The organism is Pseudomonas sp. PDM13 (genome assembly GCF_025685765.1).
Classification (GTDB): Bacteria; Pseudomonadota; Gammaproteobacteria; order Pseudomonadales; family Pseudomonadaceae; genus Metapseudomonas; species Metapseudomonas solani.
The window spans coordinates 57,672-112,796 of record NZ_JAOTQU010000012.1; the positions used below are offsets into that span (position 1 = coordinate 57,672).

The window sequence follows — 55,125 nt, forward strand, 5'->3', positions numbered from 1 at the left end:
TGATTCGCGCCAAGGATGTGAACGCCTTCGATCGCTGGTCCCTGCCCAGCTTCGATCCCGAAGGCCCTGCCGTGGTTGCCGAGGAGCCGGACGAGCCCGCCCAGCAGCCGGACGCGCCGGCGATGGCCGAGGCCGCGCCGGTCGCGGAAGCCCCGCAGGCCGTCGAGGATGTCGAGCCGGAGGCCGTCAAGCCGCTGACGCTCGATGAGCTGGAAGCGATCCGCCAGGACGCCTACAACGAAGGCTTCGCCACGGGCGAGAAAGACGGTTTCCACGCCGGCCAGATCAAGGCGCGCCAGGAAGTCGAGGTGGCCACCAACGCGCGCCTGGAGTCCCTGGAAAGCCTCATGGGCCAGCTCATGGCGCCCATCGCCGAGCAGGACCAGCAACTGGAGGAGGCCATGGTGCACCTGGTCGGGCAGATCACCCGGCAGGTCATCCAGCGCGAGCTGGTGATGGACTCCACCCAGATCCGCCAGATCCTCCGCGAAGCGCTCAAGCTGCTGCCCATGGGCGCCAGCAACCTGCGCATCCACATCAACCCGCAGGACTTCGAGCTGGTCAAAGCCCTGCGCGAGCGCCACGAAGAAACCTGGCGCATCCTCGAAGACGAGACCCTGCTGCCCGGCGGTTGCCGCATCGAAACCGAACACAGCCGCATCGATGCCAGCATCGAGACGCGCATGACCCAGGCGCTCAAGCAGCTCTTCGACCAGCAGCGCGAACAGAAGGTGCACACGCCACCGGCCGATATCGCCCTCGACCTGAGCCCGCCGGAACCGCCCCATGCGTCTTGAGCGGACGAGTTTCGCCAAGCGCCTGGGCGGTTACTCCGACGCCGTGCAACTGCCCACCCAGCCCGTGGTGGAAGGGCGCCTGCTGCGCATGGTCGGCCTTACCCTGGAGGCCGAAGGCCTGCGCGCCGCCATCGGCAGCCGCTGCCTGGTGATCAACGACGACAGCTACCACCCGGTGCAGGTGGAAGGCGAAGTCATGGGGTTCTCCGGCAACAAGATCTACCTGATGCCGGTGGGCAGCCTTGCCGGTATCGCCCCCGGCGCCCGCGTGGTGCCGCTGCCCGACACCGGCCGCCTGCCCATGGGCATGTCCATGCTCGGGCGTGTACTCGACGGCGCTGGCCGTGCCTTGGACGGCAAGGGCGGGATGAAGGCCGAAGACTGGGTGGCGATGGACGGCCCGGTGATCAACCCGCTCAACCGTGACCCCATTTCCGTGCCGCTGGACGTCGGCATCCGCTCCATCAACGGCCTGCTCACCGTCGGTCGTGGCCAGCGCCTCGGCCTGTTCGCCGGTACCGGCGTGGGCAAGAGCGTGCTGCTGGGCATGATGACCCGCTTCACCGAAGCGGAAATCATCGTCGTCGGGCTGATCGGTGAGCGGGGTCGCGAGGTCAAGGAATTCATCGAACACATCCTCGGCGAGGAGGGCATCAAGCGCTCCGTGGTGGTCGCCTCGCCCGCGGACGACGCGCCGCTGATGCGCCTGCGCGCCGCCATGTACTGCACGCGGATCGCCGAATACTTCCGCGACAAGGGCAAGAACGTCCTGCTGCTGATGGATTCGCTGACCCGTTTCGCCCAGGCCCAGCGCGAGATCGCCCTGGCCATCGGCGAGCCGCCGGCCACCAAGGGCTACCCGCCCTCGGTGTTCGCCAAGCTGCCCAAGCTGGTGGAGCGGGCCGGTAACGGCGAGAAGGGCGGCGGCTCGATCACCGCCTTTTACACCGTGCTTTCGGAGGGTGACGACCAGCAGGACCCCATCGCCGACGCCGCGCGGGGTGTGCTCGACGGCCACTTCGTGCTGTCCCGGCGCCTGGCGGAAGAGGGGCACTACCCAGCGATCGATATCGAGGCGTCCATCAGCCGGGTCATGCCCCAGGTGGTCAGCCCCGAGCACATGAAGATGGCCCAGCGCTTCAAGCAGCTGTGGTCGCGCTACCAGCAGACCCGCGACCTGATCAGCGTCGGCGCCTACGTCGCTGGCGGCGATGCCGACACCGACCTGGCCATCGCCCGGCAACCGGCCATGGCCAAATACCTCCACCAGGGGCTCAACGAAAGCGAGCCGCTGGCACAGAGCGTCGAGCGCCTCGCCGCGGTGCTGAACACCGGCAGCGCGGGTTGATGAACCATGGCCCGTGACCGCGCCGCGCGTCTCGCTCCCGTCGTGGAGATGGCGCAGAAAGCCGAACGCGATGCCGCCCGCCAGGTCGGGCATTGCCAGGGGTTGCTGGGCCAGGCCGAAGGCAAGCTCGGCGACCTCGAACGCTTCCGCTCCGACTACCAGCAGCAGTGGATCACCCAGGGCAGCCAGGGCGTTTCCGGCCAGTGGCTGACCAACTACCAGCGCTTTCTTTCGCAATTGGAAACGGCCGTCGCCCAGCAGACCCAGAGCGTGGCCTGGCACCGTGACAACCTGGCCAAGGCGCGGGAGGCCTGGCAGCAGCGCTACGCGCGGCTGGAGGGCCTGAAGAAGCTGGTGCAGCGCTACATCGACGAGGCGCGTGCGATTCAGGACAAGCGCGAGCAGAAACTCCTCGATGAACTCTCGCAACGCCTCATCGGGCGCGAGGAACGCTAAATCGCGGTTGCCGAGGCTCCAGGCGGGTGCTAAATCTTCTGCACGCGTTTACATTTCTGATCAAGGAGTCTTGCATGGCCATCACCTCGCTGCCTTCGAGCGACGGGCAAGAGCTGACCATCGTCATCCAGGGACGTTTCGATTTCGGGGCTCACCAGGAATTTCGCGACGCCTACGAGCGCGTGAGCATCAACCCCAAGCGCTATGTGGTCGACCTCAAGGGCACCACCTACCTCGACAGCTCCGCCCTGGGCATGCTGCTGTTGCTGCGTGACCACGCCGGTGGCGACAGCGCGCAGATCCGCCTGGTCAACTGCAACCCCGACGTGCGCAAGATCCTCGCCATCTCCAACTTCGAACAGCTGTTCCAGATTGCCTGACACCGCCATGTCGGCGCGCCTGTCCATTCTCATCGCCGAGGACAACGCGGCCGACCGCATGCTGCTTTCCACCATCGTCAACCGCCAGGGCCACCGCGCCCTGACGGCGGCCAATGGCTTGGAGGCCGTCGCGCTGTTCCAGCAGGAGCAGCCCGACATGGTGCTGATGGACGCGCTGATGCCGGTCATGGATGGCTTCGAGGCCGCGCGGCGGATCAAGCAGCTGGCGGGCGAGGAGCTGGTGCCGATCATCTTCCTCACCTCGCTCACCGAGAACGAAGCGCTGGTGCGTTGCCTGGAAGCCGGCGGCGACGACTTCCTCGCCAAGCCCTACAACCGCGTCATCCTCGAAGCCAAGATCAAGGCCATGGACCGCCTGCGTCGCCTGCAGGAGACCGTCCTGCACCAGCGCGACCTGATCGCCAAGCACAACGAACACCTGCTCACCGAGCAGCGGGTGGCCAAGGCGGTGTTCGACAAGGTGGCCCACTCCGGGTGCCTCAACGCGTCCAACATCCGTTACCTGCAATCGCCCTATGCGTTGTTCAACGGCGACCTGCTGCTGGCCGCGTACAAGCCTTCCGGTGGCATGCATGTGCTGCTGGGCGACTTCACCGGCCACGGCCTGCCGGCGGCCATCGGTGCCATGCCCCTGGCAGAAGTTTTCTACGGGATGACCGCCAAGGGCTACGGCATGGCCGACATCCTCCGCGAGATGAACGCCAAGCTGAAGCGCATCCTGCCGGTGGGTGTGTTCTGCTGTGCGACCCTGCTCAACCTCAGCTTCCAGCGGCGTGTGCTGGAAGTCTGGAATGGCGGCTTGCCCGACGGCTACCTGCGTCGCGCCGATGGCAGCCCGGTGGTGCCGCTGGTATCGCGGCACCTGCCCCTCGGGGTGCTGGAGCCGGCCCAGTTCGACGACAAGTACGAGGTCTACCCGATCGATATCGGCGATCGCGTCTTCCTCTGGTCCGACGGCGTGCTGGAAACCCGCAACGAGGCCGGCGAGCTGTTCGGTGACGAGCGCCTGCGGCGTGTCTTCGCCAGCAATACCGCGCCGGAGCAACTGTTCGACGAGATCCAGCGCACCCTGGCCGCCTTCCGGGGCGAGGCCCAGGACGACGTCAGCATGATCGAGGTGACCCTGGTCGAAGACCTCGAACAGCGCCCGCAGCTGGCGTTCACCGACAGCGGCCAGCTGAGCCCGCTGGACTGGTCGGCCAGCTTCGAATTCCGCGCCCAGACCCTCAAGCGCTTCAACCCCTTGCCCTTCCTCCTGCAACTGCTGCTGGAGGTGCAGGGCCTGCGCGACCAGGGCGGGGCGCTCTACACCGTGCTTGCCGAGCTGTACTCCAACGCCCTGGAGCACGGCGTGCTGGGCCTGGATTCCACGCTCAAGCGCGACGCCCGGGGCTTCGCCGAGTACTACCGCGAGCGCGCCACGCGCCTGGCCGGGCTCGAGCACGGTCATGTACGCATCCACCTCGAGCTGTTGCCGGTGGGCGAGGAGGGCGGCCGCCTGCTGGTGCGGGTCGAGGACAGCGGCAAGGGCTTCGATGCCCAGGCGGTGCTGGCGCGGGATATCGATACGTCGAGTCTGAGCGGGCGTGGCCTGACGCTGGTCAGACAACTTGCCGCGCGCTGCGACTTGCCGGAGGATGGCAGGGGCATCCGCGTGGAGTTCGTCTGGCCACGCCCATCCTGATTCCCATCGTGTCGTTCAAGGAGTGATCCGGTTGTCCGATCTGCATATCGACAATGGCGTACTGGCCGCTTTGCAGGAAGTCATGGAAGACGAGTACCCGGTGTTGCTGGACACCTTCCTGGTCGACTCGGAGGAGCGCGTACGCCTGCTCCACCAGGCCTGCGACCAGCAGGATGCCCAGGCATTGCGCCTCGCCGCGCACAGCTTCAAGGGCAGCTGCAGCAACATGGGCGCGCCCTTGCTGGCGACCCTGTGCAAGCAGTTGGAGGAAAGCGCCCGCCGCGAGCGCCTGGAAGACGCGCCGGACCTGGTCGAACGCATCGAGCGGGAGTTCGCCATCGTGCGCATCCTGTTCCGCTCCGAGCGCCAGCGTTACAGCTTCTGACGCGCTGATTGTCTTCGCGGCCGAAACTTGGCCCGCCCCTTGCAATCCCCCTGGCACGAACCAACCCCTCAGCGGAGAGTGCCCATGCCCGTGGCCCCCGATATTCTTCTGCAGGCGAACCCTGGCGTGAAGACGAAAGTGCAGGCGGCAAAAACCCAGGTCAAGACACCGGAACCCGTCAAGAACGCGGCTCCGAGCTTTGCCCAGGTGTATGCGAAGGAGCAGCAGGCAAAGCCTGTAGAGCGAAACGAGCCGGCGGCCAAGCCCGCCCGCGACAAGCCCGATGACACCCGCAAGGCGGACGATTCGGCGGACAGGCCGGCCAATGACAACACCGGCAAGCCGTCGACGGTTGCCGATAGCGGCAACGGCTTGCCGGCCGACCGCGACAGCGGGAAGGGCAGCGGCGGTGGTGGCGACAGCGCCGACGACAGTGTGGCCGCCAGCGACGGCACCCAGACCGAGGACCCGGTCATTGACCCGCTGCTGCTGATGGCCATGAGCGGCCAGATCGCGCCGCCCGTGATCGAGCCGCCTGCGCCGGAAGTCACCTTGCCCACCGGCTTGCCCAGCGTCGCGGCCACCGCCCAGGGGGCGGCCACGCTGGAGGTCGATGCCCAGGCAGACCCGCTGCAAGGCTTTGCCGGCATGCAGATCGGCCTGCAGACCGAGGGTGAGGGCGACCAGGTGCAGGTGGCGACCACCACCACCGTCACCACGCAGAATTCGGCCAATGCCGGGCAGAACTTCGCCAGCGCCCTGGCCGCCTTCGGTGACAAGACGGCGGAAACGGAAGAAGTCCCGGTGGATATCGAGTTGCCGGTGGCGGAACTCTCCGAGCAGCTCACCCAGGGCCTGGGCGAGAGCAAGTCGGAGATCCGCAGCGAAGTCCTTGACAGCCGCCTCAATGCCATCGGCCAGACGCTCAGTCAGCAGTCGGCCCTGGCCCAGCGCACGCCGGCCCTGGTGCCCGGCCAGCCGGTGGCGATGAATCAGGGTGGCTGGAGCGAAGCGGTGGTCGATCGGGTCATGTGGCTGTCCAGCCAGAACCTCAAGTCGGCCGAGATCCAGCTCGACCCGCAAGACCTGGGGCGCCTGGAAGTGCGCATCAACATGGGCCAGGACCAGACCCAGGTGACCTTCGCCAGCCCCAACGCCGGGGTACGCGAGGCGCTGGAGGGGCAGATGCACCGCCTGCGCGACATGTTCTCCCAGCAGGGCATGAACCAGCTGGATGTGAACGTCTCCGACCAGTCCCTGAACCGTGGCTGGCAGGGCCAGCAGAGCAATGAGGGCGGCAGCGGCCGAGGCAACGGCGGAAGCTCGCACCTCGGCGGTGGCGGCGACGAGGAGATCGCCGTCGGCATCAGCGAGATACGCAGCCCCACGGCAACTGGCGGGCGTGGCCTGGTGGACTACTACGCCTGATCCGCATCCCCGCAATCGTCATGTTCTAGACTGAAGGCGCCCGGTGGCTCGATAAAAAGCCACCGGGCGCCTTTTTTCGTGGGTGACAGCCGCCAAGGACACTGGTATATCCGCTGCGGCGTTTGGTGAGAAGCTGGCATAACACTTGCTCTCAACCCATTGAATGCGGGCATTAACCCGATCAGCGACGGAATTTTGGCATGGCGAAGAAAGAAGCGAAGGCGGATGCGGGCGGTGACGAAAAGCCCGCCGGCAAGAGCAAGCTCAAACTGATCATCCTGCTGACCGTGGTGCTGCTGGTGGTCGTGGGTGCCTCGGTCGGCGCGACCTGGTTCCTGCTGGGCCGTGGTGGCGACGCCAAGAAGGATGAGAAGAAGGACGAGGCCGCTGCCGAGCACGCCGCTCCGGTCAAGCAGATCGCCCTGTACGAGCCCCTGGCGCCGGCCTTCGTGGTCAACTTCAACCAGAACGGCCACCAGCGTTACATGCAGGTCACCGTGGCCCTGATGGGGCGCGACAAGGCCGAGATGGATGCGCTCAAGGAGCACATGCCGGTGGTGCGCAACAAGCTGGTGATGCTCTTCTCCAGCCAGACCTTCGACACCCTGGTCACCCCGGTGGGCAAGGAAATGCTGCGCCAGCAAGCCACTGCCACCATCCAGGAAGTGGCCAAGGCGCAGACCGGCAAGGTGGCGGTCGAGCAAGTGCTGTTCACCAATTTCGTATTGCAGTAGCAGGGGAGACCCATGGCAGTCCAAGACCTGCTTTCCCAGGACGAGATCGATGCGCTACTCCATGGCGTGGACGATGGCCTGGTCGAGACCGAGAACGAAGCGGAACCCGGGAGCGTCAAAAGCTACGACCTGACCAGTCAGGATCGCATCGTCCGTGGACGCATGCCGACCCTGGAGATGATCAACGAGCGTTTCGCCCGCTATACCCGCATCAGTATGTTCAACCTGCTGCGCCGTTCCGCCGACGTGGCGGTAGGGGGCGTGCAGGTGATGAAGTTCGGCGAGTACGTGCACTCGCTGTATGTACCCACCAGCCTCAACCTGGTGAAGATGAAGCCGCTGCGCGGCACCGGCCTGTTCATCCTCGACGCCAAGCTGGTGTTCAAGCTGGTGGACAACTTCTTCGGCGGTGACGGTCGTCACGCGAAGATCGAGGGTCGCGAATTCACCCCCACCGAACTGCGCGTGGTGCGCATGGTGCTGGACCAGGCCTTCGTCGACCTGAAGGAAGCCTGGCACGCGGTGATGGACGTGAACTTCGAGTACATCAACTCCGAGGTGAACCCGGCGCTGGCCAACATCGTCAGCCCCAGCGAAGTGATCGTGGTCTCCACCTTCCACATCGAACTCGATGGTGGTGGCGGCGACCTGCACATCACCATGCCCTATTCGATGATCGAGCCCATCCGCGAGATGCTCGACGCCGGCTTCCAGTCCGATGTCGACGACCAGGACGAGCGCTGGATTAAGGCCCTGCGCGAAGACATCCTCGACGTCAGCGTGCCGGTCGGTGCCACCGTGGTCCGCCGCCAGCTGCGCCTGCGCGACATCCTGCACATGCAGCCGGGCGACGTGATTCCGGTGGAAATGCCCGAGCACATGATCATGCGCGCCAACGGCGTGCCGGCCTTCAAGGCCAAGCTGGGCGCCCACAAGGGCAACCTGGCCCTGCAGATTCTCGATCCGATCGACCGTCAGCGCTGACGGTCGACCCACCCCCTATTTGAGCCAGCCGAGGTCAACCGATGGCAGACGAAGAAAGCACCACCCCCGAGGAACAGGCGCTCGCCGATGAATGGGCGGCGGCCCTGGCCGAGGCGGGCGACGAGGCCAGCCAGGACGACATCGACGCACTGATGAACCAGGGCGGCGGAGCGGCGGCACCGGCCAACCCCCGGGCACCGATGGAAGAGTTCGGCAGCATGCCGCGCTCCAACGCACCGGTGAGCCTGGATGGCCCCAACCTCGATGTCATCCTCGATATCCCGGTGTCCATCTCCATGGAAGTGGGCAACACCGACATCACCATCCGCAACCTGCTGCAGCTCAACCAGGGCTCGGTGATCGAGCTGGACCGCCTGGCCGGCGAGCCGCTGGACGTGCTGGTCAACGGCACGCTCATCGCCCATGGCGAAGTGGTGGTGGTCAACGAGAAGTTCGGCATCCGCCTGACCGACGTGATCAGCCCCAGCGAACGCATCAAGAAACTGCGCTGACGCCATGGGACGACTCCTGATCGCGCTGTTCTGCCTGCCCCTGACGGCGTTCGCCGCAGAGCCGGCAGCGACCGCCTCCGCCACCCCGGCCGCCGTCGCCGCGCCTGCCGTGGCTGCCGCTCCGGTGGTCAATGCCGGGGGCGGCGTCGCGGCGCAGCTCGGGCAGCTGACCATCGGCCTGTTGCTGGTGGTCGGCGTCATCTTCGTGCTCGCCTGGCTGCTGCGCCGGGTCCAGCAGTTGGGTCCCCGTGGCGGCCAGGTGATCAAGCTGGTCTCCAGCCAGGCGCTGGGCCCGCGTGATCGGCTGGTGCTGGTGCAGGTGGGCGGCGAGCAGATCCTCCTGGGCCTCACGCCCGGCCGCATCACCCCGTTGCATGTGCTCAAGGAGCCGGTGCACATGCCCGACGCCGAGCCTGCCACCCCCGAATTCGCCCAGCGCCTGATGGAGCTGCTGGGCAAGGACAAGGACAAGAGCTGATGGGTTACTGGCGCATCCTGATCGCCCTGCTGCTGGCATTCGCGGCACCCCTGGCGCTGGGCGCCGACGATCCGTTGTCGATCTCCGCCATCACGATGTCGACCAACGCCGAAGGCCAGCAGGAGTACTCGGTCAGCCTGCAGATCCTGCTGATCATGACGGCGCTGAGCTTCATCCCGGCGTTCGTCATGCTGATGACCAGCTTCACGCGGATCATCATCGTCTTCTCCATCCTGCGCCAGGCGCTGGGCCTGCAGCAGACGCCGTCGAACCAGATACTCACCGGCATGGCGCTGTTCCTGACGATGTTCATCATGGGGCCGGTGTTCGACCAGGTGAACCGCGACGCCCTGCAGCCCTACCTCAACGAGCAGTTGCCGGCCCAGGAGGCGATCAAGCGCGCCGAGGTGCCGGTGAAGAACTTCATGCTGGCGCAGACCCGCTCCAGTGACCTGGAGCTGTTCGTACGCCTGTCCAAGCGCACCGACATCCAGTCGCCCGACGCCGCGCCGCTGACCATCCTGATCCCGGCCTTCGTCACCTCGGAGCTGAAGACCGCGTTCCAGATCGGCTTCATGATCTTCATCCCGTTCCTGATCATCGACCTGGTGGTGGCGAGCGTGCTGATGGCGATGGGCATGATGATGCTGTCGCCGCTGATCATCTCGTTGCCATTCAAGATCATGCTGTTCGTGCTGGTGGATGGCTGGGCGCTGATCATCGGCACCCTGGCCGGAAGCTTTGGAGGGGTTTAGCCATGACACCCGAAGTCGCCGTCGACCTGTTCCGTGAAGCGCTGTGGCTGACCTGCGTCATCGTCGGCATCCTTGTGGTGCCCAGCCTGGTGGTGGGCTTGATCGTCGCCATGTTCCAGGCCGCCACGCAGATCAACGAACAGACCCTGAGCTTCTTGCCGCGCCTGCTGGTGATGCTCATCTCGCTGATGTGGGCCGGGCCCTGGCTGACCCGCGAGCTGATGGAGTACATGACCAACCTCTACCACAACATCCCCATGTTGATCGGCTGACATGCTGGAGCTGACCACAGCGCAGATCGGCGGCATGGTCGGCAGTTACCTGTTGCCGCTGTTCCGCATCGCCTCGCTGCTGATGACCATGCCGCTGATCGGCACCCAGCTGGTGCCGACCCGGGTGCGCCTGTACCTGGCCCTCGGCATCACCGCGGTGATCGCCCCTTCGCTGCCGCCCATGCCCCCGGTGGACGCCGTCACCCTGCAGGCCTTCCTGCTGATCGCCGAGCAGATACTGGTGGGTGCGGTGATGGGCTTCGCCCTGCAGCTGTTCTTCCACGCCTTCGTCGTCGCCGGACAGATACTCGCGGTGCAGATGGGCCTGGGTTTCGCTTCCATGGTCGACCCCACCAACGGCGTCTCTGTGCCGGTGATCGGGCAGTTCTTCACCATGCTGGTGACCTTGCTGTTCCTGGCCATGAACGGCCACCTGGTGGTGTTCGAGGTGCTCGCCGAGAGCTTCGTCACCTTGCCGGTGGGCGGGGGGCTGATGGTCGAGCACTACTGGACCCTGGCCACCAAGCTGGGCTGGGTGCTCGGCGCCGGCCTGCTACTGGCGCTGCCGGCGATCACCGCGCTGCTGGTGGTCAACATCGCCTTCGGCGTGATGACCCGCGCCGCGCCGCAATTGAACATCTTCTCCATCGGCTTCCCGCTGACGGTCGCCCTGGGCCTGGTGATCATCTGGATCGGCATGGCCGACATCCTCTCCCAGTACCAACTTCTCGCCACCGACGCCTTGCAGCTCCTGCGCGAGCTGGCGAGGGCGCGCTGATGACCTCCCGCTGCGGCTGCACGCCGCCCATTACCCGTCCCGGTCGGTTAGCCGGGCCTTCTGCCGAGGTGCGCCATGGCAGAAAGTGAGAGCGGGGCGGACAAAAGCGAAGAACCCACCGCGAAACGCCAACAGGAGGCGCGCGAGAAGGGGCAGATAGCCCGTTCCAAGGAGCTCAATACCCTGGCCATCACCCTGGGTGGGGCAGGGGGCGTGCTGGCCTCCGGCGGCGGCCTGGCGGACATGATGATGCGCATGATGCAGGCCAACTTCACCCTGCCGCGCGAAGCGCTGATGGACGAGCGCAGCATGGCGCTGTGGCTGTTGCAGTCCGGGCAGATGGCGCTCTCGGCCATCACCCCGTTGCTGGTGACGCTGCTCATCGTCTCCCTGGTGGCGCCCATCTCCCTGGGCGGCTGGCTGTTCTCATTCGAGGCCCTGGCGCCGAAATTCAGCCGCATGAACCCGCTGTCCGGCATCAAGCGCATGTTCTCCATGCACGCGGTGGTGGAGCTGCTCAAGGCATTGGGCAAGTTCGGGCTGATCCTGATGGTGGCGCTGATGGTGCTGTCCTCGGATGCCGACGATCTCCTGGCCATCGCCCACGAGCCCCTGGAGCAGGCCATCCTGCACAGCGTCCAGGTGGTGGGCTGGAGCGCGGTGTGGCTGGCCTGCGGGCTGATCCTCATCGCCGCCATCGACGTGCCGTACCAGCTCTGGGACAACAAGCAGAAGCTGATGATGACCAAGCAGGAAGTGCGCGACGAGTACAAGGACAGCGAGGGCAAGCCCGAGGTCAAGTCGCGCATCCGCCGCATGCAGCGGGAGATGGCCGAGCGCCGCATGATGTCCGCCGTGCCCGAGGCCGACGTGGTGATCACCAACCCGACCCACTTCGCCGTGGCCCTGAAGTACGACCCGGCCAAGGGCACCGCGCCGCTGCTGCTGGCCAAGGGCAACGACTTCACCGCGCTGAAGATTCGCGAGATCGCCCAGGAGCACAAGATCACCGTGCTGGAGTCCCCGGCCCTGGCGCGGGCGGTGTTCTATTCCACCGAGCTGGACCAGGAAATCCCCGCCGGCCTGTACCTGGCGGTGGCCCAGGTACTGGCCTACGTCTACCAGCTCAAGCAGTTCCGTGCGGGCAAGGGCAAGCGTCCTTCGCCACTGACGGAGCCGCCGATCCCCGCCGACCTGCGTCGCGACGACTGATCCTGCGCGCCCTTGCCTGTAGGCAAAGGTCGCCGCGCAACCCTCTGCACCTCAACCTCCGGGAAGTTGGTGAGCTTCTTGCACAAGCCCTGCTGCGCGCATCCGCGCGTCAAAAGATTGAATGGGCGAGGGCTGTGTTTCGCCACTGCTTGAGGGTAGAGATTTGGATCGTTCGCAACTGATCGGCAACGTGCGCGGCAATGTCGCCAGCCTGTCCCGGGGCAACCTGGGGGTGCCGCTGCTGGTGCTGATCATGCTGGGCATGATGATGTTGCCGGTGCCGCCGTTCCTTCTGGACGTGTTCTTCACCTTCAACATCGCACTCTCCATCGTGGTTTTGCTGGTCAGCGTCTACGCCCTGCGCCCGCTGGACTTCGCGGTCTTCCCCACCATCCTGCTGGTCTCGACCCTGCTGCGCCTGGCGCTGAACGTGGCCTCCAGCCGCGTGGTGCTGCTCCACGGCCAGGACGGTCACGACGCCGCTGGCAAGGTGATCCAGGCCTTCGGTGAAGTGGTCATCGGCGGCAACTACGTGGTCGGTGCGGTGATCTTCGCCATCCTGATGATCATCAACTTCGTGGTGGTCACCAAGGGTGCCGGGCGTATCTCCGAGGTGAGCGCACGCTTCACCCTGGACGCCATGCCCGGCAAGCAGATGGCGATCGACGCCGACCTCAACGCCGGCATCATCGACCAGGCCGAAGCCAAGAAGCGCCGCGCCGAAGTCTCCCAGGAAGCCGACTTCTACGGCTCCATGGACGGTGCCAGCAAGTTCGTCCGCGGTGACGCCATCGCCGGCCTGCTGATCCTCTTCATCAACCTGATCGGTGGCATGGCCATCGGCATCATCCAGCACGGCCTGACCTTCGGCGACGCCGGGCGCATCTACTCCCTGCTGACCATCGGTGACGGCCTGGTGGCGCAGATCCCCTCGCTGCTGCTGTCCACCGCCGCCGCGATCATGGTGACCCGCGTTTCCAGCTCCGAAGACATGGGCCAGCAGGTCAACCGCCAGATGTTCGCCTCGCCCAAGGCGCTGGCCGTTTCCGCCGCGATCCTCGTCGCCATGGGCCTGGTCCCGGGCATGCCCCACGTGCCCTTCCTCGGCCTTGGCCTGATCGCCGCCGGCGGTGCCTGGTGGATCTGGCGCAAGAGCCAGAAGGAGAAGGAAGTGGCTGTCCAGGAAGCGCAGCGCCAGCAGGAACTGCTACCGGCCCAGCGTGCCCCGGAAACCAAGGAGCTGGGCTGGGACGACGTCACCCCGGTGGACATGGTCGGCCTGGAAGTCGGCTACCGCCTGATTCCCCTGGTGGACCGTAACCAGGGTGGCCAACTGCTCACCCGCATCAAGGGCGTACGCAAGAAGCTGTCCCAGGAAATGGGCTTCCTCATGCCTTCGGTGCACATCCGCGACAACCTCGACCTGCTGCCCAATGCCTATCGCCTGACCCTGATGGGCGTCAGCGTGGCCGAGGCGGAGGTCTACCCGGACCGCGAGCTGGCGATCAACCCCGGCCAGGTGTTCGGCACCCTCAACGGCATCGCCGCCAAGGATCCGGCGTTTGGCCTGGAGGCCGTGTGGATCGACGGCAGCCAGCGTGACCAGGCGCAGTCCCTCGGCTACACGGTGGTGGACGCCAGCACCGTGGTCGCCACCCACCTCAACCAGATCCTGCACAAGCACGCCCACGAGCTGCTGGGGCACGAAGAAGTGCAGCAGCTCATGCAATTGCTGGCCAAGAGCTCGCCCAAGCTGGCGGAAGAGCTGGTTCCGGGCCTGGTTTCGCTGTCGACCCTGCTCAAGGTGCTGCAGGCGCTGCTGCAGGAACAGGTACCGGTGCGCGACATCCGCACCATCGCCGAGGCCATCGCCAACGTCGCACCGAAGAGTCAAGATCCCGCCGCGATGGTGGCGGCGGTTCGCGTGGCGCTGAGCCGCGCAATCGTGCAAAGCATTGTGGGACTAGAGCCGGAGCTGCCTGTGATCACCCTGGAGCCCAGGTTGGAACAGATATTGCTCAGTAGCATGCAGAAGGCCGGACAAGGCTCCGAGGATGGCATCCTCCTGGAGCCTGGCATGGCCGAGAAGCTGCAACGTTCCCTGGTGGAAGCGGCGCAGCGCCAGGAAATGCTCGGCAAGCAGGCCATCCTGCTGGTAGCCGGGCCGATCCGGGCGATGCTGTCGCGCTTCGCAAGGCTCGCCGTGCCAACCATGCACGTGCTGGCCTACCAGGAAATACCGGACAACAAGCAGGTCACCATAGTCTCGACTGTGGGGCAGAACTAACCGAGGTCACAGGCCATGCAGGTCAAACGCTTCTTCGCTGCGGATATGCGCCAGGCCATGAAACTGGTGCGGGACGAACTGGGCGCGGATGCCTCCATCATCGGTACCCGTCGGGTCGCCGGTGGGGTGGAGATCACCGCCGCGCTCGACTATCCCATGCCGGCTCCCGCGCCGAGCAAGCCCAACCCGGCCCTCGAAGCCGAGCTGCGCCGTACCCAGGCCCGCATCGCCGAGGCCCATGCCGAGCTGAGCAACCGCGGTGGCCAGGCCGACGCCGGCAAGAACCGCCAGCTGGTTGCCGACCGTTCGGACGTGTCTGCGGAAAGCCTTGCCGCCGCCATGCGCCCGCAACGCACCGAGCGTGCCAGCGCCTCGCCGGTGGCGGCACCTGCTGCCCAGCCGAAGGCCCCCGCACCGGCCGCCGCCGACCAACGCAGCCTGGATGCCATGCGTTTCGAGCTCAACGGCCTGCGTGAACTCATTGAAGTCCAGCTGGGCTCCATCGCCTGGGGCCAGATGCAGAGCCGCCGTCCGCAGCAGGCCGGCCTCTGGCGTCGCCTGCAGCGCATGGGCCTGTCTGCTGAATTGTCCCGTGCCCTGATGGAGCGTGTCGCCTCCGTCAAGGATCCGCGCCAGGCCTGGCGCATGGTCCTGGCCCACCTGGCCCACGCCATCCGCACGCCGCAACAGGAGCCGCTGGAAGAGGGCGGTGTGATCGCCCTGGTCGGCCCCGCCGGGATGGGCAAGACCACCACCCTGGCGAAGCTGGCTGCGCGCTACGTACTCAAATACGGCGCCCAGCAGATCGCCCTGGTGAGCATGGACAGCTACCGCATCGGCGCCCAGGAGCAACTGAAGACCCTCGGCCGCATCCTCAACGTGTCGGTGACCCATGTCGATCCCGGCCAGTCCCTGACCCAGGCGCTGGCTCCGCTGGCGCGCAAGCGTGTGGTGCTGATTGACACCGCAGGCCTGCCGGCGACCGATCCTGCGCTTAAAATGCAGTTGGAAACGTTGGCCAGCCGCGGTGTCAAAGCCAGGAACTATCTGGTGCTGGCTGCAACGAGTCAGAGCCAAGTGCTAAAGGCGGCCTACCATAGTTATAAGCGTTGCGGTCTTTCTGGCTGCATCCTGACCAAGCTCGACGAAGCGGCGAGCCTGGGAGAGGTTTTAGGACTGGCTATCGGCCAGCATCTCCCGGTAGCCTATCTCGCTGACGGGCCTCGGATTCCGGATGATCTGCAGATCCCCCGCAGCCACCAGCTGGTGAGCCGTGCAGTGAGTCTGCAGACGCCGGAGGACCCCAGCGAAGAAGCCATGGCCGACCTGTTCGCCGGGCTGTACCAGAACCCGGCCCGCCGAGTCGGATAGAACCCCAGCCACTCCGGATGAGTGGCACGAGCCCGCCAAGTGGCCCAGTCGACGTGAGACAAGGTGTAATAAATGGGTAGTTTGCATCCCGTACAGGTGATTGCCGTAACCGGCGGCAAAGGTGGCGTCGGCAAGACCAACGTGTCGGTGAACCTTTCGCTGGCCCTCGCCGATCTCGGTCGTCGGGTCATGCTGCTGGACGCCGACCTTGGCCTGGCCAACGTCGACGTACTGCTCGGCCTCACCGCCAAGCGCACCCTGGCCGACGTGATCGCCGGCGAGTGCGACCTGCGTGACGTGCTGCTGCAGGGCCCGGGCGGCGTCCGTATCGTGCCGGCCGCCTCGGGCACCCAAAGCATGGTGCAGCTCTCGCCCATGCAGCACGCCGGCCTGATCCAGGCCTTCAGCGAGATCAGCGACAACCTCGACGTCCTGGTGATCGACACCGCCGCCGGCATCGGCGACGCGGTGGTCAGCTTCGTGCGCGCGGCGCAGGAAGTGATCGTAGTCGTGTGCGACGAGCCCACCTCCATCACCGACGCCTATGCTTTGATCAAGCTGCTCAACCGCGATTACGGCATGAGCCGTTTCCGCGTATTGGCCAACATGGCACACAGTCCGCAGGAGGGTCGCAACCTCTTTGCTAAGCTGACCAAAGTGACTGATCGCTTCCTGGATGTGGCCTTGCAATACGTCGGCGCGGTGCCCTATGACGAATCCGTACGCAAGGCCGTGCAGAAGCAGCGCGCGGTTTACGAAGCCTTCCCGCGCTCGAAGTGCGCCCTGGCGTTCAAGGCGATAGCCCAGAAAGTGGACAGCTGGCCCCTCCCGGCCAACCCACGCGGTCATCTGGAGTTCTTCGTGGAGCGCCTGGTGCAGCAACCGATCGCGGATTCGGCCATATGACACCCGCTAGTGGACTTCGTATGTACAACAAGGCACAGGCTAGGGATTCCCAGCACCAGCTGATCGAGCGTTATGCGCCGCTGGTCAAACGTATCGCCTACCACCTGCTGGGCCGCTTGCCGGCCAATGTCCAGGTGGAGGACCTGATGCAGGCCGGCATGATCGGCCTGCTCGAAGCCTCGAAGAAATACGATTCCAGCAAGGGCGCAAGTTTCGAGACCTATGCCGGCATCCGCATCCGCGGTGCCATGCTCGATGAAGTGAGAAAAGGGGATTGGGCACCACGCTCGGTCCATCGCAACACCCGGATGGTGAGCGATGCCATCCGGAAAATTGAGGCAAGAACCGGGCGAGACGCTAAAGATCAGGAAGTTGCGGCCGAACTTGGATTGAGTCTCGAAGATTACTACGGCATCCTGAGCGACACTTTGGGCAGCCGCCTGTTCAGCTTCGACGACCTGTTGCAGGACGGTGAGCATGGCGCGACGCACGAAGACACCGGAGTCACCCATCTCGAACCTTCGAATGATCTGGAAGACGAGCGCTTCCAGGCGGCGCTGGCCGACGCCATCGCCAATCTGCCGGAACGAGAGCGCTTGGTACTGGCGCTGTATTACGACGAAGAGCTGAATTTGAAGGAAATCGGCGAAGTGCTGGGGGTCAGTGAATCGCGGGTCAGCCAGTTGCACAGCCAATGTGCCGCACGCTTGCGGTCGCGGCTGGGTGAATGGCGCGCGCACTGATTGGCACGCCGGTTTTTCGATTGATCGACGCCCCCGTTATTCGGGGGCGTTTAGGACTGTACGGAGGTCGATTTGGACAAGAACATGAAAATCCTCATCGTGGACGATTTCTCGACGATGAGACGCATCATCAAGAACCTCCTGCGTGACTTGGGTTTCACCAATACCGCAGAGGCCGATGATGGCACCACCGCTCTACCCATGCTGCACAGCGGCAATTTCGATTTCCTGGTCACCGACTGGAACATGCCGGGTATGACCGGGATCGATCTGTTGCGCGCCGTGCGTGCCGACGAGCGCCTCAAGCACCTGCCGGTGCTGATGGTGACGGCCGAGGCCAAGCGTGACCAGATCATCGAAGCGGCCCAGGCCGGTGTGAACGGCTATGTGGTCAAGCCTTTCACCGCCCAGGTGCTCAAAGAGAAGATCGAGAAGATCTTCGAACGGGTCAACGGCTGATGCCAGTCGCGAGGACGCCATGGACCAAAAAGATTCCCAACCGGGAGACCTTGAGTCGACCCTGAAAAACCATGCGCGCGAGCTGGTCGATACCCTTGAAAAGGGCAATTTCGGCGATGCCGTGCAACTCATCCATGAACTCAACAAGGTCCGTGATCGCGGGCTTTACCAAGAGGTCGGCAAGCTGACGCGCGAGTTGCACACCGCGATCGTCAACTTCCAGATCGACCCGCACCTGCCCCATGCCACCGAGGTTTCGCAGATCGCCGACGCCACGGATCGTCTTTCCTACGTGGTGAAGATGACCGAGAAGGCCGCGAACCGGACCATGGACCTGGTGGAGGAGAGCGCACCGCTGCTCAACGGCCTAGGCGATGAAGCCCAGAGCCTGGGAGAGGAGTGGGGCCGCTTCATGCGTCGGGAAATTGGCGCGGACGCCTTCCGCGACCTGGCCAAGCGCATCGAGACTTTCCTTGCTCGCAGTCAACGCGACACCGAACAGCTTTCGTCGAGGATGAACGACATCCTCCTTGCCCAGGACTATCAGGATCTCACCGGCCAGGTGATCAAGCGCGTCACCCAACTGGTCACCGAGGTCGAGAGCAACCTGGTGAAATTGGTACTGATGGCCAGCGATGTCGATCGCTTCGCTGGTATCCACCACGACCGTGCGGAGATCGTGGCTGAAAAAGAAAAACAAAAAGAGCCTTCCAGGGGTGAAGGTCCGCAGATCAATGCCGATAAGCGTGATGATGTCGTGTCCGGTCAGGTCGATGTCGATGATCTGTTATCCAGCCTTGGATTCTAGGGAGCAACCGAATGAGCTTCGACGCCGATGAAGAAATCCTCCAGGACTTCCTGGTTGAGGCCGGCGAAATATTGGAGCAATTGTCCGAACAGCTGGTCGAGCTCGAGAGCCGTCCGGACGATATGGATCTGCTCAATGCCATTTTCCGCGGCTTCCACACGGTCAAGGGTGGTGCCGGCTTCCTCCAGCTGAATGCGCTGGTGGAGTGCTGCCACATCGCCGAGAACGTCTTCGACATCCTGCGCAAGGGCGAACGCCGTGTGACGGCGGAGCTCATGGACGTGGTCCTGCAAGCGCTGGACACGGTCAACGAGATGTTCAGCCAGGTACGCGAGCGCGCCGAGCCGACGCCGGCCACGCCTGAGCTGCTGGCTGCCCTGGCGCGCCTGGCCGAGCCGGGTGGTGACGAGGCGGCCGAGCCGGAATACGAGCCCGAGCCCGAGCCAGAACCGGAGCCCGCTGCGGAAGTCGAAGCCGCGTCCGGCGATATCACCGACAGCGAGTTCGAACAGCTGCTCAACGTGCTCGATGAGCCCGCTGCCGAGTCGAGCGCCAGTGCGGCCTCATCGGCCGTTGCCGGTGCTGACGAAATCAGCGACGACGAGTTCGAAGCGCTGCTCGACCAACTGCACGGCAAGGGCAAGTTCGTGGCCGAGCAGGCCCCTGCTGCGCCTGCCAAGGCCGCCGCTCCGGCGCCCGCGCCTGCAGCACCTGCCGGTGGCGGTGACGAGATCAGCGACGACGAGTTCGAAGCACTGCTCGATCAACTGCACGGCAAGGGCAAGTTCGTGGCCCCGGCTGAGGTCGAGGCACCTGCACCCGCTGCCAAGGCCCCCGAGGCGCCTGCCGCCGCCGGTGCCGGCGAAAACATCACCGACGACGAATTCGAAGCGCTGCTCGACCAGCTCCACGGCAAGGGCAAGTTCGTTGCTGAAGCCGCGGAGGCAGCCCCTGCCAAACCGGCTGCGCCGGCCAAGCCCGCTGCCGCTCCGGCCGCCAAGCCTGCCGCCGCGAAACCGGCTGCAGCACCCAAGGCTGCCGAACCGGCCAAGCCCGCTGCCAAGCCTGCGGCCGCTCCTGCGCCTGCCGCGGGTGGCGACAAGGCCGCTTCCGCCGCCAGCGAGGCCGAGACCACGGTACGCGTCGACACCGCGCGCCTGGACGAGATCATGAACATGGTCGGCGAGCTGGTACTGGTGCGTAACCGCCTGGTGCGCCTGGGTCTGAACAGCGGCGACGAGTCCATGGCCAAGGCCGTGTCCAACCTCGATGTGGTCACCGCCGATCTGCAGACCGCGGTCATGAAGACCCGCATGCAGCCGATCAAGAAAGTCTTCGGCCGCTTCCCGCGCCTGGTCCGCGACCTGGCGCGCAACCTGAAGAAAGAGATCAACCTCGAGCTGGTGGGTGAAGAGACCGACCTCGACAAGAACCTGGTCGAAGCACTGGCCGACCCGCTGGTCCACTTGGTGCGCAACGCCGTCGACCACGGCGTCGAGACGCCCGAGGAGCGCGAGGCCGCCGGCAAGCCACGCACCGGCCGCGTGGTGCTTTCCGCCGAACAGGAAGGCGACCACATCCTTCTGATGATCACCGACGACGGCAAGGGGATGGACGCCAATATCCTCCGCGCCAAGGCGGTGGAGAAGGGGCTGCTGGACAAGGACGCCGCCGACCGCCTGACCGATCTCGAGTGCTACAACCTGATCTTCGCCCCGGGCTTCTCGACCAAGACCGAGATTTCCGACGTCTCCGGCCGCGGTGTCGGCATGGACGTGGTGAAGACCAAGATTTCCCAGCTCAACGGCACGGTCAACGTGTTCTCGCAGAAGGGGCAGGGCTCGAAGATCGTCATCAAGGTGCCGCTGACCCTGGCGATCATGCCGACCCTGATGGTGATGCTGGGCAATCAGGCCTTCGCCTTCCCGCTGGTCAACGTCAACGAGATCTTCCACCTCGACCTGTCGCGCACCAACGTGGTGGACGGCCAGGAAGTGGTGATCGTGCGCGACAAGGCACTGCCGCTGTTCTACCTCAAGCGCTGGCTGGTGCGTAACGCTGCCCACGAGGAACAGGGCGAAGGCCATGTGGTGATCCTCTCCGTGGGCACCCAGCGCATCGGCTTCGTGGTGGACCAGCTGGTCGGCCAGGAAGAGGTGGTGATCAAGCCCCTGGGCAAGATGCTCCAGGGCACTCCCGGCATGTCCGGCGCCACCATCACCGGCGATGGACGCATCGCCCTGATTCTCGACGTGCCGAGCATGCTCAAGCGCTACGCGCGCCGCGGTTGATCGTTTAGGCGGCCTCGGTGGCCGCCTGTTAGGAGTGTTTATGGCAGTCAAGGTTCTGGTGGTTGATGACTCCGGTTTCTTCCGCCGTCGTGTCTCGGAGATTCTGTCCGCCGACTCCAATATCCAGGTGGTCGGTACCGCCACCAATGGCCGCGAGGCCATCGATCAGGCGCTGGCGCTCAAGCCGGACGTGATCACCATGGACTACGAGATGCCGATGATGGACGGCATCACCGCGGTGCGGCACATCATGCAGCGCTGCCCGACCCCCGTGCTGATGTTCTCCTCCCTGACCCACGAAGGCGCCCGGGTGACCCTCGACGCCCTCGATGCGGGTGCGGTGGATTTCCTGCCGAAGAACTTCGAGGACATCTCGCGCAACCCCGACAAGGTCAAGCAACTGCTCTGCGAGAAGGTGCACAGCATCGCCCGCAGCAACCGTCGCTACAGCAGCTACAGCCCGGCACCGGCGGCTCCGTCTCCTGCGCCCAGCCACGCTGCGCCCGCGCCGGCCCCGTCGCGCCCCAGCGCCGGTGTCGCCCCTGCGCCGGCTTCCAGCTCGGGCGGTTCTTCCAGCCCGGCTCCCAAGCGCAAGTCATACAAGCTGGTGGCCATCGGCACGTCCACTGGCGGCCCGGTGGCCCTGCAGCGGGTGCTGACCCAGCTGCCCGGTAACTTTCCGGCGCCCATCGTCCTGATCCAGCACATGCCGGCGGCTTTCACCAAAGCCTTCGCCGAGCGTCTCGACAAGCTCTGCCGGATTTCCGTCAAGGAAGCCGAGGACGGTGACGTGCTGCGCCCCGGCCTGGCCCTGTTGGCGCCCGGTGGCAAGCAGATGATGGTCGACGGCCGTGGCACCGTGCGCATCCTTCCGGGTGACGAGCGGCTGAACTACAAGCCCTGCGTCGACATCACCTTCGGCTCGGCGGCCAAGGCCTATAACGACAAGGTCCTGGCGGTGGTGCTCACCGGCATGGGCGCCGATGGCCGGGAAGGCGCGCGCCTGCTCAAGCAGGGCGGCAGCCAGGTCTGGGCGCAGGATGAAGCCAGTTGCGTGATCTACGGCATGCCCATGGCCATCGTGAAGGCCAACCTGGCCGACGCCGTCTACGGGCTCGACGATATCGGCAGGCACATAGCCGAGGCGTGCCTGTAATGGAGAACGCGCGTCAATGGATGTACTGAGCGTTGTCGGCGTCATACTTGCGCTCGTCGCCATCATCGGCGGCAACTACCTCGAAGGTGGCCACGCGGGGGCGTTGCTCAACGGCCCCGCTGCGCTGATCGTGGTGGGCGGTACCCTCGGGGCTGCGTTCCTGCAGACCCCGATGAGTGTGTTCAAGCGGTCCCTGGTGACCATTCGCTGGATCATCTTCCCCCCGCAGATCGACCTGGCCGGCGGCATCAATCGCGTGGTCGGCTGGAGCATGGCTGCCCGCAAGGAAGGCCTGCTGGGCCTCGAGCCCATCGCCGATTCCGAGCCGGACCCGTACGCCCGCAAGGGCCTGCAGCTGCTGGTGGACGGTGCCGAACCGGAAGCCATCCGCAGCATCCTCGAGGTGGACCTCTACACCCAGGAAGCCCGTGATATCCAGGCCGCCAAGGTGTTCGAAAGCATGGGCGGCTACGCGCCGACCATCGGCATCATCGGTGCGGTGATGGGCCTGATCCACGTCATGGGCAACCTGGCGGACCCCAGCCAGCTGGGCGGCGGCATCGCCGTGGCCTTCGTCGCCACCATCTACGGCGTCGGCTTCGCCAACCTGCTGCTGCTGCCCATCGGTAACAAGCTCAAGTCCATCGCCATGCGCCAGTCGCGCTACCGGGAGATGCTGCTCGAAGGCATCCTCTCCATCGGCGAGGGCGAGAATCCCCGCTCCATCGAGTTGAAGCTGCAAGGCTTCATGGATTGATGGAGGCGATATGGCCCGCAGACGTCACCAGGAAGAACACGAGAATCACGAGCGTTGGCTGGTCTCCTACGCGGACTTCATCACCCTGCTGTTCGCCTTTTTCGTGGTGATGTACTCCATCTCCTCGATCAACGAAGGCAAGTACAAGATCCTCTCGGAGACCCTCACCGGCGTCTTCAACCAGCCGGATCGTTCGATCAAGCCGATCCCCGTTGGCGATGAGCGTCCGCGTACCACCGAAGCGGACAAGTCCATGACCGACAGTGGCTCCAGCGACACGCCGAGCGCGGCCACCGATCCGCTGCAGGAGATCAGCCAGGACATCAACGAGGCCTTTGGCGAGCTGATCAAGGACGGGCAGATGACGGTTCGCGGCAATGAGCTGTGGGTGGAGATCGAGCTCAACTCCAGCCTGCTGTTCCCCAGCGGCGACGCGATACCGGCGAACGAGGCCTTCACCCTGATCGAGAAGGTGGCCAAGATCCTGGCGCCCTACGAAAACCCGGTGCACGTAGAAGGTTTCACCGATAACCTGCCGATCAATACGGCGAACTATCCTTCCAATTGGGAGCTGTCTACGGCACGGGCCTCGAGCATCGTGCGCATGCTCTCGATGGATGGCGTGAACCCGGCGCGCCTGGCCGCGGTCGGCTATGGCGAGTTCCAGCCGGTGGCGGACAATGCGACGGCCGAAGGGCGCGGGCGCAACCGGCGCGTGGTATTGGTGGTGTCGCGCAACCTGGACGTGCGTCGTGCGGTTAGCGGCGTAGGCAGCGCCAATGCAAAACCGGATGGCGCCCTGCAGCGTGCTGGCACGCAACCTGCACCAGCGCCAGAAGCGAGGCCCCCAGCAGCGGGGGCCGTCAATTCCCCGTCGCCGGCCCCAGCGGGCGGACAATGATTCTCGGCAAGGCGGCGTTTCTGCCGGGAGGATGAAGAACATGAGAGTTTGGGCGGTAGCCAATCAAAAGGGTGGAGTGGGCAAGACCACCTCGTCGATCGCACTGGCGGGCCTGCTGGCCGATGCCGGCAAGCGCGTGGTCGTGGTCGACCTCGACCCCCACGGTTCCATGACCAGCTACTTCGGGCATGACCCGGACACCCTGGAACACAGCTGCTTCGACCTGTTCCTGCACCAGGGCACGGTGCCCGATGGCCTGCCGCGCCAACTGCTGCTGCAGACCAGCCACGAACGCATCTCGCTGCTCCCCTCCAGCACCGCGCTGGCCACCCTGGAGCGCCAGTCGCCCGGGCAGAACGGCCTGGGCCTGGTGATCGCCAAGAGCCTGGCGCAGCTGTGGCAGGAATTCGACCACGCCATCATCGACAGCCCGCCGCTGCTGGGCGTGCTGATGGTCAACGCCCTGGCCGCCAGCCAGCAGCTGGTGATCCCGGTGCAGACCGAGTTCCTCGCCGTCAAAGGCCTGGAGCGCATGGTCAGCACCCTGGCGATGATCAACCGCTCGCGCAAGCAGGCGCTGCCCTACACCATCGTGCCGACCCTGTTCGACCGCCGTACCCAGGCCTCCCTGAATACCCTGCGGGTGCTGCGCAATTCCTACCCCGAGCACCTGTGGCCGGCCTATATCCCGGTGGACACCCGCCTGCGCGATGCCAGCCGCGCCGGGGTGACGCCGTCGCAATACGATTCCAACAGCCGCGGGGTGATCGCCTATCGCGCGCTGCTCAAGCATTTGCTCAGTCAGCAACTGGCCGCCCAGGTAGCCTGAAATGACCGACTATGCTGAACTGCATACCTCAAGTCCCGCAGCCTTGCTGCCGATAGACTGTGGAGTCCACTCCTGCAGGTCCCATCCATGAGCCGTACCGTCGCCACCGCCACAAGGCCGCAGCTGGCCTTGCAGTCCTACCTCGATTCCCTGCTGCAGGAAGCGGCCGTCGAATTCGCCGACAGCATCAGCCTGGACGAGTTCGAGGCTGCCGTGCTGGAGGAACAGGTTCGTGATGCCCGGCTGACCGTCAAACCGGTGATCGCCGCCGTGCCGGCCCCGGCGCCTGCCCCGATCGCCGCGGCGGTCTCGGCGCCTGCGCCCGTGGCCAGGCCGGTGCTGGAGGCCACGCCGCTGCGCACCCTGGTCGCCGCGCCGACGGAGCTGCGTACCGAGGTCAAGCCCGTAGCGCCGGCGCCTGTCCCACCGCCTGCCGCCCCCATTGCCCCTGTGACGCCAGTCGCCCGCCCGACCCTGGTGGAGCCGGTGGCCGAGCTGAAGACCGCCAACGCGCCGCTGCTGGACAGCGAGCCGGTGGCCTCCGACGGCCGCCCCAGCTGGGCTGAAGAACCCTTCGAGTGCCTGCTGTTCGATGTCGCCGGCCTCACCCTCGCGGTGCCGCTGGTGTGCCTGGGCTCCATCTACCCGCTGGCCGGCCAGGAACTCACGCCGCTGTTCGGCCAGCCCGACTGGTTCCTCGGCATCCTGCCGAGCCAGGGGGGCAACCTGAAGGTGCTCGACACCGCGCGCTGGGTCATGCCGGACCGCTACCGCGATGATTTCCGCGAAGGCTTGCAGTACGTTATCTCCGTCCAGGGCTACGAGTGGGGCCTGGCCGTGCACCAGGTGAGCCGTTCCATCCGCCTGGACCCGAGCGAAATCAAATGGCGCAGCCAGCGGACCCAGCGTCCGTGGCTCGCCGGTACCGTGATCGAACACATGTGCGCGTTGCTGGACGTCGCCGCCCTGGCTGAACTGATCGCCAGTGGTGCCGTCAAGAAGATGTCGCTCAACTGAACACCTGCGCCTCGCGAAAGCGCGGCGCTCCGGATTTGAAACAAGCGGGCAGAACCCGCGAACGCCGCCCCGGGCGGTTCAAGAAGAGGCTAGGGAACATGAAGAAATCGTCAGGGCAAGGTTCCGAAGATCCCATCCTGCAATGGGTGACTTTCCGCCTGGATAACGAGACCTACGGCATCAACGTGATGCAGGTCCAGGAAGTCCTGCGTTACACCGAGATCGCGCCGGTCCCGGGTGCTCCGAGCTATGTGCTGGGCATCATCAACCTGCGCGGTAACGTGGTCACCGTGATCGACACCCGCCAGCGCTTCGGCCTGGATTCGGCGTCGGTCACCGACAACACCCGCATCGTCATCATCGAGGCGGACAAGCAGGTCGTGGGCATCCTCGTCGACAGCGTCGCCGAAGTGGTCTACCTGCGTCAGTCCGAGGTCGAGACCGCGCCCAACGTGGGCAACGAGGAATCGGCCAAGTTCATCCAGGGCGTCTGCAACAAGAACGGCGAGCTGCTGATCCTGGTCGAGCTGGACAAGATGATGAGCGAGGAAGAGTGGTCGGAGCTGGAGAGCATCTGACGTGCTGATCGAGATCGCGCTGCTGGTCCTGGCGGTCGCTTGTGCAGCCCTCGCAGTCACCTGCGTGCGGCTGCAGAAGGGGCAACGCCTGGCGGCCGAGGAGCAGGCCAAGCGCGATGCGGTGCGCGACCAGCGCATCAAGGAGCTGGCGCGTCGGCTCGACGCCTACCTCAGCGGCTCCATCCGCATGGGCGAGGAGCTGCACGAGCTGCGCCGCGTGGTGGCGCCGCTGCCGGACAAGGTCAGCCAGATCGAGCAGCGCGACCCCAGCAGCCTGTCCTTCACCCAGGCCGCGCGCCTTGCCGGCATGGGTGCCAGCGTCGATGACCTGACCCATTCCTGTGGCCTGACCCAGGCCGAGGCCGAGCTGGTCAGCAAGCTGCAATTGGCCCGCAAGCAGAAACAAGGCTGAACCCCGCTTTAACTCCCTCCTGCTCTAACGAACGCGCCCGCTCTGAACCAATAGTTCCAAGGCCGGCGCCCCTCGCTGCCTAAGCTCAAGACTCGGGTCCCGATTCCGCGAGCGCCGCCATGCGTGTTCTGTCCTTCCTGCTGCTTTGCGTTCTGCCCCTGGCCCAGGCCGAGGAGGCGCCCCTGCGCGTCAAGGGCGCGACCACGGTCAACGTGCTCCAGGCCAAGCGGCTATATGACTACGGTGCGCTGTTCATCGATGTGCGGCCTTCGGCGGAATGGAGCTGGGGCCATGTGCACGGGGCGGTGCACCTCGACCTGGCCGACCGCTTCGCCGGGCTGGCCATGCCCCACTGGCCCCGGCACGTGCCCCTGGTCATCTACTGCGACAGCGACGTCTGCCCCCGTGGCGCCTTGGCGGCGCAGCTCGCCGTGAGCTGGGGCTACAAGCAGGTGTTCTACTTCCGCGAGGGCTATTTCGCCTGGCAACTGCTGGACTTCCCCCTGGGCAAGGGGGTGGAAGGCGAGGTGCTGGCCCTCAGCCCCTAGGGCCGCCCAGCAGCGGTACCGGTGGGGTGACGTCGCGCTCGCCGTCGGCGACGAAACCGGCGGGGCACTTGCCCTTGAGGTACCAGGCGAAGGCGATGATTTCGGCGAGGGTGCGATACAGCGCCTCGGGAATCGCCTCGCCCAACTCCATGCGCGCCAGCAGGCGCACCAGTTCGGCGTTCTCATAGATCGGCACTTCGTATTCGCGGGCGATGGCGAGAATCGCTTCCGCCAGCTCGTCGTCGCCCTTGGCGGTGAGGCTCGGGGCGGAGACACCGTCGTAGGACAGGGCGATGGCCTGGCGCGGCTGCTTGGCCTGGGTCATTGCGGGTTGCTCCGGGGGCGCGGGAAGGAGAGGGGGCTCATGCGGTTTCGTCCACCCAGCGCTGTTGCAGGTTGGTACGCGGGCCTTGCGGCGGTATGCCCTGGCGGCAGGCCAGCTCGCTGACTTCGAGGCCGGCGGAAACCAGGCGCTCGCGCAGGTTGGGCAGCTCGCCGTCGATCAGGCTGGCGGTGCGGGCCCGTTCGGCCCAGAGCTGGCTGGAGATGGCGCCGCGCAGCAATTGCGCCTGCACCTGCAGCGGCCCCAATGGCTCCATGTCGAACGCCAGCTCGATGCGCCACAGGGTGTCCTTCTGTTCTTCCTTGCTGCGTTTCTGCGGGCTTTGCTCCTGCTGCACCTTGACCTGCAGGGGCACGATGTCCTGGTTGTTGCGCATGGGCAGTTCCAGCTGCCAGGTGGTCAGCAGGTTGCCCTCGGGGGTCATCTGCGACTGGGCCAGGCTCGACAGCTGGTGGGTCTGCAGGCGCGAGACCGCAGCGGCGGCCATCTTCAGCAGCAGCTCCAGGTCACCTTCGCCTTCGGCCTGCTGCGCCAGGCGCGAGGGCAGGGGAAAGCTCAGTGCCTGCTGGCGGGCGCTGGCCTGGCCGAGGGAGCCCAGGGCGCTGCGGATGAAGGCCGGCAAGGCCTGGGCCATGGCGTTGCTGGCGCCGGCGGTGGGCAGTGCGGCCGGGCCATTGGGCAGGTTGGGCAGCAACTGGGCGATCAGGCGCAGCAGGTTGCCCTTGATGTCCTGGCCGAGGGCCGCGCCGTGGCCGGCCAGCAGCCGGGCCTCCAGCAGCGCGCCGCTGTTTTCCATGGCCTTGGCCAGGAGCTTGGAGTCACTGAGCTGGGCCGCGTCGGGCAAGCTGTTCAGCAGCCGGTCGACGGTGCCGCGAAGGTTGCTCGGCAGCTCGTCGCCCATGCCCTTCAAGGCTTGTACCAGGCCTTCCAGTGAGCCCTGGCGGCTTTGCTGGTTGGCCAGTTGCTGGGTCAGGGCGAGCTGGTCGAGCTGGGCGGAGAGGGGGAGGAACTGCAGCGACTGGCTGCTCTGCACCTGGGCACTCAGCAGGCTGCCGAGGGGCAGCGGCAGCGGGCCTTCCACCGCCATCTGGCGGCCGGCCAGGGGGGTATTGATCAGGTTGATCAGCGAGCGATAGACCGTGGTGCGCGCTTCGGCCAGTTGCTCGCTGGAAACCACCTTGCCCTGCACCAGGGTACCCACCGGCAGCTGGTCGAGGTCGATGCTGTCCAGCGCTGCGGTGCCGCCGGGTTGCAGGGCCACCATCAGCTTGGTTTCCGAGACGGCGGTGACGTTGATCAGGCTGCCCTGGGCCAGGGGGCGGTTGCTGCTGGCTTCCACCGTGGTCTGCTGGCCACCGTTGAGCGTGAGCTTGAGCAGCACCTGGAAGCTGTTCTGTGCCGACTCCTTGACGCTCACCACTTCCGCGTCCGCGCTTTCCCCCGCCGAGAGCAGGCCGTTGATCGGTTGCAGCAGCTTGATCGCGGCTTCCGCGACCGTTTGCACGGGGCGGCTGGCCGGTGGTGTGGCGCTGATGGGGCGCGAGGTGCTGATCTCGGTCATCAAAGGGTTACAACCTGTTGAAAGCCCCCTTCGGGGGCCGTGGATGACATGTATAATGCCGCCCCGTCCGGGCCGGGCGCTGTTTTGCGCGTACCTGAGTATAGCGGCCGGCACCTCCATGACTTGAGTTCCCCCCAGGGTATCCGTTGCCGTGACCAGTCCTTATCTCGAGACCCACGATCTCGCCTGCGAGCGCGACTGGCGCATGCTGTTCGAGCGGCTCGACCTGCGCCTCGGCCATGGCGAGATGCTGCAGGTGGCCGGCCCCAACGGCAGCGGCAAGACCAGCCTGCTGCGCCTGCTCTGCGGGCTGATGCAGCCCACCGCCGGCGAAGTACGGCTGAAGGGCGTCGCCCTGGCCGGGCAGCGCGGTGAACTGGCCCGCGAACTGCTCTGGATCGGCCATGCCGCCGGCATCAAGGGGCTGCTCAGCCCCGAAGAGAACCTCGCCTGGCTCTGTGCCCTGCACCAGCCGGCCAGCCGCGATGCCATCTGGCAGGCGCTGGACGCGGTAGGCTTGCGCGGCTTCGAAGATGTGCCCTGCCATACCCTGTCCGCCGGCCAGCAGCGCCGCGTGGCCCTGGCGCGCCTCTACCTCGATGCGCCGCCGCTGTGGATCCTCGACGAACCCTTCACCGCCCTCGACAAGCAGGGCGTGGCGCAACTGGAAGAGCACCTGGCGCAGCACTGCGATAACGGCGGCCTGGTGGTGTTCACCACCCACCACAGCATGAGCCGCGTTCCCGCCGGCTACCGCGAACTCGACCTGGGGCGACGCGCCGCATGATCCGTGTATTCAGCCTGGTCGTGGCCCGTGAGGCGCGCTTGCTGTTCCGCCGACCGGCGGAGCTGGCCAACCCCCTGGTGTTCTTCGCTATCGTCATCGCTCTGTTCCCCCTGGCCGTCGGCCCGGAGACGCAATTGTTGCAAAGCCTTTCTCCGGGGCTGGTCTGGGTGGCGGCCCTATTGGCCGTCCTGCTCTCGCTGGACGGGCTTTTCCGCAGTGATTTCGAAGATGGCTCGCTTGAACAGTGGGTCGTTTCGCCGCACCCCCTGCCGCTTCTGGTTTTGGCCAAGGTGCTGGCACACTGGCTTTTTTCCGGGCTGGCATTGGTACTGCTGGCGCCCCTGCTGGCGCTGATGCTGGGCCTGCCAGCGCGCTGCCTGCCGGTGCTGCTCGGCTCGCTGCTGCTGGGAACGCCGGTGCTGAGCCTGCTCGGCGCCGTCGGTGCGGCCCTGACCGTGGGCCTCAAGCGCGGCGGGCTATTGCTGGCGCTATTGATTCTGCCGCTGTACATCCCGGTGCTGATTCTTGGCAGCGGGGCGATGCAAGCGGCCCTGCAAGGACTGCCTGCAGTCGGCCACCTGTTGTGGCTGGCCTGCCTCACCGCTCTGGCGGTGACCCTGACTCCCTTTGCCATAGCCGCCGGCCTGACCATCAGCGTCGGCGAATAAGAAACAGAGTTGCCTGATCATGAGAAAGCTGTTGAAAAACGTAGCGAGCGCAGCCGAGACAAGGCGAAAGCAGGCGAGGGCGCGGAGTTTAGTCGCCCTAAATGAGCAGCCCGAGCCTGCTTTCAACGCAGTACCGGCAAGCGCAGTAGTTTTGAGGCAGCTTTCATGAACTGGACCTGGTTCCACAAGCTGGGCTCGCCCAAATGGTTCTACGAGATCAGCGGCCGCTGGCTGCCCTGGTTCGCCTGGGCGGCGGGCATCCTGATCACCGCCGGCCTGGTCTGGGGCCTGGCCTTCGCGCCGCCGGACTACCAGCAGGGCAATAGCTTCCGCATCATCTACATCCACGTGCCGGCCGCCTTCCTGGCGCAGTCCTGCTACGTGATGCTGGCGGTGTGCGGCGTGGTCGGGCTGGTGTGGAAGATGAAGCTCGCCGACGTCGCCTTGCAGGCCGCCGCCCCCATCGGCGCCTGGATGACCGCCATCGCGCTGCTTACCGGTGCCATCTGGGGCCGCCCGACCTGGGGCGCCTGGTGGGTCTGGGATGCCCGACTGACGTCGATGCTCATCCTCCTTTTCCTCTACTTCGGTGTCATTGCCCTGGGCCAGGCGATCAGCAATCGTGACAGCGCCGCCAAGGCCTGCTCGGTGCTGGCCATCGTCGGCGTGATCAACATCCCGATCATCAAGTACTCGGTGGAGTGGTGGAACACCCTGCACCAGCCGGCGACCTTCACCGTGACCGAGAAGCCGGCCATGCCTGCCGAGATGTGGGTGCCGCTGCTGATCATGGTGCTGGGCTTCTACTGCTTCTTCGCCGCGGTCCTGATGATGCGCATGCGCCTCGATGTGCTGCGCCGCGAGGCGCGGGCCAGCTGGGTCAAGGCCGAGGTCAAGGCACTGGTGGAGAAGGCATCGTGAATTTCGCGTCGTTCGGTGAGTTCATCGCCATGGGCCATCACGGCCTCTATGTCTGGAGCGCTTACGGCATCAGCCTGGCCATCCTGATTCTCAACGTCGCGCTGCCGCTGCTGGCGCGCCGTCGCTACCTGCAAGACGAGGCGCGTCGTTTGCGCCGGGAGGAGTCGAAGTGAATCCGATCCGCAAGAAGCGCCTGTTCATCATCCTGGCCATCCTGGCCGGTGTGGGAATCGCCGTGGCGCTGGCGTTGTCGGCGCTGCAACAGAACATCAACCTGTTCTACACCCCCACGCAGATCGCCAACGGCGAAGCGCCCAAGGACACCCGCATCCGCGCGGGCGGCATGGTCCGCGACGGTTCGGTGCAACGCTCGCAGGACTCCCTCGAGGTGCAGTTCGTGGTCACCGACTTCGCCAAGGACGTGACCATCCGCTACCACGGCATCCTTCCGGACCTGTTCCGCGAAGGGCAGGGCATCGTCGCCCTGGGCAAACTGGACGCTGACGGCGTGCTGGTGGCCGATGAAGTGCTGGCCAAGCACGACGAGAAGTACATGCCGCCGGAAGTGACCAAGGCGCTGAAAGAAAGCGGCCAGATGGCCCCCGCGAAGAAAGAGGGCTGACCCATGATTCCCGAACTCGGCCACCTGGCCCTGATCCTCGCCCTGTGCATGGCCGCCGTGCAGGCGACCCTGCCGCTGATCGGCGCCTGGCGCGGCGACCGCCAATGGATGAGCCTGGCCCAGCCGGCGGCCTGGGGGCAGTTCGCCTTCCTCGCCTTCGCCTTCGGTTGCCTCACCTACGCCTTCATGGTCGACGACTTCTCCGTCTCCTATGTGGCCAGCAACTCCAACAGCGCGTTGCCCTGGTACTACAAGTTCAGCGCCGTATGGGGCGCCCACGAGGGCTCGCTGCTGCTCTGGGCGCTGATCCTCGGCGGCTGGACCTTCGCCGTGTCGGTGTTCTCCCGCCAACTGCCGGAGGTGATGCTGGCCCGCGTGCTCGCGGTGATGGGGATCATCAGCATCGGCTTCCTGTCGTTCCTGATCATCACCTCCAACCCCTTCAATCGCCTGCTGCCGAACATGCCGGCCGACGGCAACGACCTCAACCCGCTGCTGCAGGACTTCGGCCTGATCGTTCACCCGCCGATGCTCTACATGGGCTACGTGGGCTTCTCGGTGGCCTTCGCCTTCGCCATCGCCGCGCTGCTGGGCGGTCGCCTCGACGCTGCCTGGGCACGCTGGTCGCGCCCGTGGACCATCGTCGCCTGGGCCTTCCTCACCGTCGGTATCGTGCTGGGCTCCTGGTGGGCCTACTACGAGCTCGGCTGGGGCGGCTGGTGGTTCTGGGACCCGGTGGAAAACGCCTCCTTCATGCCCTGGCTGGTGGGCACCGCGCTGATCCACTCCCTGGCGGTGACCGAGAAGCGCGGCGTGTTCAAGAGCTGGACGGTGCTGCTGGCCATCGCTGCCTTCTCCCTCAGCCTGCTGGGCACCTTCCTGGTCCGCTCCGGGGTGCTCACCTCGGTGCATGCCTTCGCGTCGGACCCGGAGCGCGGGGTGTTCATCCTGATCTTCCTGCTGATGGTGGTGGGCGGTTCGCTGACCCTGTTCGCCGTCCGCGCGCCGGTGGTCAAGAGCCAGGTGGGCTTCGCCCTCTGGTCCCGCGAGACCCTGCTGCTGGTGAACAACCTGGTGCTGGTGGTGGCTGCCTCGATGATTCTCCTCGGCACCCTCTACCCGCTGGTGCTGGACGCGATCTCCGGCGCCAAGCTGTCGGTGGGGCCGCCGTACTTCAATGCCCTGTTCGTGCCGCTGATGGCGCTGCTGATGCTGGTGATGGCCGTGGGCGTGCTGGTGCGCTGGAAGGACACCCCGGTGAAGTGGCTGCTGGGCATGCTCGGCCCGGTGCTGATCGCCAGCCTGGTGCTCGGCGTGGTGGCTGCATACGTGTACGGTGACTTCCACTGGGCGGTGCTGGCGGTGTGCTGCCTGTCCGCCTGGGTGGTGCTGGCCGGTGTGCGCGACCTGCTCGACAAGACCCGCCACAAGGGCCTGCTCAAGGGCTCCCGCAGCCTGACCCGCAGCTACTGGGGCATGCAGCTGGCCCACCTCGGCATCGCCGTGTGTGCACTGGGTGTGGTGCTTTCCAGCCAGTACAGCGCCGAGCGCGACCTGCGCCTGGCACCGGGCGAGTCCATGGAGCTGGCCGGCTACCGCTTCGTGTTCGAGGGCGCTGCCCACCACGAAGGCCCCAACTTCACCTCCGACAAGGGCACCGTGCGCGTGCTCGACGGTGATCGCGAGATCGCCGTGCTGCACCCGGAGAAGCGCCTGTACACCGTGCAGCAGTCGATGATGACCGAGGCCGGCATCGACGCCGGCCTGACCCGCGACCTCTACGTGGCCCTGGGCGAGCCCCTGGGCGATGGCGCCTGGGCCGTGCGCGTGCACGTCAAACCCTTCGTCCGCTGGATCTGGTTCGGTGGCCTGCTGATGGGCCTCGGCGGGGTGCTGGCGGCGTTCGACCCGCGTTATCGGGTCAAGGTGAAAACCCGCGTGCGTGATGCACTGGGCATGGCTGGAGCACAAGCATGAAGCGCCTGATCCTGTTGCTGCCCCTGGTGATTTTCCTGGGTGTGGCGGTGTTCCTCTACCGCGGGCTGTTCCTCGACCCCGCCGAGCTGCCCTCGGCGCTGATCGACAAGCCGTTCCCGGCGTTCTCCCTGCAGTCCGTGGACGGCTCGCGCACCCTCACCGAGGCGGACCTCAAGGGCAAGCCGGCGCTGGTCAACGTCTGGGGCACCTGGTGCATTTCCTGCCGGGTCGAGCACCCGGTGCTGAACAAGCTGTCGCAGATGGGCGTGGTGATCCACGGCGTCAACTACAAGGATGACAACGCCGCTGCGCTGAAATGGCTGAAGGAGTTCCACAACCCCTACCAGCTGGACATCCGCGACGAGAAGGGCAGCCTCGGGTTGGACCTGGGCGTTTATGGCGCTCCCGAGACCTTCCTGATCGACAAGGACGGCATCATCCGCCACAAGTTCGTCGGCGTGATCGACGAGGTCGTCTGGCGTGAGCAACTGGCGCCGTTGTACCAGGCCCTGGTCGACGAGGCCGGTCAATGAAGCGCCTGATCGCTGCCCTGGCCCTTGGCCTCGCCCTCACCGGCGTGGCCCGCGCGGCCATCGACACCTACGAGTTCAAGGACGAGGCCGAGCGCGAGCGCTTCCGCGTGCTCACCGAGGAACTGCGCTGCCCCAAGTGCCAGAACCAGAACATCGCCGACTCCAACGCCCCCATTGCCACCGACCTGCGTCGCGAGATCTTCCGCATGCTGGAAGAGGGCAAGGGCGACGACGAGATCGTCGACTTCCTGGTGGCCCGCTATGGCGATTTCGTGCGCTACAAGCCGCCGGTCAACGGCCGCACCCTGCTGCTCTGGTACGGCCCGGCGGGCCTGCTGGTGGGTGGTCTGCTGGTGCTCGGGGTGATCGTGCTGCGTCGCCGTCGCGTGGAGAACGCGCCGGAGGATGCACTGCTTTCCAGCGATGAGCGTGCCCGCCTGGATGCGCTGCTCAATCAAGAGACTCAGGACAAGAACCACTGATGATCGATTTCTGGCTCGCCGCCGGCCTGCTTCTGCTGGTCGCCCTCGCATTCCTGCTGATCCCCGTGCTGCGTGGCCGCAAGGCCCAGGCCGAAGAGGACCGCACCGCACTCAACGTCGCCCTGTACCAGGAGCGCCTGGCCGAACTCCAGGGCCAGCGCGCCGCCGGCACCCTGACCGAAGCGCAACTCGAAGCGGGCCGTGCCGAAGCCGCCCGTGAGCTGCTGGCCGACACCGAAGGCGCCGACCTGGGCCGCACCTCGCGCCTGGGCAAGGCCTTGCCGCTGGCCGCCGCACTGGCGGTGCCGCTGCTGGGCATCGGCCTGTACCTGCACTGGGGCGCCAGCGACAAGGTGGAGCTGGCCCGCGAAATGCGCGAGCAGCCGCAGACCATCGAAGAGATGACCACGCGCCTGGAGAAGGTCGTCAAGGCCCAGCCGGATTCCGCCGAGGGCTGGTACTTCCTCGGCCGCACCTACATGGCCCAGCAGCGCGTCGCCGATGCCGCCAAGGCCTACGAGCGTGCCGTGGAGATCGCCGGCCGCCAGCCCGAGCTGCTGGGGCAATGGGCGCAGGCACTGTATTTCGCCAGCGACAAGCGCTTCACCCCCGAGGTGCAGGCCTTGACCGAGGAGGCCCTGAAGGCCGACGCCAACGAAGTCACCAGCCTTGGCCTGCTGGGCATCGCCGGTTTCGAGGATGGCCGCTTCACCGACGCCATCGGCTACTGGGAGCGCCTGATCGCCGTGCTGCCGCAGGACGACCCATCCCGCGCGGCCCTGCAGGGCGGCATCGACCGGGCCCGCGAGAAGCTCGCCGAGAAGGGTGAAGCCCAGCCGCAGCCGGAGACCTTCACCAAGTCCATGCCGCAGTTGAAGGTCCGTGTGGACCTGGCCGCCGCGCTCAAGGACAAGGTGCAGCCGGACGACGCGGTGTTCATCTTCGCCCGCGCCGCCGAAGGCCCGCCCATGCCGCTGGCGGTGAAACGCCTGACGGTGAAGGAACTGCCGGCCGAGGTGCTGCTCAGTGACGCCGACGCGATGATGCCGCAGCTGAAGATCTCCAACTTCGCACAGGTGCAACTGGTGGCGCGCATCTCCCGCGAGGGCAATGCCAAGGCAGGCGAATGGATCGGACGCAGCGAGCCGTTGTCTAGTGCTGTACAGGAGCAGCAGCGCCTGACCATCGACAGCCCGGACCAGCCCTGATCCACAGACCGACGAGCACGCAGCCATGAATTCGACCCTTCGACTTTCCCTTGCCTGCCTGCTCCTCGGCCTTGCCGGTTGCTCCCTGCAACCGCCAGCCCCCGATCACGGCGGCAGCGCGGGTACGCCCCAGCAGCTGCCGCCACCCGGCCAGCAGAACCGCCCGCCGGTGACGCCCTCCCAGCCGCTGCCGCCCAAGGTCACGCGGATGAAGTCCCACCCGCGCTACGCACCGCCGCCCGGCGCTGCCTGCTACTGGGATACGGCCCTGGGCGTCTATGTGCTCGAAGGCCAGCAGGACCTCTACTACCGCGAGCGCACCTACTACCGCTGGAACCAGGGCTGGACCTGGTCCAACAGCCCCACGGGCCCCTGGCAGCCGACCGACTCCAGCGGCGTGCCCGCCGGCCTGGGCCGTCGCCATCCCTGAGCCCATGACCGCGCACCCGGACGCGCGGTCATGACCATCCGACCACTGCCCATCTGCCGCATGGACAGCGTTCTACCCCTTGTGTACTGTGCTGGCGTTCTGCCATTTGGAGCACAAGGATGTTCGCTCGTCTTGCCTTGGTCTTCCTGACCCTTCTCACCACCTCCAGCGTGTTCGCCCAGGTCTACCAGTGGCGCGACGAGCAGGGGAAGGTGCATTTCACCGACACCCCGCCCCCTGAAAGTCGCGATGTCACCGAGCAGAAGCTGCAGGTGAACACCATCCAGGGGCTGGACGACTCCCAGGTCCAGCGGACTTCGTCCCGCAAGATGTTCGAGGATGACGATGAGGAGGAGCTGAACCCCGGCCAGTTGCACCAGAAGGGCAAGGTGCAGTGTGCCGCCGCCATCCGCCGCATGCCGTCCCTGATCGCCGAGACCCAGAAGCTGGGCCGTGAGGCCGTGCGCCAGAAGCGCGCCACCCAGGCGCAACTGGACGACGCCATGTACAAGATGGACGCCGCCTACAAGGAGATGAAGCGCAACGAGAAGGCCTGCGCGAGTGATTACGTGAAGGGGGGCGAGGCGCGCCTGGCGGTGAACTGCCTGGCCGATACCGACGACGTGATGACCTTCGGCCTGTGCATGAAGTTCGGCGAGTGGGCGAGTACCTTCGGGCAGTGATGCCAATCGCTCCAGCCTGACCCGCAATGAAAAACGGCGACCCGAGGGTCGCCGTTTTCGTGTCTGTCGCCTGCCTTACTGGCCGGTGTAGACCTGGTCGAATACGCCACCGTCGTTGAAGTGGGTCTTCTGCACGTCACGCCAGTTGCCGAAGGTCTTCTCGACGGAGAGGAACTCCACCTTGGGGAAGCGATCGGCGAACTTGGCGAGGATCTCCGGGTTGCGCGGGCGCAGGTAGTTGTTGCCGGCGATGGTCTGGCCTTCGTCGCTCCACAGGTACTTGAGGTACGCCTCGGCAGCCTCGCGGGTGCCTTTCTTGTCCACCACCTTGTCGACCACGGCCACGGGCGGCTCGGCTTCGGCGGAGACGCTCGGGTAGACCACTTCGAAGCCGCCACGGCCGAACTCGCGGGCGATCATCTCGGCTTCGTTCTCGAAGGTCACCAGCACGTCGCCGATCTGGTTCTGGATGAAGGTGGTGGTGGCGGCGCGGCCACCGGTGTCCAGTACCGGGGCCTGCTTGAACAGCTTGCCGACGAATTCCTTGGCCTTGTTCTCGTCACCGCCGTTCTTCAGCACGTAGCCCCAGGCGGAGAGGTAGGTGTAGCGGCCGTTGCCCGAGGTCTTGGGGTTGGGCACGACGACTTGCACGCCGTCCTTGAGCAGGTCCGGCCAGTCTTTCAGGCCCTTGGGGTTGCCCTTGCGCACGATGAACACGGTGGCGGAGGTGAAGGGTGCGCTGTTGTTCGGCAGGCGCTCGGCCCAGTTCTGCGGCACCAGGCCGCCGTTGTCGGCCAGGGCGTTGATGTCGGTGGCCTGGTTCATGGTGATGACGTCGGCGGGCAGGCCGTCGATCACGGCACGGGCCTGCTTGCTGGAGCCGCCGTGGGACATCTGCAGGGTGATGTTCTCGCCTTTCTCCTGCTGCCAGTGCTTCTGGAAGGCGGCGTTGTAGTCCTTGTAGAAGTCGCGCATCACGTCGTAGGAGACGTTGAGCAGGGTGGGGGCGGCCTGGGCCGCACTGGCCAGTGCCAGGCCCGCTGCCAGCAGCGAAGCGGAGAACAGACGTTTCACGGATCGTTCCTTCTATGGAGTGAGAGCAAGGGAATATAGCGGTGTGCCATATATTCTTTTAAATACTGAAAACGAATTTGCTTATTCTCAGGCCAATGCTTGCAGCGCGCCAAGCAGATTCGCGCGTGCCGGTTGCTCCCAGCGCTGCGCCAGCGGTGTCTTGTGGTAAAGGCGGGGCATGTCCAGCAACTGCTTCAGCAGCTTGCTGCGCGCCGCACGGAACAGCGGCTCCGGCACCCATTCGTACTCCGCGCGCACGGCTTTTTCGTAGGCGTCGTAGAGTGCGGGCGGCGCTGCGAGGATCGACAGGTCCAGGTCCACTACCAGCTCGGCATCCCCGGCCCGCGGCGGTTCCATGTGGCGGGTGGCGAGGATCAGCCCGCGCAGCGCTTCGCCATGGTCGCCGAGCCCGGCTTCCAGCAGCCAGATGACCGTCTGCTCGGCGCTGGCGGCTTCGTTGTCCTGGCGCTGCGGGTCGTACACCAGGTCGTGGGTCCAGAGCGCCAACTCGACCCGGTCGGGGTGGTCGGCCAGGTGGCTCCACTCGTCGAAATGGCCCAGGCATGCGGCGATGTGGGCGGTGCTGTGGTACTGGCGCTGGGGCGTGCCATAGGCCGCCTGCAGGTGCTCGAAGCTGCCTTCGGGAGCCGGGGCGCCCAGGCGTAGCCAGAGGGCGTCCCAACGTGCCTGATCAAGTTGCTTCATGTTCGCCTCCTCGGGGGAAGAGCGGGTTGCCGCAGCGGCTGCAGAAGCTCGCGGCGGATTCGTGGCTGCGCTTGCGGCAGGTGGGGCATTCCTGGTCCAGCTGCCCTTCCTGGCGCATGGCGTTGGCCAGTTCGGCGCTGAAGATACCCGTGGGCACGGCGATGATCGAGTAGCCGGTGATCATCACCAGGCTTGCTACCGCCTGGCCCAGCGCCGTTTTCGGGGTGATGTCGCCAAAGCCGACCGTGGTCAGGGTGACCACCGCCCAGTAGATGCTGGTGGGGATGCTGGTGAAGCCGTTCTCCGGCCCTTCGATCACGTACATCAGCGCGCCGAAGACCACCACCAGGGTGGAGACGCTGAGGAGGAATACCACGATCTTCTGGCGGCTGCTGCGCAGCGCGCTGACCAGGAAGTTCGCCTGCACCAGGTAATGACGCAGCTTGAAGATGCGGAACACCCGCACCAGGCGCAGGGCGCGGATGATCAGCAGGTACTGGGCGTCCGGGTAGAAGAGCGCGACCACGCCGGGGATGATGGCCATCAAGTCCACCAGGCCGAAGAAGCTGAAGGCATAGCGCAGCGGCTTCGGCGAGCTGTACAGGCGCAGCAGGTACTCCGCCACGAACAGGCCGGTGATGACCCATTCCAGACCGGACAGCAGCCCGGCATGACGGTTGTGGATGTGCTCGACGCTGTCCAGCAGCACGATCACCAGGCTGGCCAGGATCAGCCAGATGAGCCAGGTGTCGAAGCGCCGCCCGGCCGGGGTATCGGCCTGGAAGATGATGCTGTGCAGGCGCGCGCGCCTGCTGTTTGCCTCGGCCATGGAGTCCTCCTCAGGAGACGAACCTTAGCAGAGCCGAAGCCGCCCGCCGCGCCTCAGTGGCGCAGGCGGGTAGGGCGCGGCCTGGTGCCGTTCTGGCGCCACAGGCGGCCGCCAGCGATCACCAGCCAGCAGGCGAGGATGAAGGGTGCCGTCATGGCGGGCAGCTGGAAGGCGGCGAAGCCCGGTTGCAGCAGTGTGCCGAGGGCGACGCCGATGACGACCACCGGCAGGCTGGCGAGACGCTTGCCCAGGGTGATGCCGATGAGCACGCCGTTGAGGCTGAACAGCCCGGCCAGCAGGGCGTCGGTGGGCAACCTGAGCCAGAGGCCGAGGGCCAATGACAGCGCGCTGCCGAACAGGGCCCAGAGCGCCACCCGCCAGGAGGCCAGCAGCAACCCGAGGAACACGCAGGCCCCGGCCACCGGGTCGGCGAGGAAGATCACCTGGCCGAAGCCGCGCACCAGGGCGAGGGCCAGGCCGGCGGCATCGGCGTCGAAAATGGTCGCCGGCGGGGTTGGCAGGGCGGTCAGCTGCAGCCCATGGGCCAGCCACAGCAGCAGCCAGCCGAAGCCGACGAAGGGGCTGGTGAAGGCGGGCAGCCACTCGCGCTCCCGGGCGTTGCGCAGCAGGCGGTGCAGCAGCAGGGTGGAGAGGCCGGCGCAGCAGATGATCAGCAGCGGCAGGTGCAGCGTCCAGGCGAAGCGCGTGCACAGCAGCATGCCCAGCAGCACGCCGTTGTAGCCATAGAGGCCGGCCTCCACGTCGTCACGCGGGTAGCCCCGGCGCAGGGCGGTGAGCCAGCTGGCGAAGCCGCCGAGCAGTGCGCCACCGAGCAGGTCGGGCGCGCCGATGGCGATGGCGCAGAGCAGGAGGATGCCGCAGCCGGGGTGGCGCTGCAGGAAGATCTGGCTGAAACCGTTGAGCTGGGCGCTGGCCCAGGAACGGGCATCACAAGGCAGAGAAAGGTGTCGCATGGCAGTGGCCGGTTGAAAGGGAAAAGGCGCCCGTCCCTGGGGACGCGGCGCCTGCGAGTGGCATTCGACCTGCCGAAGCAGGGCGGCCCGGTGCGTCTATGCGCGCCGTGGCCGTGCGTGGATCAGTCCAGGTGCTCGATGCGCAGCATGTTGGTGGTGCCCGGCTGGCCCAGGGGCACGCCGGCGGTGATCACCAGGGTGTCGCCACTGCGGGCCATGCCCTGGGCGCGGGCGATCTCCAGGGCGGTGCCGGTGACGTCCTCGACCTTTTCCAGGCGCTGGTTGACCACCGAGTAGATGCCCCAGGCGACGGTCAGGCGGCGTGCGGTCTCCAGGCTCGGGGTGAGGCTTAGGATCGGTGCCTTGGGCCGCTCGCGGGAGGCGCGCAGGCTGGAGCTGCCGGACTCGGTGTAGTTCACCAGGGCCGCCACCGGGAGGATGCTGCTGATGCGGCGGATGGCGCAGCTGATGGCATCCGAGGCGGTGGCTTCGGCCTGCGGGCGGCTGACGTCGAGCTGGGACTGGAAGTCCGGGCCCTGTTCCACCTGGCGGATGATCTTGCTCATCATCTGCACGGTTTCCAGTGGGTAGTCACCGGAGGCGGTTTCGGCGGAGAGCATCACCGCGTCGGTGCCTTCGGCCACGGCGTTGGCCACGTCCGTCACCTCGGCGCGGGTCGGCGCCGGGGAGAAGCGCATGGATTCCAGCATCTGGGTGGCAACCACCACCGGGCGGCCGAGCTGGCGGCAGGTGCGGATGATGTCCTTCTGGATGCGCGGCACGTTCTCGGCCGGCACTTCGACGCCCAGGTCGCCACGGGCGACCATGATGGCGTCGCACAGGCGGGCGATCTCTTCCAGGTGCTGCACGGCCGAGGGCTTCTCGATCTTGGCCATCAGCGCGGCACGGCCCTGGATCAGGCCACGGGCTTCGACGATGTCTTCGGGGCGCTGGACGAAGGAGAGGGCGACCCAGTCGACGCCCAGTTCCAGGCCGAAGTCGAGGTCGCGGCGGTCCTTGGGCGTCAGCGGGGAAAGCTGCAGCACCGCTTCGGGGACGTTGACGCCCTTGCGGTCGGACAGCTCGCCACCGGCGATCACCTGGGTGTCGATGGCATCGGCGTGCTTGGCGGTCACCTGCAGGCGCAGGCGGCCGTCGTCCAGCAGCAGGTTCATGCCCGGCTGCAGGGCTTCGATGATTTCCGGGTGGGGCAGGTTGACCCGGGTGGCGTCGCCCGGAGTGGCATCCAGGTCCAGGCGCAGGGCCTGGCCGCGCTCGAGGTGGACCTTGCCTTCGGCGAAGCGGCCGACGCGGAGTTTCGGCCCCTGCAGGTCCATGAGGATGCCGATGGGGCGCGAAAGCTGGCGTTCGACCTCGCGCACCCACTGGTAGCGCTGGGCGTGGTCGGCGTGTTCGCCGTGGCTGAAGTTGAGGCGGAACAGGTTGACCCCGGCCTCCACCAGTTGGCGGATGTCGTCGACGCCTTTGATGGCAGGGCCGAGGGTGGCGAGGATTTTGACTTTCTTGTCGGCGGTCATTGTGCGGGGCTCTCGAGAATCAGGATGGCGCGGAAGTCGTTGACATTGGTGCGGGTCGGCTCGGTGACGATCAGGCTGTCCAGGGCGGCGAAGTAGCCGTAGCCGTTGTTGTTGTCGAGTTCGTCGCTGGCGGAGAGGCCGAGCTCGGCGGCGCGGGCATGGCTGGCCGGGGTCATGATGGCGCCGGCGTTGTCTTCCGAACCGTCGATGCCGTCGGTGTCGCCGGCCAGGGCGTAGACGCCGGGCAGGCCCTTGAGGGTGTTGGTCAGGCTCAGCAGGAATTCGGCGTTGCGCCCGCCGCGGCCATTGCCGCGTACGGTGACGGTGGTCTCGCCGCCGGAGAGGATCACGCAGGGCGGCTTGATCGGCTGGCCGTGGAGGACGATCTGCCGGGCGATGCCGGCATGGACCTTGGCCACCTCGCGGGATTCGCCTTCCAGGTCGCCGAGAATTATGGGTGTGAGGCCAGCGGCGCGGACCTTCTCGGCGGCGGCATCGAGGGACTGCTGAGGCGTGGCGATCAGCTGGAAGTGGCTGCGCGAGAGTACCGGGTCACCGGGTTTCACGGTCTCGGAGCGCGGGTCCAGCAGCCAGGCGCGGACGTTGGCCGGCACCTCGATCTGGTAGCGGGCGAGAATCGCCAGGGCTTCGGCCGAGGTGGTCGGGTCGGCCACGGTGGGGCCGGAGGCGATCACGGTGGCTTCGTCGCCGGGCACGTCGGAGATGGCGTAGGTGTAGACGCTGGCCGGCCAGCAGGCCTTGGCCAGGCGGCCGCCCTTGATCGCCGAAAGGTGCTTGCGCACGCAGTTCATTTCGGAGATGGAGGCGCCGGATTTCAGCAGGTCCTTGTTGATCGCCTGCTTGTCCTTGAGGGTGATGCCTTCGGCGGGCAGCGCCAGCAGCGAGGAGCCGCCGCCGGAGAGGAGGAAGATCACCCGGTCGCTCTCGGACAGGCCGCTGACCAGCTTGAGCACGCGCTGTGCGGTTTCCAGCCCGGCGGCATCCGGCACCGGGTGCGCGGCCTCGACCACTTCGATGCGGCGGCAGTTGGCGCCGTGCTCGTAGCGGGTCACCACCAGGCCGGAGATCTCGCCCTGCCATTCCTGCTCGATCACCTCGGCCATGGCGGCGGCGGCCTTGCCGGCACCGATGACGATGACGCGGCCGCTGCGGTCGGCGGGCAGATGGTCGGCCAGAACCTGGCGGGGGTGGGCGGCGTCGATGGCGGTGGCGAAGAGGTCGCGCAGCAGGCTTTGCGGATCGAAGGACATGACAGACTCCGGAGGGGCGCTGAGTTCTTGTTCTGGTGGTGCTTTCGAGGGCGATTGCAGTCCCCAGCCGCCGCGTGCAGCGGCTCGGGACTGGAATCGACCTCCCTGGCCATTGGGCCGTGACTCCGCCAGCCAGGAAGGTCGAAAGGGGTGCCGGGCGGGTGCCCGGCGAATAGCGGCTTACTCTTTACGGATGGAGAAGTTGGCCATGTGCTCCAGGCCCTTCACCAGTGCGGAGTGGTCCCAGTTGCTGCCACCGATGGCGGCGCAGGTGCTGAACACCTGCTGGGCGTTGGCGGTGTTGGGCAGGTTCAGGCCCAGCTCGCGTGCGCCGGCCAGGGCCAGGTTGAGGTCCTTCTGGTGCAGGCTGATGCGGAAGCCCGGGTCGAAGGTGCCCTTGATCATGCGCTCGCCGTGCACTTCGAGGATCTTCGAGCCGGCGAAACCACCCATCAGGGCCTCGCGGACCTTGGCCGGGTCGGCACCGTTCTTGGCGGCGAACAGCAGGGCTTCGGCAACGGCCTGGATGTTCAGGGCGACGATGATCTGGTTGGCGACCTTGGCGGTCTGGCCATCACCGTTGCCACCGACGCGGGTGATGTTCTTGCCCATGGCCTGGAACAGCGGCAGGGCGCGTTCGAAGGCGTTCGGGCAGCCACCGACCATGATGCTCAGCGTCGCGGCCTTGGCGCCGACTTCACCGCCGGATACTGGGGCGTCCAGGTAGGAAGCGCCGGTGGCCTTGACCTTCTCGGCGAAGACCTTGGTGGCGGTCGGGGAGATGGAGCTCATGTCGATCACGACTTTGCCGGCGCCAACGCCTTCGACCACGCCGTCCTTGCGGAACAGCACGTCGTCGACCTGGGGGGTGTCCGGCACCATGATGATGATGAATTCGGCTTCCTGGGCCACTTCGCGCGGGTTGGCCAGGGCAACGCCGTTGTCACCGACCAGGTCGGCGGGCGCCTTGTCGAAGTGCTCGGAGAAGAACAGGGTGTGGCCGGCTTTCTGCAGGTTCTGAGCCATGGGCTTGCCCATGATGCCGGTGCCGATGAATCCGATCTTGGCCATGTGGATTACCTCTTTTCTTAGATGGCGTTATGGGTTTTCAGCCAGCCAAGGCCGGCGGCGGTGGTGGTGGCGGGCTTGTATTCACAGCCGACCCAGCCCTGGTAGCCGATGCGGTCCAGGTGCTCGAAGAGGAAGCGGTAGTTGATCTCGCCGGTACCCGGCTCGTTGCGGCCGGGGTTGTCGGCCAGCTGCACGTGGTTGATCACGGCGAGGTTGCCTTCCACGGTGCGGGCCAGGTCACCTTCCATGATCTGCATGTGGTAGATGTCGTACTGCAGGAACAGGTTGGCGCTTCCGACCTTCTCGCGAATGGCCAGGGCTTGTTGGGTGGTGTTCAGGTAGAAGCCTGGGATGTCGCGGGTGTTGATCATTTCCATGACCAGGCGCAGGCCGGCGGCTTCCAGCTTGTCGGCGGCGTACTTCAGGTTGTCGACGAAGGTCTTCTCGACGGTGGCGCAGTCCGGGCCCTGGGGGCGGATGCCGGCCAGGCAGTTGACCTGCTTGTTGCCGAGCACCTTGGCGTAGGCGATGGCCTTGTCCACGCCGGCGCGGAATTCCTCGACGCGGTCGGGGTGGCAGGCGATGCCGCGCTCACCCTTGGCCCAATCGCCAGCGGGCAGGTTGAACAGCACCTGTTCCAGCTTGTTGGCGTCCAGGCGGGCCTTGATCTCTTCGGCCGGGAAGTCATAGGGGAAGAGGTATTCGACACCGGTGAAACCGGCTTCGGCAGCGGCGGCGAAGCGGTCCAGGAAGTCGACTTCGGTGAACAGCATGGACAGGTTGGCGGCAAAACGGGGCATGAAGATTCTCCTCGGTAGACGTCCCTCTCCCGCCACGAACGGGAGAGGGGGGCATTGCTCGTCAGTCCAGCATCGAGATGGCGGTCGGGGCGTCGGCGCCACGCAGGGCCAGTTCCTCGAACTCGTTGACGGCGTTGATCTCGGTACCCATGGAGATGTTGGTGACACGCTCCAGGATGACCTCGACCACGACCGGTACGCGGAACTCTTCCATCAGCTTGCGAGCCTTGGCGAAGGCACCTTGCAGCTCGTTGGCGTCGAACACGCGGATCGCCTTGCAACCCAGGCCCTCGACCACGGCGACGTGGTCGACGCCGTAGCCGTTGAGCTCCGGTGCGTTGATGTTTTCGAAGGACAGCTGCACGCAGAAGTCGATCTCGAAGCCACGCTGCGCCTGGCGGATCAGGCCCAGGTAGGAGTTGTTCACCAGCACGTGGATGTAGGGCAGGTTGAACTGCGCGCCCACGGCCAGTTCTTCGATCATGAACTGGAAGTCATAGTCACCGGACAGCGCGACCACTTGGCGAGCCGGGTCGGCCTTGACCACGCCGAGGGCGGCGGGGATGGTCCAGCCCAGCGGGCCGGCCTGGCCGCAGTTGATCCAGTGGCGCGGCTTGTACACGTGCAGGAACTGGGCGCCGGCGATCTGCGACAGGCCGATGGTGCTGACGTAGCAGGTGTCCTTGCCGAAGAACTCGTTCATCTCTTCGTAGACGCGCTGGGGCTTGACCGGCACGTTGTCGAAGTGGGTCTTGCGCTGCAGGGTGCGCTTGCGCTCGCGGCAGGATTCGGCCCAGGCGTTGCGGTCCTTCAGCTTGCCGGCGGCTTTCCACTCGCGGGCGACTTCCAGGAAGGCGTCCAGCGCGGAGCCGGCGTCGGAGACGATGCCCAGGTCCGGGGTGAAGACGCGGCCGATCTGGGTCGGTTCGATATCGACGTGGATGAAGCGGCGACCCTGGGTGTAGACGTCGACGGAGCCGGTGTGGCGGTTGGCCCAACGGTTGCCGATGCCGAACACCAGGTCGGATTCCAGCAGGGTGGCGTTGCCGTAGCGGTGCGAGGTCTGCAGGCCGCACATGCCGGCCATCAGCGCGTGGTCGTCGGGGATGGTGCCCCAGCCCATCAGGGTCGGGATCACCGGCACGCCGGTCAGCTCGGCGAACTCCACCAGCTTCTCGGATGCGTCGGCGTTGATGATGCCGCCACCGGCCACCAGCAGCGGGCGCTCGGCGTCATTGAGCATCGCCAGGGCCTTCTCGGCCTGGATGCGTGAAGCGGACGGCTTGTTCACTGCCAGCGGCTGGTAGGCCTCGATGTCGAACTCGATCTCGGCCATCTGTACGTCAAAGGGCAGGTCGATCAGCACGGGACCGGGACGGCCGCTGCGCATTTCGAAGAAGGCCTTCTGGAAGGCGTAGGGAACCTGGCCCGGCTCGAGGACGGTGGTCGCCCACTTGGTCACCGGCTTGACGATGTTGGTGATGTCGACGGCCTGGAAGTCTTCCTTGTGCAGGCGCGCACGCGGAGCCTGGCCGGTGATGCAGAGGATCGGGATGGAGTCGGCGGACGCCGAGTACAGGCCGGTGACCATGTCGGTGCCGGCGGGGCCGGAGGTACCGATGCACAGGCCGATGTTGCCCGGGTTGGTACGGGTGTAGCCCTCGGCCATGTGCGAGGCGCCTTCGACGTGACGAGCCAGTACATGGTCAATGCCGCCGATTTTGTTCAGTGCAGCGTAAAGCGGGTTGATGGCGGCGCCGGGGATGCCGAACGCGGTGTCGATGCCTTCGCGGCGCATCACCAGGACGGCGGCCTCGATTGCTCTCATTTTGGCCATGTTTTGTGCCTCTTTTCTTGTGAAAATTGTATACAAGGTGCTTGGGCCGGATTCTATTCAGCTGCCGACTCAAGGGTCAAGGAGATTTGTCGGGCGAAATGTCGCAGGCTGGTGAATCTTTAAAACGCCCGTTTGACGCGGCTTATAGAGTGCTTCTGGTGCAGTGGAAAAATGACTGTATACAAAATTCAATTTAATTGTATGTAGAGATTGATTTTTTTGTGTTCGGTGAGATAGTTGAGAAATGCACCGCCATTCGTACACCCGGCTCCGTGAAGGCCAGCATCACCCGGCGACGTGCCAATGCTTTCAACCACTCCCCTGAGGAAGCCTCACGATGAGCACCCTGTCCCTGGAAACCGCCGTCAGCATCTCCAACCGCGCACTGGCCATCGGTCGCGAGCTGCGTACCGCCCCCCTGACCATCGCCGTGCTGGATGCCGGCGGTCACCTGATCACCCTGCAGCGTGAAGACGGCGCGAGCATGCTTCGCCCGCAGATCGCCATCGGCAAGGCATGGGGCGCCGTTGCCCTGGGCAAGGGCTCGCGCCTGATCGCCGCCGATGCCCAGCAGCGCCCGGCCTTCATCGGTGCGGTGAACAACCTGGCGGACGGCAACCTGGTGCCGGCGCCGGGCGGCGTGCTGATCCGCAACCAGGCGGGCGAGGTGATCGGCGCCATCGGCATCAGCGGCGACACCTCCGACATCGACGAGCAGTGCGCCATCAGCGGCGTGGAGTCGGTGGGCCTGAAGGCCGATGCCGGCATCGCCGCGGCCTGATCCCCTCCCGTGCCTCCCGGCTGCGGGAGGCACCTTGGCGCAGGTGTTGAATCGCCCCGGCGATGCCGCTACCATCCGCGCCGTCCCTTTCTGCTGCTGACGGACATCCACATCGCCAATTCGGCGATGTCTTTTTTCGTCTGTCGAAAAAGCAGCATTCCATGAAGAAGACTCCCTTCAAGCGGGTTCAGCAGAAGCTGGCCCGATCCGGCGTGGCCATCAGCCGCGTCAATGGCAACACCCTGTCCGTTTCCTCACTGAACAGCGCCGGCCTGGGTGCCAGCATCCTGTTGCCCGAATCCTTTCCCATCGAGGAAAAGGCGGTGCTGCAGCTGCTGGATTTCGCCGGCGTGTCTCACCCCGAAGGTGGTGAGGTGCGTTGCGCCTGCGCGACGCCGGACTTTCACGCCGGCTCCGGCATCCCGGTGGGCTCGGTGATCGTCACCAGCCCCGAAATGGTGATCCCCCAGAGCATCGGTACCGATATCAACTGCGGCATGCGCCTGCATCGGCTGGGCATCCACTACGACGCCTTCCTCGCACGCAAGGCGGAATGGGTGGAGCGGGTGCGTGGCGACCTGCTGGGCGGCACTCGCAACATTCCCACCGCGCCGGGCGACATGACCGCGCTGTTCGGCGGCGGGCTCGGCGACTTCTGGAGTGCGGTGGGGCGCCGCCCCGATCGCGACGGGCTTCTGGCGCGGCTCGACCTGGAGCAGGTGACGCGTGAATTGGCCGGGCTGCACCCGTCGTCGTTCGCCCGTGGCGAGGCGGCCTATGCACCCGAGGCGCTGCAGAACACGGGGCGCGCGGTACTGCGCGACCCCGGGCTGGGCACCATCGGCGGTGGCAACCACTTCGTCGAGGTGCAGGTGGTGACCGAACTGGTGGACCGGCGCGCCTGCTTCGAGCGCGGGCTGTCGGTGGGGCAGGTGGTGGTGATGATCCACACCGGCTCGCGGGACGTCGGCTTCCACGTCGGTCGTCGTTGGATGGACAAGGCCCGGGAGCTGTGGCCCAAGGGAATGAAGCACCCCGAGTCCAAGGTGTTCGCCCTGGTGGGCGAGATGGCCGGGCAGTACCTGCTGGCCATGCACAGTGCGGCCCATTACGCCGATGCCAACCGGGCGCTGATCGCCGAGATGGTGCGCCAGCGCACCCGCGAGCTGTTCGGGCCGGACACCGAAGCGCCGCTGCTGGTGGATGTGCCCCACAACATCGTGCTGCAGGAGGCGGTGGGCAACGTGCATCGCAAGGGCGCGACGCCGGCCTATGCGGGGCAGGACCTGCTCATCCCCGGCAGCATGGGCCATGACTCCTACCTGCTCACCGGGCTCGGCAACGAGCGCTGGCTGAGCTCGGCCAGCCACGGCGCGGGGCGCTCGATGTCGCGTAGCGAGATCCTCTTCAAGGGGCGCAAGGACCCGGGCATTCTCGGGCTGGAGCGGGTGCAGTGCATCACCACCCGCGAGGAGCGGCTGATTGAGGAGGCGCCTGGCGCCTATAAGGAGATCGGCGAGGTGGTGCGTTCGCAGGTGGAAGAGGAAACGGTGGCGGTGATCGCCCGGTTCAGCCCGGTGCTCACCTTCAAGGCCTGAGGGGAACCCCTCAGGCGCTCTGCGCCTGGGGAACTTCTTCCACTTCGCAGCCTTTCAGCACGAGGCGGATGATGGTGTCGGCGGCGGCTTCATAGTCGGCATCGCTGAGGCTGGCCTTGCCGGTGACGACGGAGATCTGCCAGTCGAAGTCGGCATAGGTCTGGGTCGCGGCCCAGATGCTGAACAGCAGGTGGCTGGGGTCGATTTTTGCCATCAGCCCCTGGTCGATCCAGCCCTGGATGCAGGCGATGTTGTGGCGGGCCTGCTCGTTCAGGTGGGCGGTCTGCTCGGCGGAGAGGTGCGGCGCGCCGTGCATGATCTCGCTGGCGAACACCTTGGAGGCGTAGGGCAGCTCGCGGGAGATGCGGATCTTCGAGCGGATGTAGGCCTTGAGCACATCACCCGGGTGCCCCCCCGCATTGAACGGGTGGGAGGCGGCCAGCAACGGCTCGACGATGCTTTCGAGCACCTCGCGGTAGAGGTTCTCCTTGGACTTGAAGTAGTAGTAGACGTTGGGCTTTGGCAGGCCGGCCTTGGCTGCGATGTCGCTGGTCTTGGTGGCGGCGAAACCCTTGTCGGCAAACTCTTCACTGGCTGCCCGCAGGATCAGCTCTTTATTGCGCTCGCGAATGCTGCTCACATCTGCTCCTCTGTGCACTCGCCGGTGCCGTCACGGGTCGGCTGGCGGGCGGTCGGGCATGGTAGCACCGGGCTCCCGGGCCTCTCAAGCAAGCGGGTAGGGTGCTGCAGGGGCCGGGCGACAGGTTTCTGTATACAAGATTTGCGATTTCTGTTTTTATTCCGCATCCGTCCATGCCGCCGGGGTCCTGACCGGCGCGTGTTGCGGCAGGCTGCACCATGCAAGACAGCACATTGCGCGACCCCTTCGGTCGCCGGATCACCTACCTGCGCCTCTCGGTCACCGACCGTTGCGACTTCCGTTGCACCTACTGCATGAGCGAAGACATGGTTTTCGCTCCGCGGGCGCAGATACTCAGCCTCGAAGAACTCTACGCCGTGGCCGATGCCTTCATCGGGCTCGGGGTCAAGCGCATCCGCGTCACCGGCGGCGAACCGCTGGTGCGCAAGGGCGTGACCGGCCTGCTGGCCCGGCTCGGTGCCCGCAGCGAACTGGATGACCTGGCCATCACCAGCAACGGCTCGCAGCTCGCCCACATGGCCCAGGACCTGCGCGCCGCTGGCGTCACCCGCCTCAACATCAGCCTCGATTCCCTGCAGCGCGAGCGTTTCGCCGCCTTCACCCGTCGCGATAGCCTCGACCAGGTACTGGCCGGCATCGACGCCGCGCGTGCGGCCGGCTTCCGTCGCATCAAGCTCAACACCGTGGTGCAGAAGGGCCGCAATGACGACGAGGTGGAGGACCTGGTGGCCTTCGCCGTCGAACGCGATCTGGATATCAGCTTCATCGAGGAGATGCCCCTGGGCAGCATCTCCAGCCACGAGCGCAAGGTCACCCTGTGCACCTCCGAAGAGGTGCGCGAGCGGGTCGAGCAGCGCTTCCAGCTGCTGCCCAGCAGCCATCGCACCGGTGGCCCCTCGCGCTATTGGCAGGTGATCGGCAGCAACACCCAGGTCGGTTTCATTTCCCCCCACAGCCGCAACTTCTGCGGCGACTGCAACCGCGTGCGCGTCACCGCCGAAGGCAAGCTGGTGCTGTGCCTCGGCCACGAAGGTGCGCTGGACCTAAAGGCCCTGATCCGTCGCCACCCCGGTGACAGCGATCGGCTCCGCGCAGCGCTGGTGGATGCCTTGAGGTTGAAGCCGGAGCGGCACCATTTCGAGGCGGATTCCCAGGTACAAGTCGTCCGCTTCATGAGCACCACCGGCGGCTGATCGGCGTGCTGGGCTTAGCCCTGGCTGCGTTGCTTCATCTCGCCGTACGTACCGTACTGATCGTCGATGAAGCGCCTTGCCATGGCGTCTCCCAGCAACCCGATCCGCTGCTGCATTCCTTTTCAAGAACAAAAGCGCCCCTGAGGGCAGAGGAGAATACGCATGGGCAAGACATTGCTGGTGAAGAACGCTGACCTGCTGGTCACGATGGACGGCGAGCGCCGTGAGCTGAAGCAGGGCGGGCTGTTCATCGAGGACAACATCATCCGCCAGGTGGGGCCGAGCGCCGAGCTGCCGCAGACCGCCGACGAGGTGCTGGACCTCAAGGGCCATATCGTCATCCCCGGCCTGGTCAACACCCACCACCACATGTACCAGAGCCTCACCCGCGTGGTGCCGGCCGCTCAGGATGGCGAGCTGTTCAACTGGCTGACCAACCTCTACCCGATCTGGGCGCGCCTGACCCCGGAGATGATCCAGGTCTCCACCCAGACCGCCATGGCTGAGCTGATTCTCTCCGGCTGCACCACCTCCAGCGACCACCTGTACATCTACCCCAACGGCTGCAAGCTGGACGACAGCATTCACGCCGCCGGGGAGATCGGCATGCGCTTCCACGCCGCGCGCGGCAGCATGAGCGTCGGCCGCAGCCAGGGCGGCCTGCCGCCGGATTCGGTGGTGGAGAAGGAGGCGGACATCCTCAAGGAGTCCCAGCGCCTGATCGAGGATTACCACGACGCGTCCCACGGCTCGATGCTGCGGGTGGTGGTGGCGCCGTGCTCGCCATTCTCGGTGAGCCGCGACCTGATGCGCGAGGCGGCGGTGCTGGCGCGCCAGTACGGCGTGTCGCTGCACACCCACCTGGCGGAGAACGTCAACGACATCGCCTACAGCCGCGAGAAGTTCGGCATGACCCCGGCCGAGTACGCTGAGGACCTGGGTTGGGTCGGCCATGACGTGTGGCACGCCCACTGCGTGCAGCTCGACCAGCACGGCATCGACCTGTTCGCCCGCACCGGCACCGGTGTCGCCCACTGTCCCTGCTCGAACATGCGCCTGGCGTCGGGCATCGCGCCGATCCGCCGCATGCGCGATGCCGGCGTGCCGGTTGGCCTGGGTGTCGACGGTTCGGCCTCCAACGACGGCGCCACCATGATCGGCGAGGTGCGCCAGGCCCTGCTGCTGCAGCGCGTCGGCTTCGGCCCTGATGCGATGACCGCGCGCGAGGCCCTGGAGATCGCCACCCTGGGCGGCGCCAAGGTGCTCAACCGCAACGACATCGGCGCCCTGGCGCCGGGCATGGTGGCGGACTTCGTCGCCTTCGACCTGAAGCAGATCGCCTTCGCCGGCGCCCTGCACGACCCGCTGGCGGCGCTGGTGTTCTGCGCCCCGGCCCAGGTCTCCCACAGCGTGATCAATGGCCGCCAGGTGGTGAAGGACGGCCAGTTGATGACGGTCGACCTGCCGCGCGTGATCGAGCGCCACAACCGCCTCGCCCACCAGTTGGTGCTGGGTGAGTGATGACGCGCCGGCCGCGCTTGCCTCGCGGCCGGCCCCTGTTCCTCGACATAAGGAGAGTCTCTTGAGAACACGGTATCTGGGTTGGCTGCTGGCCGGCCTGTTGCCCCTGGGCGTCGCCCATGGGGAAAGCTATGTGGTAGGCGTCGAGCGCCAGTCCTTCCAGCCGCACTACTGGGTCGACGAGCAGGGCGAGTACCGCGGTTTCGCCCGTGAGGTACTGGACCTTTTCGCCCGCAGCGAACGCATCGAGTTGAGCTACCGCCCCCTGGCGGTTACCGAACTCACCGGGCGCCTGCTCAAGGGTGAGGTGGACCTGAAGTACCCGGACAGCCCCGAGTGGGCCGATGACCTCAAGGCCGGCAAACCCATGACCTACAGCGAGCCGGTGGTGGGGTACGTGGATGGTGTGCTGGTGGAGCCGAAGCGGGTCGGGCAGGGCGTCGAGGCCCTGCAGCGGCTGGCCATGGTGCAGGGTTGGACACCCCGTGGCTACCAGTCGCGCATCGACGAGGGCAAGGTGCAGCTGGTACAGGGCAACGACCTGCGGCAGATGATCCGCCAGGCGTTGAAGAAGCAGGCTGACGGCGCCTATTTCAACGTGGTGGTCGCCACCTATTACCTGGACAACATCCGTGCCCGCCCGGGAGCCCTGGTGTTCGACCCCTCGCTGCCGCACACCCGTGGCACCTTCCAGCTCTCCAGCTCCCGTCACCCCGAGCTGATCCAGCGCTTCAACCGCTTCCTGGCCGAACACAAGGGCGAGGTGGACGCGCTCAAGGCGCAGTACCGCGTCGAGGCCAACCTCGATTCCGAGTACATGGGCCTGGAGCAGTGGAAGGTGGATTACCTGAAGCGACAGAAGAGCAAGGACGCCCCCGCCAAACCCTGATCGACGAACGGGCCGCTCCGCGTGGGGCGGCCCGTATCCCGCCGACTCGCTGCGCTTGCGGTGAACCGCCCCGGCTTGCCTCGTGGCCGAAACCTTGAACCATCGGAAATCCCATCCGGTCCATTTTCCTGAGTGGCTGAGGAAGAGACTCGGCTGGAATCCCTACCGGAAAAAGAGGAAAGCACGATGGATAACCACAAGGCTATCTCCGTTCTCAACGACCTGATCGAAACCAGCAAGGATGGCGAAAAGGGGTTTCTCGAATGCGCTGAGGACATCAAGAATCCCCAGTTGAAAGCCACCTTCACCCAGCGCTCCCAGGAATGTGCACGCGCCGCTGCCGAGCTGCAGCAGGTGGTCCGTTCCATGGGCGGTGACCCGGAAACCTCTTCCAGCGTGGCTGGCGCCCTGCACCGTCGCTGGGTCGACCTCAAGGCGCTGGTCACCGGCAAGGATGATGCTGCCATCCTCAATGAGTGCGAGCGTGGCGAAGACGTGGCGCTGAAAGCCTACAAGGAGGCTCTGGGCAAGGAGCTGCCGGCCCCCGCGCGCTCCATCGTCGAGAAGCAACTGCTTGGCGTGCAGCGCAACCATGACGAGATCAAGGCCCTGCGCAACCTGGCTCGCGCCAGCTGATCGGGCTCCGGTGGCTTCCCGGCCACCCACGAAAAAGGGACGGCGTTTGCGCCGTCCCTTTTTTCATGCTGCCTGCAGGCGGGATCAGAAGTGCACTTTCACCAGCAGGCTGGCGGTGTTCTGGTCGGTACCGCCGAGAATCTCGTCGCCGAGGAAGCTGTCGTTGTCGATGGCGTACTTGTTGGTCCAGTAGTCGTATTCGAAACCGACATACAGCTGCTTGGCACCCAGGTTCATGGCCTTGC

At 65.9% G+C, this 55,125-nt stretch carries 60 protein-coding genes (2 of these 60 running past the window's edge); 47 read left to right on the top strand and 13 right to left on the bottom strand.

All coding sequences use genetic code 11. The features are described from left to right. The 30 genes from fliH to OEJ36_RS14380 all read left to right on the top strand — a co-directional run. Positions 1-797: the 3' portion of a flagellar assembly protein FliH gene (gene fliH / locus OEJ36_RS14235; protein WP_263402050.1), read on the top strand. 28 nt of this gene lie to the left of the window's left edge; 797 of the gene's 825 nt are visible here — the last part of the coding sequence; the start codon falls outside the window, past its left edge; it ends in the stop codon at positions 795-797. After that, entirely contained in the window at positions 787-2,145 is a 1,359-nt protein-coding gene (gene fliI / locus OEJ36_RS14240) for a flagellar protein export ATPase FliI (RefSeq protein ID WP_263402051.1), read from the top strand. The genes fliH and fliI overlap by 11 nt, the downstream gene beginning before the upstream one ends. Positions 2,146-2,151: 6 nt before the next feature. Next, positions 2,152-2,601, top strand: coding sequence for a flagellar export protein FliJ (fliJ, locus tag OEJ36_RS14245; protein ID WP_263402052.1), 450 nt, complete (start codon positions 2,152-2,154; stop codon positions 2,599-2,601). A 74-nt stretch (positions 2,602-2,675) separates the two neighbouring features. Beyond that, a complete protein-coding gene (locus tag OEJ36_RS14250) occupies positions 2,676-2,981 on the top strand; it encodes an STAS domain-containing protein (RefSeq protein WP_021220590.1) in 306 nt (101 codons plus the stop codon). Between the two features lie 7 nt (positions 2,982-2,988). Continuing rightward, positions 2,989-4,686 carry a fused response regulator/phosphatase gene (locus tag OEJ36_RS14255; RefSeq protein ID WP_263402123.1) on the top strand — a complete coding sequence of 566 codons (1,698 nt, stop codon included), beginning with the start codon at positions 2,989-2,991 and terminating at the stop codon, positions 4,684-4,686. Between the two features lie 31 nt (positions 4,687-4,717). Beyond that, positions 4,718-5,071, top strand: a complete 354-nt coding sequence (locus OEJ36_RS14260) for an Hpt domain-containing protein (protein WP_263402053.1) — start codon at positions 4,718-4,720, stop codon at positions 5,069-5,071. Between the two features lie 126 nt (positions 5,072-5,197). Then, entirely contained in the window at positions 5,198-6,499 is a 1,302-nt protein-coding gene (locus OEJ36_RS14265; RefSeq protein WP_411861008.1) for a flagellar hook-length control protein FliK, read from the top strand. A 200-nt stretch (positions 6,500-6,699) separates the two neighbouring features. Continuing rightward, positions 6,700-7,233 (top strand): flagellar basal body-associated protein FliL, encoded by a 534-nt coding sequence (gene fliL / locus OEJ36_RS14270; protein ID WP_021220586.1) that lies wholly within the window; start codon positions 6,700-6,702, stop codon positions 7,231-7,233. A 12-nt stretch (positions 7,234-7,245) separates the two neighbouring features. Beyond that, positions 7,246-8,217, top strand: coding sequence for a flagellar motor switch protein FliM (gene fliM, locus OEJ36_RS14275; RefSeq protein WP_021220585.1), 972 nt, complete (start codon positions 7,246-7,248; stop codon positions 8,215-8,217). Between the two features lie 41 nt (positions 8,218-8,258). After that, positions 8,259-8,729 carry a flagellar motor switch protein FliN gene (fliN, locus tag OEJ36_RS14280; RefSeq protein WP_021220584.1) on the top strand — a complete coding sequence of 157 codons (471 nt, stop codon included), beginning with the start codon at positions 8,259-8,261 and terminating at the stop codon, positions 8,727-8,729. A gap of 4 nt (positions 8,730-8,733) precedes the next feature. Beyond that, positions 8,734-9,207, top strand: coding sequence for a flagellar biosynthetic protein FliO (gene fliO / locus OEJ36_RS14285; protein ID WP_263402055.1), 474 nt, complete (start codon positions 8,734-8,736; stop codon positions 9,205-9,207). Continuing rightward, positions 9,207-9,962, top strand: coding sequence for a flagellar type III secretion system pore protein FliP (gene fliP, locus OEJ36_RS14290; RefSeq protein ID WP_263402056.1), 756 nt, complete (start codon positions 9,207-9,209; stop codon positions 9,960-9,962). Before fliO ends, fliP begins: the two co-directional genes overlap by 1 nt. A gap of 2 nt (positions 9,963-9,964) precedes the next feature. Further along, a complete protein-coding gene (gene fliQ, locus OEJ36_RS14295; protein WP_021220581.1) occupies positions 9,965-10,234 on the top strand; it encodes a flagellar biosynthesis protein FliQ in 270 nt (89 codons plus the stop codon). Between the two features lies 1 nt (position 10,235). Then, complete coding sequence (gene fliR / locus OEJ36_RS14300; protein ID WP_184488927.1) at positions 10,236-11,012, top strand: flagellar biosynthetic protein FliR; 777 nt, start codon at positions 10,236-10,238, stop codon at positions 11,010-11,012. A gap of 75 nt (positions 11,013-11,087) precedes the next feature. Next, positions 11,088-12,224 (top strand): flagellar biosynthesis protein FlhB, encoded by a 1,137-nt coding sequence (gene flhB / locus OEJ36_RS14305; protein ID WP_263402057.1) that lies wholly within the window; start codon positions 11,088-11,090, stop codon positions 12,222-12,224. A gap of 163 nt (positions 12,225-12,387) precedes the next feature. After that, entirely contained in the window at positions 12,388-14,511 is a 2,124-nt protein-coding gene (flhA, locus tag OEJ36_RS14310; RefSeq protein ID WP_263402058.1) for a flagellar biosynthesis protein FlhA, read from the top strand. A 15-nt stretch (positions 14,512-14,526) separates the two neighbouring features. Beyond that, complete coding sequence (gene flhF / locus OEJ36_RS14315) at positions 14,527-15,882, top strand: flagellar biosynthesis protein FlhF (RefSeq protein WP_263402059.1); 1,356 nt, start codon at positions 14,527-14,529, stop codon at positions 15,880-15,882. Positions 15,883-15,954: 72 nt separating this feature from the next. Beyond that, on the top strand, positions 15,955-16,788 hold the full coding sequence (fleN, locus tag OEJ36_RS14320; protein WP_021220576.1) for a flagellar synthesis regulator FleN: 834 nt from the start codon (positions 15,955-15,957) through the stop codon (positions 16,786-16,788). Beyond that, the gene (gene fliA / locus OEJ36_RS14325) at positions 16,785-17,531 is read left to right on the top strand and encodes an RNA polymerase sigma factor FliA (RefSeq protein ID WP_031288164.1); all 747 of its coding nucleotides are present in this window, start codon (positions 16,785-16,787) and stop codon (positions 17,529-17,531) included. The genes fleN and fliA overlap by 4 nt, the downstream gene beginning before the upstream one ends. 84 nt (positions 17,532-17,615) lie before the next feature. Beyond that, positions 17,616-17,990, top strand: a complete 375-nt coding sequence (locus OEJ36_RS14330) for a chemotaxis response regulator CheY (protein ID WP_003083073.1) — start codon at positions 17,616-17,618, stop codon at positions 17,988-17,990. A gap of 19 nt (positions 17,991-18,009) precedes the next feature. Next, positions 18,010-18,798 carry a protein phosphatase CheZ gene (locus tag OEJ36_RS14335; protein ID WP_021220574.1) on the top strand — a complete coding sequence of 263 codons (789 nt, stop codon included), beginning with the start codon at positions 18,010-18,012 and terminating at the stop codon, positions 18,796-18,798. Positions 18,799-18,809: 11 nt separating this feature from the next. Further along, positions 18,810-21,089: a chemotaxis protein CheA gene (locus tag OEJ36_RS14340; RefSeq protein ID WP_263402060.1), complete on the top strand. Its 2,280-nt coding sequence runs from the start codon at positions 18,810-18,812 to the stop codon at positions 21,087-21,089. A 40-nt stretch (positions 21,090-21,129) separates the two neighbouring features. Beyond that, complete coding sequence (locus tag OEJ36_RS14345; protein ID WP_263402061.1) at positions 21,130-22,245, top strand: chemotaxis response regulator protein-glutamate methylesterase; 1,116 nt, start codon at positions 21,130-21,132, stop codon at positions 22,243-22,245. A 16-nt stretch (positions 22,246-22,261) separates the two neighbouring features. Further along, complete coding sequence (locus tag OEJ36_RS14350) at positions 22,262-23,002, top strand: flagellar motor protein (RefSeq protein ID WP_021220571.1); 741 nt, start codon at positions 22,262-22,264, stop codon at positions 23,000-23,002. A 10-nt stretch (positions 23,003-23,012) separates the two neighbouring features. Further along, positions 23,013-23,903 carry a flagellar motor protein MotD gene (gene motD, locus OEJ36_RS14355; RefSeq protein ID WP_263402062.1) on the top strand — a complete coding sequence of 297 codons (891 nt, stop codon included), beginning with the start codon at positions 23,013-23,015 and terminating at the stop codon, positions 23,901-23,903. Positions 23,904-23,943: 40 nt separating this feature from the next. After that, positions 23,944-24,732, top strand: a complete 789-nt coding sequence (locus tag OEJ36_RS14360) for a ParA family protein (RefSeq protein ID WP_031288163.1) — start codon at positions 23,944-23,946, stop codon at positions 24,730-24,732. Positions 24,733-24,819: 87 nt separating this feature from the next. Next, positions 24,820-25,749 (top strand): CheW domain-containing protein, encoded by a 930-nt coding sequence (locus OEJ36_RS14365; protein WP_263402063.1) that lies wholly within the window; start codon positions 24,820-24,822, stop codon positions 25,747-25,749. 98 nt (positions 25,750-25,847) lie between these two features. Further along, the gene (locus OEJ36_RS14370; RefSeq protein ID WP_021220567.1) at positions 25,848-26,327 is read left to right on the top strand and encodes a chemotaxis protein CheW; all 480 of its coding nucleotides are present in this window, start codon (positions 25,848-25,850) and stop codon (positions 26,325-26,327) included. A 4-nt stretch (positions 26,328-26,331) separates the two neighbouring features. Beyond that, positions 26,332-26,739: a DUF2802 domain-containing protein gene (locus tag OEJ36_RS14375; protein WP_169708443.1), complete on the top strand. Its 408-nt coding sequence runs from the start codon at positions 26,332-26,334 to the stop codon at positions 26,737-26,739. A 119-nt stretch (positions 26,740-26,858) separates the two neighbouring features. Next, entirely contained in the window at positions 26,859-27,287 is a 429-nt protein-coding gene (locus OEJ36_RS14380) for a rhodanese-like domain-containing protein (RefSeq protein ID WP_021220565.1), read from the top strand. Here OEJ36_RS14380 and OEJ36_RS14385 read toward each other — a convergent pair. Beyond that, entirely contained in the window at positions 27,277-27,612 is a 336-nt protein-coding gene (locus OEJ36_RS14385; protein WP_021220564.1) for an EscU/YscU/HrcU family type III secretion system export apparatus switch protein, read from the bottom strand. The two genes, OEJ36_RS14380 and OEJ36_RS14385, sit on opposite strands and share 11 nt — an antisense overlap. Positions 27,613-27,649: 37 nt before the next feature. Next, positions 27,650-29,191: a flagellar hook-length control protein FliK gene (locus OEJ36_RS14390; RefSeq protein ID WP_263402064.1), complete on the bottom strand. Its 1,542-nt coding sequence runs from the start codon at positions 29,189-29,191 to the stop codon at positions 27,650-27,652. 151 nt (positions 29,192-29,342) lie between these two features. Between OEJ36_RS14390 and ccmA the strand changes: the two genes are divergently transcribed. The 11 genes from ccmA to OEJ36_RS14445 all read left to right on the top strand — a co-directional run bounded on the left by ccmA (position 29,343) and on the right by OEJ36_RS14445 (position 37,502). Further along, the gene (gene ccmA / locus OEJ36_RS14395; protein WP_263402065.1) at positions 29,343-29,978 is read left to right on the top strand and encodes a cytochrome c biogenesis heme-transporting ATPase CcmA; all 636 of its coding nucleotides are present in this window, start codon (positions 29,343-29,345) and stop codon (positions 29,976-29,978) included. Further along, positions 29,975-30,646 (top strand): heme exporter protein CcmB, encoded by a 672-nt coding sequence (gene ccmB, locus OEJ36_RS14400; RefSeq protein ID WP_021220561.1) that lies wholly within the window; start codon positions 29,975-29,977, stop codon positions 30,644-30,646. Before ccmA ends, ccmB begins: the two co-directional genes overlap by 4 nt. A 165-nt stretch (positions 30,647-30,811) precedes the next feature. Next, the gene (locus OEJ36_RS14405; protein ID WP_021220560.1) at positions 30,812-31,567 is read left to right on the top strand and encodes a heme ABC transporter permease; all 756 of its coding nucleotides are present in this window, start codon (positions 30,812-30,814) and stop codon (positions 31,565-31,567) included. Then, positions 31,564-31,740 carry a heme exporter protein CcmD gene (gene ccmD / locus OEJ36_RS14410; protein WP_043245772.1) on the top strand — a complete coding sequence of 59 codons (177 nt, stop codon included), beginning with the start codon at positions 31,564-31,566 and terminating at the stop codon, positions 31,738-31,740. The genes OEJ36_RS14405 and ccmD overlap by 4 nt, the downstream gene beginning before the upstream one ends. Then, on the top strand, positions 31,737-32,189 hold the full coding sequence (ccmE, locus tag OEJ36_RS14415; RefSeq protein WP_021220558.1) for a cytochrome c maturation protein CcmE: 453 nt from the start codon (positions 31,737-31,739) through the stop codon (positions 32,187-32,189). Before ccmD ends, ccmE begins: the two co-directional genes overlap by 4 nt. Before the next feature lie 3 nt (positions 32,190-32,192). Beyond that, the gene (locus OEJ36_RS14420) at positions 32,193-34,166 is read left to right on the top strand and encodes a heme lyase CcmF/NrfE family subunit (RefSeq protein WP_263402066.1); all 1,974 of its coding nucleotides are present in this window, start codon (positions 32,193-32,195) and stop codon (positions 34,164-34,166) included. Continuing rightward, complete coding sequence (locus OEJ36_RS14425; protein ID WP_263402067.1) at positions 34,163-34,699, top strand: DsbE family thiol:disulfide interchange protein; 537 nt, start codon at positions 34,163-34,165, stop codon at positions 34,697-34,699. Before OEJ36_RS14420 ends, OEJ36_RS14425 begins: the two co-directional genes overlap by 4 nt. Next, positions 34,696-35,181, top strand: a complete 486-nt coding sequence (locus OEJ36_RS14430; RefSeq protein WP_263402068.1) for a cytochrome c-type biogenesis protein — start codon at positions 34,696-34,698, stop codon at positions 35,179-35,181. The genes OEJ36_RS14425 and OEJ36_RS14430 overlap by 4 nt, the downstream gene beginning before the upstream one ends. Further along, on the top strand, positions 35,181-36,389 hold the full coding sequence (gene ccmI, locus OEJ36_RS14435) for a c-type cytochrome biogenesis protein CcmI (RefSeq protein WP_263402069.1): 1,209 nt from the start codon (positions 35,181-35,183) through the stop codon (positions 36,387-36,389). The genes OEJ36_RS14430 and ccmI overlap by 1 nt, the downstream gene beginning before the upstream one ends. 25 nt (positions 36,390-36,414) lie before the next feature. After that, positions 36,415-36,819, top strand: coding sequence for a hypothetical protein (locus tag OEJ36_RS14440; protein ID WP_263402070.1), 405 nt, complete (start codon positions 36,415-36,417; stop codon positions 36,817-36,819). A gap of 119 nt (positions 36,820-36,938) precedes the next feature. Then, entirely contained in the window at positions 36,939-37,502 is a 564-nt protein-coding gene (locus OEJ36_RS14445) for a DUF4124 domain-containing protein (RefSeq protein WP_263402071.1), read from the top strand. A gap of 75 nt (positions 37,503-37,577) precedes the next feature. On the opposite strand, the gene OEJ36_RS14450 is transcribed toward OEJ36_RS14445, so the two are convergent. The 9 genes from OEJ36_RS14450 to gcl form a co-directional block, all read right to left on the bottom strand. Next, a complete protein-coding gene (locus OEJ36_RS14450) occupies positions 37,578-38,576 on the bottom strand; it encodes a sulfate ABC transporter substrate-binding protein (RefSeq protein WP_263402072.1) in 999 nt (332 codons plus the stop codon). 87 nt (positions 38,577-38,663) lie between these two features. Beyond that, positions 38,664-39,281: a hypothetical protein gene (locus OEJ36_RS14455; RefSeq protein ID WP_263402073.1), complete on the bottom strand. Its 618-nt coding sequence runs from the start codon at positions 39,279-39,281 to the stop codon at positions 38,664-38,666. Next, entirely contained in the window at positions 39,268-40,110 is an 843-nt protein-coding gene (locus tag OEJ36_RS14460; RefSeq protein ID WP_263402074.1) for an ion transporter, read from the bottom strand. The genes OEJ36_RS14455 and OEJ36_RS14460 overlap by 14 nt, the downstream gene beginning before the upstream one ends. Before the next feature lie 53 nt (positions 40,111-40,163). Beyond that, positions 40,164-41,084: an urea transporter gene (locus OEJ36_RS14465; protein WP_263402075.1), complete on the bottom strand. Its 921-nt coding sequence runs from the start codon at positions 41,082-41,084 to the stop codon at positions 40,164-40,166. A 122-nt stretch (positions 41,085-41,206) separates the two neighbouring features. Beyond that, on the bottom strand, positions 41,207-42,622 hold the full coding sequence (gene pyk, locus OEJ36_RS14470) for a pyruvate kinase (protein ID WP_263402076.1): 1,416 nt from the start codon (positions 42,620-42,622) through the stop codon (positions 41,207-41,209). Continuing rightward, entirely contained in the window at positions 42,619-43,893 is a 1,275-nt protein-coding gene (locus OEJ36_RS14475) for a glycerate kinase (RefSeq protein WP_263402077.1), read from the bottom strand. The genes pyk and OEJ36_RS14475 overlap by 4 nt, the downstream gene beginning before the upstream one ends. A gap of 180 nt (positions 43,894-44,073) precedes the next feature. Beyond that, positions 44,074-44,964 (bottom strand): 2-hydroxy-3-oxopropionate reductase, encoded by an 891-nt coding sequence (locus OEJ36_RS14480; RefSeq protein WP_021220545.1) that lies wholly within the window; start codon positions 44,962-44,964, stop codon positions 44,074-44,076. 17 nt (positions 44,965-44,981) lie between these two features. Then, positions 44,982-45,764, bottom strand: a complete 783-nt coding sequence (gene hyi, locus OEJ36_RS14485; protein WP_263402078.1) for a hydroxypyruvate isomerase — start codon at positions 45,762-45,764, stop codon at positions 44,982-44,984. A 61-nt stretch (positions 45,765-45,825) separates the two neighbouring features. Then, the gene (gcl, locus tag OEJ36_RS14490) at positions 45,826-47,601 is read right to left on the bottom strand and encodes a glyoxylate carboligase (protein WP_263402079.1); all 1,776 of its coding nucleotides are present in this window, start codon (positions 47,599-47,601) and stop codon (positions 45,826-45,828) included. Positions 47,602-47,938: 337 nt separating this feature from the next. On the opposite strand from gcl, the gene OEJ36_RS14495 reads away from it, so the two are divergent. Both OEJ36_RS14495 and OEJ36_RS14500 read left to right on the top strand, forming a co-directional pair. After that, positions 47,939-48,382, top strand: a complete 444-nt coding sequence (locus OEJ36_RS14495) for a GlcG/HbpS family heme-binding protein (protein WP_021220542.1) — start codon at positions 47,939-47,941, stop codon at positions 48,380-48,382. 161 nt (positions 48,383-48,543) lie between these two features. Next, positions 48,544-49,980, top strand: coding sequence for an RtcB family protein (locus OEJ36_RS14500; RefSeq protein ID WP_263402080.1), 1,437 nt, complete (start codon positions 48,544-48,546; stop codon positions 49,978-49,980). A gap of 10 nt (positions 49,981-49,990) precedes the next feature. Here OEJ36_RS14500 and OEJ36_RS14505 read toward each other — a convergent pair whose 3' ends face one another. Then, positions 49,991-50,620, bottom strand: coding sequence for a TetR/AcrR family transcriptional regulator (locus OEJ36_RS14505; protein WP_411861009.1), 630 nt, complete (start codon positions 50,618-50,620; stop codon positions 49,991-49,993). Positions 50,621-50,838: 218 nt separating this feature from the next. Here OEJ36_RS14505 and moaA point away from each other — a divergent pair, with 218 nt between their 5' ends. The 4 genes from moaA to OEJ36_RS14525 all read left to right on the top strand — a co-directional run bounded on the left by moaA (position 50,839) and on the right by OEJ36_RS14525 (position 54,880). Then, positions 50,839-51,834: a GTP 3',8-cyclase MoaA gene (gene moaA / locus OEJ36_RS14510; protein ID WP_031288156.1), complete on the top strand. Its 996-nt coding sequence runs from the start codon at positions 50,839-50,841 to the stop codon at positions 51,832-51,834. Between the two features lie 162 nt (positions 51,835-51,996). Next, on the top strand, positions 51,997-53,355 hold the full coding sequence (locus OEJ36_RS14515; RefSeq protein ID WP_184488883.1) for an 8-oxoguanine deaminase: 1,359 nt from the start codon (positions 51,997-51,999) through the stop codon (positions 53,353-53,355). A gap of 76 nt (positions 53,356-53,431) precedes the next feature. After that, positions 53,432-54,244, top strand: a complete 813-nt coding sequence (locus OEJ36_RS14520) for a substrate-binding periplasmic protein (protein ID WP_263402124.1) — start codon at positions 53,432-53,434, stop codon at positions 54,242-54,244. A 186-nt stretch (positions 54,245-54,430) separates the two neighbouring features. Further along, positions 54,431-54,880, top strand: coding sequence for a PA2169 family four-helix-bundle protein (locus tag OEJ36_RS14525; protein WP_263402081.1), 450 nt, complete (start codon positions 54,431-54,433; stop codon positions 54,878-54,880). Positions 54,881-54,964: 84 nt separating this feature from the next. Here the strand turns inward: OEJ36_RS14525 and OEJ36_RS14530 are convergent, their stop codons facing one another. Further along, positions 54,965-55,125 carry the 3' end of an outer membrane protein OmpK gene (locus OEJ36_RS14530; RefSeq protein ID WP_410478769.1) on the bottom strand. It continues 661 nt past the right edge of the window, so the window shows 161 of its 822 coding nt (coding positions 662-822); the start codon falls outside the window, past its right edge — the gene reads right to left on this strand; its stop codon occupies positions 54,965-54,967.

Excerpts from the sequence above, each read along its gene's own strand:
- OEJ36_RS14430 (WP_263402068.1), top strand. The coding sequence starts at position 34,696 with ATGAAGCGCCTGATCGCTGCCCTGGCCCTTGGCCTCGCCCTCACCGGC.
- fliA (WP_031288164.1), top strand. The coding sequence starts at position 16,785 with ATGACACCCGCTAGTGGACTTCGTATGTACAACAAGGCACAGGCTAGG.
- OEJ36_RS14525 (WP_263402081.1), top strand. The coding sequence starts at position 54,431 with ATGGATAACCACAAGGCTATCTCCGTTCTCAACGACCTGATCGAAACC.
- motD (WP_263402062.1), top strand. The coding sequence starts at position 23,013 with ATGGCCCGCAGACGTCACCAGGAAGAACACGAGAATCACGAGCGTTGG.
- OEJ36_RS14495 (WP_021220542.1), top strand. The coding sequence starts at position 47,939 with ATGAGCACCCTGTCCCTGGAAACCGCCGTCAGCATCTCCAACCGCGCA.
- OEJ36_RS14405 (WP_021220560.1), top strand. The coding sequence starts at position 30,812 with ATGAACTGGACCTGGTTCCACAAGCTGGGCTCGCCCAAATGGTTCTAC.
- OEJ36_RS14385 (WP_021220564.1), bottom strand. The coding sequence starts at position 27,612 with ATGACCCAGGCCAAGCAGCCGCGCCAGGCCATCGCCCTGTCCTACGAC.
- OEJ36_RS14500 (WP_263402080.1), top strand. The coding sequence starts at position 48,544 with ATGAAGAAGACTCCCTTCAAGCGGGTTCAGCAGAAGCTGGCCCGATCC.
- OEJ36_RS14440 (WP_263402070.1), top strand. The coding sequence starts at position 36,415 with ATGAATTCGACCCTTCGACTTTCCCTTGCCTGCCTGCTCCTCGGCCTT.
- fliL (WP_021220586.1), top strand. The coding sequence starts at position 6,700 with ATGGCGAAGAAAGAAGCGAAGGCGGATGCGGGCGGTGACGAAAAGCCC.
- OEJ36_RS14340 (WP_263402060.1), top strand. The coding sequence starts at position 18,810 with ATGAGCTTCGACGCCGATGAAGAAATCCTCCAGGACTTCCTGGTTGAG.
- OEJ36_RS14250 (WP_021220590.1), top strand. The coding sequence starts at position 2,676 with ATGGCCATCACCTCGCTGCCTTCGAGCGACGGGCAAGAGCTGACCATC.
- OEJ36_RS14460 (WP_263402074.1), bottom strand. The coding sequence starts at position 40,110 with ATGGCCGAGGCAAACAGCAGGCGCGCGCGCCTGCACAGCATCATCTTC.
- OEJ36_RS14380 (WP_021220565.1), top strand. The coding sequence starts at position 26,859 with ATGCGTGTTCTGTCCTTCCTGCTGCTTTGCGTTCTGCCCCTGGCCCAG.
- fleN (WP_021220576.1), top strand. The coding sequence starts at position 15,955 with ATGGGTAGTTTGCATCCCGTACAGGTGATTGCCGTAACCGGCGGCAAA.
- OEJ36_RS14360 (WP_031288163.1), top strand. The coding sequence starts at position 23,944 with ATGAGAGTTTGGGCGGTAGCCAATCAAAAGGGTGGAGTGGGCAAGACC.
- fliN (WP_021220584.1), top strand. The coding sequence starts at position 8,259 with ATGGCAGACGAAGAAAGCACCACCCCCGAGGAACAGGCGCTCGCCGAT.
- OEJ36_RS14345 (WP_263402061.1), top strand. The coding sequence starts at position 21,130 with ATGGCAGTCAAGGTTCTGGTGGTTGATGACTCCGGTTTCTTCCGCCGT.
- gcl (WP_263402079.1), bottom strand. The coding sequence starts at position 47,601 with ATGGCCAAAATGAGAGCAATCGAGGCCGCCGTCCTGGTGATGCGCCGC.
- ccmB (WP_021220561.1), top strand. The coding sequence starts at position 29,975 with ATGATCCGTGTATTCAGCCTGGTCGTGGCCCGTGAGGCGCGCTTGCTG.
- fliR (WP_184488927.1), top strand. The coding sequence starts at position 10,236 with ATGCTGGAGCTGACCACAGCGCAGATCGGCGGCATGGTCGGCAGTTAC.
- OEJ36_RS14255 (WP_263402123.1), top strand. The coding sequence starts at position 2,989 with ATGTCGGCGCGCCTGTCCATTCTCATCGCCGAGGACAACGCGGCCGAC.
- flhB (WP_263402057.1), top strand. The coding sequence starts at position 11,088 with ATGGCAGAAAGTGAGAGCGGGGCGGACAAAAGCGAAGAACCCACCGCG.
- OEJ36_RS14350 (WP_021220571.1), top strand. The coding sequence starts at position 22,262 with ATGGATGTACTGAGCGTTGTCGGCGTCATACTTGCGCTCGTCGCCATC.
- OEJ36_RS14515 (WP_184488883.1), top strand. The coding sequence starts at position 51,997 with ATGGGCAAGACATTGCTGGTGAAGAACGCTGACCTGCTGGTCACGATG.
- OEJ36_RS14445 (WP_263402071.1), top strand. The coding sequence starts at position 36,939 with ATGTTCGCTCGTCTTGCCTTGGTCTTCCTGACCCTTCTCACCACCTCC.
- fliP (WP_263402056.1), top strand. The coding sequence starts at position 9,207 with ATGGGTTACTGGCGCATCCTGATCGCCCTGCTGCTGGCATTCGCGGCA.
- fliM (WP_021220585.1), top strand. The coding sequence starts at position 7,246 with ATGGCAGTCCAAGACCTGCTTTCCCAGGACGAGATCGATGCGCTACTC.
- OEJ36_RS14455 (WP_263402073.1), bottom strand. The coding sequence starts at position 39,281 with ATGAAGCAACTTGATCAGGCACGTTGGGACGCCCTCTGGCTACGCCTG.
- ccmI (WP_263402069.1), top strand. The coding sequence starts at position 35,181 with ATGATCGATTTCTGGCTCGCCGCCGGCCTGCTTCTGCTGGTCGCCCTC.
- OEJ36_RS14370 (WP_021220567.1), top strand. The coding sequence starts at position 25,848 with ATGAAGAAATCGTCAGGGCAAGGTTCCGAAGATCCCATCCTGCAATGG.
- fliI (WP_263402051.1), top strand. The coding sequence starts at position 787 with ATGCGTCTTGAGCGGACGAGTTTCGCCAAGCGCCTGGGCGGTTACTCC.
- OEJ36_RS14480 (WP_021220545.1), bottom strand. The coding sequence starts at position 44,964 with ATGGCCAAGATCGGATTCATCGGCACCGGCATCATGGGCAAGCCCATG.
- OEJ36_RS14335 (WP_021220574.1), top strand. The coding sequence starts at position 18,010 with ATGGACCAAAAAGATTCCCAACCGGGAGACCTTGAGTCGACCCTGAAA.
- hyi (WP_263402078.1), bottom strand. The coding sequence starts at position 45,764 with ATGCCCCGTTTTGCCGCCAACCTGTCCATGCTGTTCACCGAAGTCGAC.
- OEJ36_RS14425 (WP_263402067.1), top strand. The coding sequence starts at position 34,163 with ATGAAGCGCCTGATCCTGTTGCTGCCCCTGGTGATTTTCCTGGGTGTG.
- moaA (WP_031288156.1), top strand. The coding sequence starts at position 50,839 with ATGCAAGACAGCACATTGCGCGACCCCTTCGGTCGCCGGATCACCTAC.
- fliJ (WP_263402052.1), top strand. The coding sequence starts at position 2,152 with ATGGCCCGTGACCGCGCCGCGCGTCTCGCTCCCGTCGTGGAGATGGCG.
- OEJ36_RS14465 (WP_263402075.1), bottom strand. The coding sequence starts at position 41,084 with ATGCGACACCTTTCTCTGCCTTGTGATGCCCGTTCCTGGGCCAGCGCC.
- OEJ36_RS14330 (WP_003083073.1), top strand. The coding sequence starts at position 17,616 with ATGAAAATCCTCATCGTGGACGATTTCTCGACGATGAGACGCATCATC.
- OEJ36_RS14390 (WP_263402064.1), bottom strand. The coding sequence starts at position 29,191 with ATGACCGAGATCAGCACCTCGCGCCCCATCAGCGCCACACCACCGGCC.
- fliQ (WP_021220581.1), top strand. The coding sequence starts at position 9,965 with ATGACACCCGAAGTCGCCGTCGACCTGTTCCGTGAAGCGCTGTGGCTG.
- fliO (WP_263402055.1), top strand. The coding sequence starts at position 8,734 with ATGGGACGACTCCTGATCGCGCTGTTCTGCCTGCCCCTGACGGCGTTC.
- flhF (WP_263402059.1), top strand. The coding sequence starts at position 14,527 with ATGCAGGTCAAACGCTTCTTCGCTGCGGATATGCGCCAGGCCATGAAA.
- OEJ36_RS14420 (WP_263402066.1), top strand. The coding sequence starts at position 32,193 with ATGATTCCCGAACTCGGCCACCTGGCCCTGATCCTCGCCCTGTGCATG.
- OEJ36_RS14475 (WP_263402077.1), bottom strand. The coding sequence starts at position 43,893 with ATGTCCTTCGATCCGCAAAGCCTGCTGCGCGACCTCTTCGCCACCGCC.
- OEJ36_RS14365 (WP_263402063.1), top strand. The coding sequence starts at position 24,820 with ATGAGCCGTACCGTCGCCACCGCCACAAGGCCGCAGCTGGCCTTGCAG.
- pyk (WP_263402076.1), bottom strand. The coding sequence starts at position 42,622 with ATGACCGCCGACAAGAAAGTCAAAATCCTCGCCACCCTCGGCCCTGCC.